Genomic DNA, 55512 nt, shown 5'->3' with positions numbered 1-55512 from the left:
TCGAAGCGCTGGCCCAGTACATCCAGGGCTTGCATTGAGCCGCGGCTCGATCGCCATCCGCAGGACCCGCAGGACCGGCTTCAGCCGGGAAAGCCACACCACCGACCCAGGCCTTTCCCCGCTGAAGCGCATCCCAGCCCGCCCGCCAAAAAAGCCTGGCCTGGTCTACCCTTTTTTCTGACCGCCAGCGTTACACTACCGAACTCGCTGGGTGCCGGCCGGTCGAAAAGCCGTCGCTGCACGCGATCCCTATTCTGCTCAGGAGTAAAGCATGCGTAACCTGATTCTCAGCGCCGCCCTGGTTGCCGCCAGCGTGTTTGGTATGACCGCACACGCCGCCCAGCCAGTCGTGGCTGACAAACCGTACGTCGAGCTGAGCAGTGCCGTGCCGGTGGCCGAACCTGGCAAGATCGAAGTCGTCGAGCTGTTCTGGTATGGCTGCCCGCACTGCTACGCGTTCGAGCCGAAAATCAATCCATGGGCTGAAAAACTGCCGTCCGACGTCAACTTCGTACGCATTCCTGCCTTGTTCGGTGGCCCGTGGGACGCTCACGGCCAGATGTTCATTACCCTTGAAACCATGGGCGTGGAGCACGAGGTGCATGCCGCCGTATTCGATGCCATCCAGAAGCAGCGCAAGCAACTGGTCAAGCCTGAAGACATGGCCGAGTTCCTGGCGACCCAGGGCGTGGACAAGGAAAAATTCCTCCAGACGTTCAATTCCTTCGCTGTCAAAGGCAAGATGACCCAGTACAAGGAACTGGCCAAGAAGTACGAAGTGACTGGCGTACCGACCATGATCGTCAACGGCAAATACCGCTTCGACCTCGGCACCGCCGGTGGACCTGATGGCGCACTCAAGGTTGCCGACGAGTTGATCGCCAAAGAACGCGCCACTGCCAAGTCCGGCCAGTAAGCCGCTGCCATGCGCCGCTGGGGCAGAGGTACCGAACGTGTCGCCGGCCCGCGTGATGCGCGGGTCAACGAAGACCACCTGACCGACAGCGGCCTGCCGGATGACGGCCGCCTGCGGCTGCTCAGCTTCAATATCCAGGTGGGCATCACGACCCAGCGCTACCACCATTACCTGACCCGCAGCTGGCAGCATGTGCTGCCGCACGGGGGGCGCTCCGGCAACCTGCAGAAGATCGGCCAACTGATCGGCGACTTCGACCTGGTGGCCCTGCAGGAAGCCGACGGCGGCAGTCTGCGTTCGGGTTATATCAACCAGGTCGAGCACCTGGCGCAACTGGGCGGTTTCCCGTACTGGTATCAACAGCTCAATCGCAACCTGGGGCGCCTGGCGCAGCACAGCAACGGCGTGCTCAGCCGCCTGCGGCCCTGGGCGATCGAAGACCATCCGTTGCCCGGTCCGGCCGGGCGCGGCGCCATTCTCATGCGCTTTGGTGAGGGAGAGGATGCGCTGGTGGTGGTGATGATGCACCTGGCGCTGGGTGCGCGTACCCGGACCTTGCAACTGGCCTACATTCGCGACCTGATCGGCGATTATCGCCACCAGGTCCTGATGGGCGACATGAATACCCATGCCGTCGACCTGCTGGAACATTCGCCCTTGCGCGACCTGGGCCTGCTGGCTCCGCAGATCGAGGCCACGTTCCCGAGCTGGCGGCCGCAACGCTGCCTTGATCATATTCTGCTCAGCCCGACCCTGACCCTGGAACGGGTTCAGGTGCTGGCCCAGCCCATTTCCGACCATTTGCCCGTGGCGGTCGAGATTCGCCTGCCCGCCTCGCTGCGAGGTGACCACCTGCCTGTGCCCAGCACGCTTGATGGCGGATCGCCCACATGAGTGACGACGCCGAGCGTTGGAAAGAGAAATACCTCAAGGGCATCGAACAACAGGACCGCTTGGAAAAGCGTTGGCAGGCGCGGCTCGACTTGCTGCGTCGGGGGCTGGTGCGCAGCAGCCTGGCGGCTGAAGGTACCGACCGGGCGGTCGACGCCTGCATGAAGGAAATCCGCGAGATCGTCCGCAAGGACGATATGGACGCCGGGCTTGCCGGCCTGATTCCGCGCCTGGAAAAAGCCGTGCTCGACTCCGAACAGCGCCGCGAGGTGCGGATCGGGCAAATCAGCAGTGCGCTGACCGAGCTGGTGGCACAGTTGCAGGCCCTGCCCCTGCCCCGTGAGGTGCGCAAGCCGCTCAAGCGCTTTGCCAAGGGCCTTGAGGAACGCGCCGGTCAGGCCCGTGAGCTGCCCCTGTTGCTCGGCGAACTCAAGGAGCTGCAAAGCAAGGCCCTGGGAGCGCTCGAGCACAAGGATGAACCGCATCGTCCGGGTCTGTTGCAGCGTCTGTTCGGCAGTCACGATCAGCCTGCCACTGCCACTGCCACTGCCACTGCCGAGCCTGCTTTTGCCAGCGTCCTGGCCGCTGCCCAGACAGCGCCGCCGGCACCGGCCAATGACACGGCGGCCCCGCAGGATGACCCGCTGGATGATGAGCCGGCTCCGACGGTGGCGAGTCCGGTAGCAGAGCCGGCGCCTCTGGCCCCTTTACCGCCGGCAGCCGCCCCGGCCTTGCAGGCTGCGGCGATGGTCGATACGCCTGTGCCGTCGGCGTTGCCCGCTGAGCCGCAGCCAGCAGCCGCTGTGGCCGAAAGTACGCTTGTCGAGCCTGCCGGCAGCCCGTTGCCCACCGTTTCCGATGCCGAGCCTGTCGACCCGCCCGCCGTGGCGGCCGAGCCTGAAGCACGGCATGACGAGCCCACGCCAGCATCCGCCCCGGCCCTGGCCCACGAGTTCGATACGTCTGTAACTGAAGCCGAGACTATCGAGCCCGAGCCCGAGCCCGAGCCCGAGCCTGTCGCCGGCCCGGTATCTGACGTACCTGTGCCTGCCGGAAGTGCCGAAACCGGACTTGCAGTCGCGCCCGGCACGCCCGAACCTGAAGCCGAAGCCGAAGCCGAAGCCGAAGCCGAAGCCGAAGCCGAAGCCGAAGCCGAAGCCGAAGCCGAAGCCGAAGCCGAAGCCGAAGCCGATCCCGATTACGCCCTGCCCGCCTCCACCGAACCCAGCTACAGCTCGGTGGCCGCGCATATCGAGCAGACCCTGCTGGGGCTGCTGGGCGACCTGAACCTGCCCGAACATCATCGCCCACAAGCCGAAGCCCTGCGCCAGCGGCTTGAACATGGGCTTAACTGGTACGAATTGCTGCCGATCCTCGATGACCTGGCAGTTTTCATGCTGGCGATCACCGACAGTGGCCAGCATGAGTTCGAGGCTTATCTCAAGCAGCTCAACCAGCGCCTGGATTATTTCCAGAGCAGCCTGCAGGTGGTCAGCGACGGGCATGCTGCCAGCCATTCCTCGGCTCGCCACTTTGACAGTCAACTGCGTGAACACGTCGATGATCTGCAAACCAGCGTGCAGGACGCCTCGGACCTGTCCAGCCTCAAGCGTGTCCTGGAAAATCGCCTCGAAGGCCTGATCGGCGCGATGGACGCCCATCAGCGCCAGCGTGACGAGCGTGAGCGTGAAGTGGCCGAACGTCTGCAAGGCCTGGCCACTCGAGTGGCGAGCATGGAGCAGGAAGCGCTGGGGTTTCGGGCCAACCTCGAAGAACAGCGGCGCAAGGCGCTGATCGACCCGCTGACCGGGCTGCCCAACCGTGCCGCCTGGGGCGAGCGCCTGGAGCGCGAAGTCATGCTCTGGCAGCAGAACAAAAACAGCCTGCTGCTGTGCATGATGGACCTGGACCATTTCAAGCGCATCAACGACAGCTACGGGCACCTGGCCGGCGACAAAGTGCTGAAGATCGTCGCCAAAGCCCTGCACAAGCACTTGCACGGTCGCGGCTTCCTGGCCCGCTTCGGCGGTGAGGAGTTCGTGCTGTTGATGCCGGCCACGCCCGTCGACACAGGCCTGCAGTTGCTCGATGAATTGCGTGCCACCGTGGAGCGTTGCCCTTTCCACTTCAAGGGCGAGCCGGTCACCATCACGGTGTCGATCGGCATGACCGTGCTGCGCAGTGGTGAACGCAGTGACGTGGCGCTCAAGCGTGCCGACCAGGCCCTGTACCGGGCCAAGGAAAGCGGTCGCAATCGGGTGGAACAGGGCTGACGGAAACATGTCGTAGGCATCGACGTCACGCGTCAGGTGGCGGCTCCGTTATCATGGCGCGTCTTGTGCCACTTACCAGTAGTAGTCCCTCTATGAAGTTGTTTTTCGCTGCCTTGTCGTTGCTCGTCCTGTCCGCCTGTTCCAGTGGTCCGAAGCTGGATACCCGCCACCCTTCGGTCAACTTCGACAACCGTATCCAGTACGTGGTCCTGCACTACACCTCCGCGTCCCAGGAGCAATCCCTGAAATTGCTCACCCACGGTCAGGTCAGCAGCCATTACCTGATCGGCGATGACAAGGCGGCCACCATTTTCAAGCTGGTCGACGAAAGTGCCCGCGCCTGGCACGCCGGCGACAGTTCATGGGAGGGCCGGACCTGGCTCAACTCCAGCTCCATCGGCATCGAAATCGTCAATCCGGGCTTCACCGACAGTCCGACCGGCCGGCTCTGGTATCCCTACAGTGAAGCGCAGGTGCAGGCGCTGATCGTCCTGCTCAAGGACATCGTCAAGCGCAATGGCATGCCGGTCAAAAACATCATTGGCCACAGCGACATTGCCCCGATGCGCAAGCTCGACCCTGGTCCGTTGTTTCCATGGAAGCGCCTGGCCGAGGCAGGCCTGGGCATCTGGCCCGACGAACGGCAAGTCGCGCAGCGCCAGGCTGCGCTGGCCTACGCGCTGCCCGACATGCTCTGGTTTCAGCAGCAACTGACACGCCTGGGTTACACCACGCCGCAGACCGGCGTGCTGGACGTCGAAACACGCAACGTTCTGGCGGCGTTCCAGATGCGCTTCAGGCCGGCGCGTTACGACGGTGAGCCAGATGCCCAAAGCGCCGCCATCCTGCAGGTGCTCAACAAGACGCACTGAGCGGCGCCATGACAGCGTGCCATTGGCCGGCGCGTTGCTATACCTGAGGGTGACTCCCTCACGTGCAGCACCACCATGCGTCTTGCCTCCCTGATCCACCACCCCTGGCGACTGGCTTTGCTGGTCGCCGCATTCAGCGCGCTGCTGTCGGCCAGCCTGCTGATTGCCCTGTGCAATGGCACGCTGGCCTGGCTATGGGTGCGCCGACGCACGGCGCCGCGTCGTGCGCTGGACGCTGCGTTACGCCACGGTGAAATCAAGGTGCTGTACCAGCCGATCTTCACGCTCGACACCCGCCAGTGTGTCGGTGCCGAGGCACTGGTTCGCTGGAAACGCGCCGATGGCACCGTCACCCACCCGGACCTGTTCATTCCACTGGCCGAGCACACCGGGCAGATCCGTCAGATCACCGATTTTGTCCTGCGCCGCCTGCTCGAGCAGCTTGGCTCGTTGCTGCGCAATCATCCGCATTTGTATGTCTCGGTGAACCTGGCCGCGTGCGATGTCATGAGCCCGCGCATCGGCCGGGTGGTTGGCCGCTTGCTGGCCCGGCATCAGGTGGCGGCGCGACAGATTGCCTTCGAGGTGACCGAACGCAGCCTGGTCGATGCCATGAAGGCCTGCAATCACCTGCAAAATCTGCGTGAGCGTGGCCATAAAGTACTGATCGACGACTTTGGCACCGGGTACTGCAGCCTGGCGTATCTGCAGAGCCTGCCGGTGGACTGTCTGAAAATCGACAAGGCATTCATTGATGCGCTGGGCCATGACGCGGCCAGCAGTGGTGTGGCTCCACATATCATTCGCATGGCCCATGCCCTGCAATTGCGGGTCATCGCCGAGGGCGTGGAGTTCGAGTCGCAGGCTGTGTTGCTGAGCGGCGAAGGCGTGATGCATGGCCAGGGCTGGCTGTTTTCACGTCCCGTGACCGCGGCTGCGCTGGTCGAGCTGGTCAACGGCGGGGGTTATATGGACACCCCCGAAAAAGGCGTGGCGTAGGGCAATAGCTTTTAATACCACCCCTATTGCTTGCCTGGCTCATTGATTGCCCCCCTATTGCGCACTGCATGACACAGCGCCAAGGCGGAGCGCTGTCGCGCAGTAACCATGGGGCCCGGTAGGAGCGCGCTCTGCCCGCGACCGGCTGCGTTAGCAGTCGTAAATTCGTGGCGTTTCATAGATCCCTGATGGGTTCGCAGTCGTAAATTTTCAGCGTCTACACAATTTCTGCGAGCGCTTCGCACTCGGTCGCGGGCAAGCGCGCTCCTACAAGCGGTGAATTTAATATCCATTAAAATCAGTAACTTGTTTTCTAGAGCAACCATCACCAGGCCGTTCCTGTGCAGGATCCGTCAGTAGGGCAACGCCATATAAAACTGAGTTCCCTGCCCAGGTCTTGAGTAGACACCCATCCGTCCACCGTGCAACTGGACGATTTCCTTGCACAGGGCCAGTCCCAGCCCCGCACCACCCTTCTTGCGGCCGACCTGCACGAAGGGCTCGAAAATCCGCGCCTGGTTGCCATAAGCAATGCCTTCGCCGTTGTCTTCGATGCTCAGGATCGCCCGTTCGCCGTGGCGCCGTGCCTGCAAGCGGATCAGGCCGTTTTCCGGGGTGTGGCGCAGGGCGTTGTCCAGCAGGTTGTCCAGCACCCGTTCCAGTTGCGACTGGTCGGCGTGCAGGCGTGGCATGTTCTCCTGGATATCCAGTTGCAACACGATGTCCTGTTCTTCAGCCCGATCGGCAAAGCGCAGGCGCACCTCTTCCATCATCTGTTCGATCGAGCACGGTGCCAGCTTGAGCTTCTGCAGGCCGCTCTGGTAACGGGAGAAATTCAGCAGGTCGTTGATCAGTTGCATCAGGCGCTGCATTTCTTCCTTGACCGTATTGAACAGGTCAGCCTCGCGGCTTTCTTCGGCAAAGTGCACGCGCTCTTGCAGCAGGCCGAAGGCCATGTGCATGCCGGTGACCGGCGTACGCAGCTCGTGCGAGGCGCGCAGGACGAACTCGCTGCGCACCCGCTCGAAGGCCCGTTGTTCGGTGACGTCGTGCAGCACCATCACGGCGCCGAGGATGTCGCCGTTGGCGTGGCTGACCGGGGTCAGGCTGTAGGTCAGCAGCCGTGATTCGCCATCGATATCGATGGCCAGGTCGTCCGGGGCACGTTCAAGCGTACCGCCGCGCAGGCTCAGCAGGATTTCCTGATCCAGTTCCGGACGCGCCAGGGCTTCGCCAGGGCGTTGGCCCAGGCGGCTCTCATTCCAGCCCAGTTGGCGCTGGGCCACCGGGTTGAGGTGTTCCAGTTGTCCTTGGCGGTCGATCATCAGCAGGCCATCGTCAATGCTGTCGAGCACCGCTTGCAGGCGTTGCTGGCCGGCCACCAGCTCATCGATATTGGTTGCCTGGTGCTTGCGCAAGGCCTCGGCCATGAGTCCGAAGCGCCGGGTCAACTGGTTCATTTCAGTGGCGGCGGAGATGGGCAGCGTCACCTCGAAATCGCCCTGGCCGATCTTGTCCGCCGCCTTGGCCAGCGCCTCGATAGGGGTGCCGAAACGCCGCGCGATACCGTTGGCGGTGACAAAGCCGATGCACAGCACCGCCAGCCCCACCAGGCCCAGCAGGGCGGCGATCCAGTAGGCGCGCTCACGGGCGTTGCGCTCGGCGATGTTGATGTTGTCCAGCGCGGCGCGGTAGGCATCGAGCAGGTCATTGCGCAGGCTGTTGAAGCTGGCGCTGAGTTCAGGGTTGCGGCGGATGCCCAGCTCGTTCGGGTTATTGCGCCAGTAAGCGTCGAGAAACTTCTGGTAATTGGCCAGCGCTTCCTCAAACCCGCTGCGGGTGCGGTTGAGGCGGTCGTGCTCCACGCCCTGGGTCAGCAAGGCTTGAAACTGACCCTGAGCCTTTTCCAGACGCTCCGGTGGTGTGTCGGCGTCGAGCATCATCACCAGTTGATCGCCCAGGTTCTGGCGCAGCTTCAGGCCCAGGTCCAGGGTCACGAAATTGCCCTGGATCATCGATTCCTGGGTGCGGGCCATCTGCACCACGCTGACCAGGCCCAACAGCAGTCCAAGCAGCGCCACCGTGATCAACGCGGAAATGCTCAGGAACAGACGTGTACGCAGCTTGATTGCCAATTTCATGCAACACCGATAACAGGCTTACAGGTTGTACTGCTTGCGTTTGCGATACAGGGTCGAGGCATCGATACCCAATGTCTTCGCCGCTTGGTCCAGCGTGTCGCTGGTGGCTAGCACCGCACCGATATGAGCCTTTTCCAGCTCGTCCAGGCTCATCGAGGCGCCGACCCGCGGGGCATTGCTGACCGGTTGCTCGGCCATGCCCAGGTGGGCGACCTCCACACGGTCTTGCGGGCAGATGATGCTGGCGCGCTCGATGACGTTACGCAGTTCGCGAATGTTGCCTGGCCAACGGTAGTTGAGCAGCGCCGAACGTGCTTCCTCGCTGAAGCCGCGTGCCGGGCGCGAGTAGTCCTTGACGAAGCGGGCCAGGAAACGGTCCGCCAGGGTCAGGATGTCTTCGCTGCGCTCGCGCAAAGCCGGCAGGTGCAGGGTGATGACGTTCAGGCGGTACAGCAGGTCTTCACGGAAGCGGCCGCTGCGCACCATGTCTTCCAGGTTCAGGTTGGTGGCCGCCAGAATGCGCACATCGGCACGGCGGGTGACCGGGTCACCGACCCGCTCGTATTCCTTGTCCTGAATGAAACGCAGCAACTTCGGTTGCAAGGTCAAGGGAAAATCGCCGATCTCGTCGAGAAACAGCGTGCCGCCATCGGCCTGGTTGACCCGGCCCAGAGTGCTTTCGCTGGCCCCGGTAAACGCCCCGCGGCTGTGCCCGAACAATTCGCTTTCCATCAGCTCGGCGGTCAGCGACGGGCAGTTGATGGTTACGCAGGACTTCTTGGCACGCTTGCTCCAGCCGTGGATCGCACGGGCCAGTTCACCCTTGCCGGTGCCCGACTCGCCCAGGATCAGGATGTTGGCGTCGGTGACCGCCACCTGGCGGGCGGTTTCCAGAATCGACATCATCATCGGGCTGTGTGAGTCCAGCCCGTCCTTGGGTTTGCGGATCTCGCCTTCGAGTGCTTCCAGGCGGGCCGACAGATGCCGCACCTCCAGTTGCTTGGCCGTGGCCAGGCGCAACTGGTCGGGGCTGCAAGGCTTGACCAGATAATCGGCAGCACCGGCCTGGATGGCGTCGACTGCCGTGTCGATGGCCGAATGCGCGGTCACGATGACCACGCGCATCCACGGCGCCTGCACACGCATCTGCGCCAGCACATCAAGTCCGTTGTCTTCGCCAAGGCGCAAGTCCAGAAAACACAGGTCGAAGACCTGGCGCTGCATCAGTGCGTCGGCTTGCGCTGCGCTGTTGGCGGTGGCCACGTTGTAGCCTTCGTCTTCCAGGCAATACCGGAAGGTGCGAAGGATCGCGGATTCATCATCCACCAGCAGAATACGGCCCTGATTCTCAGTGGCTGCTTCCATGTTTCCTACGCTCCTAAGTGAATAGTCTTGGTTAGTCTCGGAATCATCGGGCAAGTTGCATGGTCAATTCTGATTGATTATGCGGCAAGGATGGTAGCTATGTGCTTTTGCATCGGCTACCAGGCGCATTCGACCGCCCGCTTGTCGCAAAAACCGCTCAGGCCGTGCTGCGCAGGTCGTGCGCGCGGTTCTGACCCGCCTGCAAAGGAGAACCGCATGCATCCGCTCAAGAACATCGCCCTGGCCACCGCCACCACGCTGCTGCTGGGCTCGCACACCCTGATGGCCCAGGCCGCATCGGAACAGGCTGCCGGGCCATTGCTCGAAGCCCGCCAGGAAGGTTCGATCTGGACCGCCATTGCCTTGAACAAGCACTTGAGCCCGCTGGATATCAAGGTTGATGTCGCACAAGGCACCGCCAGGCTGTCGGGCAAGGTCGAGAACGAGGTCGAGCGTGAGCTGGCCGAGCGTATTGCGCTGGATGTGCAAGGCATCGACAAGGTCGACAACCAATTGCAGATCGATCCCCAGCTCACCAGCGAGCCTGGCAGCCGCTCCGCCCTCGCCCAGCGTTTCGAAGACGCTACGCTGGTGGCCACGGTCAAGTCCAAGCTGCTGTGGAGCAACGTGACTCAGGGCATGGACATTGATGTGGCCAGTGCCGACGGCGTGGTGACCCTCAAGGGGCGTGCCCAGAGCCCCGAAGCCAAGGAGCTGGCCGGTAATCTGGCTACCAATACCGACGGGGTGGTCAGCGTCAATAACCTGATCAGCCTCAGTGCGGCCGACTCGATTGCCGCCAAGACCCAGCCGCAGGCGCTGAGCGCGACTGAACAGATGAGCGATGCCTGGGTGACCAGCAAGGTCAAATCCAGCCTCATCTATAGCCGCAACCTCGACGGCCTGAATATCAAGGTCGACACCCGTGAAGGCGTGGTCACCCTCAATGGCGTGGTGGCCAATTTTGCCGAAAAGGAACTGGCTGTCGAAATCGCCCGCAATATCCGTGGCGTCAAAGGTGTGAATGCCGATGCCTTGAAGGTGCTGGCGCGTACTACATGATGGCATTCCGGGTCGGCCCTTGGTATTCGTGCAGAACGCACGATGCCAAGGGCCCAATCGTGCAGCTTGCTTGCAGCACGATTTTCACTTTTTCTATAAGTAACTGTTTTTATTAGGTTTTTTTCAATAAAAAAACTGGCATGCAGACTGCAATACTTCTAGCGACAAAGGTCGGAAGGCTCCGGTCGACAAGAATGTTGGAGGGTATGTATCAATGAACAGTCTGCGCATTGCCCAATTGCACCTCTCGCCCCTGCGGGTTCAGCAAGGTCTCTTCGCCAGTCTGATCGTGCTGCTTGTCCTGCTCGGTGCCCAGCAGTTGCAACGCTGGGAACAAGCGCAGCAAGCGGTGGCGATTCATCAGACGTTCATGTCCCATGCCCTGCCTTCGAGTCAACTGCACACGCCGGTTTCCGCACCCGCCACCGCCAACAAGATGCCGGTCGACCGACTGGTGTCACAGGACGTACCAGCACAGCCCTATCAGCAGCGCTGGGTTTTCTGACCTGATCGAATTCACCAAGCAGTCAAGGAGTATCACCATGTTGAGTTGGGCTATCACGTTTCTGATCATCGCCATCGTTGCGGCAGTACTGGGCTTCGGTGGTATCGCAGGCACGGCTACCGGTATCGCGAAGATTCTGTTCGTCGTATTCCTGGTGATGTTCGTCGTGTCGTTCTTCTTCGGTCGTCGCGGTCGAGGCTAAGGTGCACACCGCCATTCCTGCATTGGCAGCCGCCCTGTTGATGGGCGGCAGTGCCGCGGCTCTGGCCGCCAATGATGGACAGACACGGGCCAACGAATTGCTGCAAAGCTCCCCCGAGTATCGCCAGGCCTGGACCAAGGTCGTGCAAAAGGAGGAGCGGTTACCCGAATGGGTCATGAACCTGTCGGGAACATCCGAACAAATGACGGCCACCACTGAAGACGGCGACCGGTATCTGGTAGGGCCGCTGTGCGAGACCGCTGATACCTGCCGCAGCAAACGTCTGATCGTGGCAGCCAGCATGGATGACAAGGACGACATATACGCCATGTTGGTCGAAGTCCCTGCCGGGCTGCCGTCTGACAAGTCGCCCACAAGACATGCGGATTATCGGTTCCTGGGCAAGCCTGACGAGGGCGTGCAAAAGCTGCTTAAAGAGCAGCTTAAAAAGGACCCGAACTGGTACTGACAGGCGGCAAGAATGTTCACAGGTAAAGAACGGTGCCTGTCCAATCGTTTCTTTATCAACGCTGTGCGGCCCGAGGAGGGTACGCACATGACCAGGGGGCCGGGACGCATTGATCGTTGCATGATCGGTGTGACCTAGGGGTACAGGGAGTGCCTCCGCTGAGGGCCGGGTCAGGTGAAGCGCCATGCCAGTCGAATACGATTCCTTGTAATCATCGGCTTGTGTGGCGCTTTTTAATGCCTGGGATTTTGATTCAGGACGTTGCGGCGTCCTACGCTCGCGACCGTATATCCAGTAAATCATGTAGGGCTTTTCGCCAAACCCGCTCAAGTCGGGTCATAACGACGCGCCACCCCTTGCCAGCCTGCAGACGACGTTTCAGCCACGTCTGCGCCCTATCACGGCATCATTCTCAACCACTGCCAATGACTGCTTGTCAGTTTTTCTATGCCGATTCTGCATGACTTAGGCCGATATGGCATTAGACGTGTCTTTCTGCCGCCGGAATAGTTGCGCCTTTTTTCGCCTGCCATTGAGCTCGGACGCTCGCTTGCGGTGACTTCCTGTGGGCTGTCCGGGGCTTTATTTCCATGACGCGTACCTGCTGCGGAACAAGGCAGGGCGACGCCATGGTTCCCGGGCGGTCCAGGCACTTCGCATATAGGTAACGACATGAAGAAGGCAAAACTGAGTCTGGCCTGGCAGATTCTGATCGGTCTGGTGCTGGGCATCGCCCTGGGCGCCCTGCTCAACCACTTCAGTGCCGAGAAGGCCTGGTGGATCAGCAATATCCTGCAACCGGCAGGCGATATTTTCATTCGCCTGATCAAGATGATCGTGGTGCCGATCGTGGTCGCCTCGCTGATCGTCGGCATCGCGGGTGTGGGTGATGCCAAGAAGCTGGGCAGCATCGGTCTGAAGACCATCCTCTACTTCGAGATCGTGACCACTATTGCCATCGTCGTCGGCCTGGTGCTGGGCAACCTGTTCCAGCCGGGCGCCGGGATCGACATGAGCACCCTGGGCACATCTGACATCTCCAAGTACATGGCGACCACCGCCGAAGTGCAGCATGACCATGCCTTTATCGCCACGATCCTCAACCTGATCCCGTCGAACATTTTTGCTGCCGTGGCCCGTGGCGACATGCTGCCGATCATCTTCTTCTCGGTGATGTTCGGCATGGGCCTGGCCAGTCTGCAGGCCGAAGTGCGCGACCCGCTGGTGAAGATGTTCCAGGGCGTGTCGGAGACCATGTTCAAGGTCACCCACATGATCATGGCCTATGCGCCGATCGGCGTGTTCGCACTGATCGCCGTTACCGTGGCCAACTTCGGTTTTGCCTCGCTGCTGCCGCTGGCCAAGCTGGTGATCCTGGTCTACGTGGCCATCGCCTTCTTCGCCCTGGTGGTGCTGGGCCTGATTGCCCGCCTGTTTGGTTTCTCGGTGATCAAGCTGATGCGCATCTTCAAGGATGAGCTGATCCTGGCCTATTCCACCGCCAGTTCCGAAACCGCCCTGCCGCGCATCATCAGCAAGATGGAAGCCTACGGTGCGCCCAAGGCCATCTGCAGCTTCGTGGTGCCGACCGGCTATTCGTTCAACCTCGACGGTTCGACCCTGTACCAGAGCATTGCGGCGATCTTCATTGCCCAGCTGTATGGCATCGACCTGTCGCTGGGCCAGCAACTGATGCTGGTGCTGACCCTGATGGTCACCTCCAAGGGCATCGCCGGCGTGCCGGGCGTGTCCTTCGTGGTGCTGCTGGCGACGCTGGGCAGCGTGGGCATCCCGCTTGAGGGCCTGGCCTTCATTGCTGGTGTCGACCGCATCATGGACATGGCGCGCACCGCCCTCAACGTGATCGGCAACGCCCTGGCCGTGCTGGTGATCTCGCGCTGGGAAGGCCTGTACGACGACGCCAAGGGCGAGCGCTACTGGAACTCGCTGCCCCACTGGCGCAGCAAGGATCCGCAGCCGGTGGCCGTGCCGGCCGACTGATCGCTTCTGCGCCTGGCAATCAGCATTCGCGACCGATGGTCGCTCCTACGGTGTCTGTGTCGACTCCCATTCAGGGCCTGGCACACATCGGTAGGAGCGACCGATGGTCGCTCCTACGGTTTCTGTGTCGACTCCCATTCAGAGCCTGGCACATTCGTAGGAGCGACCAACGGTCGCGAAAGGTCCGCAGGACCGACACCGCCGTCCTGTCATTTCCCTCCCTGCGCCCTGACCGTTATCATCCCCGCCTACTTTGCGGGGGTGTGTGATGCTCAATGGCCTGTGGCTTGGTTTTTTCGTCGTGGCGATGGTGGCCGCGATGGCGCAATGGCTGGTCGGCGGTAATGCGGGTGTGTTTGCCGCGATGGTCGAGAGCATCTTCGGCATGGCCAAGCTGTCGGTCGAGGTCATGGTCCTGCTGTTCGGCACCCTGACCCTGTGGCTGGGCTTTTTGCGCATCGCCGAGCAGGCCGGCATCGTCGACTGGCTGGGCAAGGCCCTGAGCCCGTTGTTTCGCCGCCTGATGCCTGAGGTACCCGCCGGGCACCCGGCGCTGGGGCTGATCACCCTCAACTTCGCTGCCAACGGCCTGGGCCTGGACAATGCCGCCACGCCCATCGGCCTAAAGGCCATGAAGGCCCTGCAGGAACTCAACCCGAGCAAGACCATCGCCAGCAACGCACAGATCCTGTTTCTGGTGCTCAATGCCTCGTCACTGACCCTGCTGCCGGTCACCATCTTTATGTACCGCGCCCAGCAAGGTGCCGCTGACCCGACCCTGGTGTTCCTGCCCATCCTGCTGGCCACCAGCGCCTCGACCCTGGTGGGCCTGCTGTCGGTGGCGATCATGCAGCGCCTGCGTCTGTGGGACCCGGTGGTGCTCGCCTACCTGGTGCCCGGCGCACTGCTGCTGGGTGGCTTCATGGCGTTTCTGGGCACCCTGTCGGCCACGGCCCTGGCCGGCCTGTCGTCGATCCTGGGCAACCTCACCCTGTTCGGCCTGATCATGCTGTTCCTGCTGGTCGGGGCGTTGCGCAAGGTCAAGGTCTACGAGTCGTTCGTCGAGGGTGCCAAGGAGGGCTTCGACGTGGCCAAAAACCTGCTGCCCTATCTGGTGGCCATGCTCTGTGCGGTCGGTGTGCTGCGCGCGTCGGGTGCGCTGGATTTCGGCCTGGAGGGCATCCGACACCTGGTCGGCTGGCTGGGCTGGGACACCCGCTTTGTCGAGGCGCTGCCCACCGCGATGGTCAAGCCGTTCTCCGGTAGCGCCGCGCGGGCACTGTTGATCGAGACCATGCAGGTCCAGGGCGTCGACAGTTTTGCCGCGCTGGTGGCCGCCACCATCCAGGGCAGCACCGAGACCACGTTCTATGTGCTGGCGGTGTACTTCGGTGCCGTGGGCATCCAGCGTGCCCGGCACGCGGTGGGCTGCGCCCTGCTGGCCGAGTTTGCCGGTGTGGTGGCCGCCATTTTCGTCTGCTACTGGTTCTTCGGCGCCACCGCCAACTGACCCTCAGGGCGCCTGGGCGGGCGCCGGTTGTGATTCAGGCGCTGGCTCCTGCTGCTGTTTTTCTTCGGGTTTCGCCTCGGTCGGCGCTGCGTCGGCTGCGGGTGCCTCGTTCCCGCCCCCGTCGCCACCCGGCTTGAGCTTGATGATGCGCCCGTCCGGCCGGGTCACCGCCGGCTGGTCGCTGTCGGTGACTTCAAAGCGCAGCACGCCAATCATCTGCCCGTCTTCGGTCAGGACCCTCACCTGCCAGCGCCCGGCCACCTCGGGCGGGAAATTGCGCTTGTGGGTCCAGGCGCGGTAACCCTCCTTGCGCCCGCCATGAATGTCCAGGGCGATGCGATCGACCTCCTCACCGTCACGCCGCCATACATGGTAGATGCGCTCCTCAAGCCCGCGCGGCGCATTGATCGAGGTGTAGGCGTAGAGCCCTTCGCGGCGCAACTGGCTGGCGCTGATCTGGCGAATGGTGTCGCCGGGGGTGCGGGTCTTGTTGTCAAACGTGGTGCTGACCGCCACTTCGGTCAGCCACAAGGTGGCCGGCGGCACCCAGGAGCGCAGCATCCAGCCGGCACCGCCCGCGGCCAGCGTTACCAGCACCAGCGCCACGCCACGGCGCCAGGTGTTGATCGGAAAGCTCGATGCCAGGCTGGGGAACGACAGCAGCATGGCAATGCCCAGCGCCAGTTTGTAGCTCTGGGTAGTGGTCAAATGCAGGATGATCGGTAGTGCCGTCAGCAGCGCAGCGAACAGGGTCAGGGTGTGCAACGCCATGAACAGCCAGCGCCGCGGCGCGAGCCAACGGTAGTACAACGGGTCGATGATCGAGATCAGCCCGGCAGCGCCCAGCAGCGCCGTGAACGCGGCCTGGCCGCTGTTCCAGGTGGTGGTCACAAAGAAGAACGGCAAGACGAAGAACAGGCTTTCCTGGTGGATCATCTGCGTGCCGTAGCGCAGCAACCCTTGCGGTACCTCTTTGCCAAAGGTCTTGCGAAACAGGCTGACCACGCTGTTTTCGACCATCAGCCAGACCCAGCTGAGCAGCATCACCACCGCGATCCAGTTGGCCAGCCCGGCCTGGCGGTCGACCAGGATGAAGCTGCCAACCCCGGAGATGAAACCACCCAGCGCGATGATGCCCGGATAACGCTGCATCAGGCCCAGCACACGGTTGAGCATGGAATTCCAGTTGGGCATTTGACTTCACTTCATGAGAGGCGGCATGGAATCGTGGCGCTGCGGTTAACTGTAGGACCGGCTTCAGCCGGGAATGGTGCCGTCGCGGCTGAAGCGGATCGCGACTGAAGCCGCTTCAGCATGGCACCTGGCTATAGCCTATCGCGACTTGGGCTTTCTGCCATATCGATACCACCACCCGCCGGCCAGCAGCAGGACCACCAGCCACAGAACGCCCACTGCCAGCCAGTACAGGCCGTCGTAGCTGAAGCGTGGTTGCTGAATGCGTACATAGCCAGGCTGCTCCAGCAACTGGCGCAGGGCCTGGTTGGTGCTTTCCAGGCTCACGGCCTTGATGCGTTTGGCCGGGTCGCTGAAGCGGCCGTCTTCATAGTCGTTGAGCGCGCCCCAATAATAGTCGGCCAGCGCACTGTTGCCCTGCACGGCCCAGGCCTGGCGGTCGATGGCGACTTGCTTGAGGCGCGCAAAGCTGTCGGCTTGCAGGCCATCGCGGCGCAATTGCACCAGCAGTGCAGTGATGGCCTGTTCGGCCTGTTTCAGGTCGCTGCGGTCGACATCGACGATCAGGCTCATCAGGCCGGTGTCGCCAAACACCTCGCGCTCCACCGACGGGCCGTAGGACAGCCCGCGCTTCAGGCGCAGTTCGCTGTACAGCGCCCACTCCAGGTTGGCCTTGACCAGTTCCCAAATTTCGTCGTGCTGATCAGCCAGCGGTGGTTCGCGAAAGATCAGATGCAGGCGGGCGTTCTCGCCCAGCATGCCGCGCGGCAGGATGCGGCGTTTTTCGGCCGGGTGTCCGGCACTGGCCAGTGCCCGGCGTTCGACCGGCTCGGTGGCAGCAAGCTTGCCATAGACGCGCTGCACATAACCGGGCAGCAGCTTGTCGAGGTCGCCGACCACGATCAGGGTCATATTGTTGGCCGCGTACCAGGTCGCCAGCGCTTCTTGCAGCGCCTGCAGCGGGATGTCGTCGACTTCGGAGCGGGCGGCGCATTTCAGCCCCATCTCACTGGCCAACTGGTTGCTGGCACTGTGGCTGGGGTCGCGCTGGTCGAGCAGCTTTTGCAGGCGCGAGGTATGGCCGCCGTCTTCGCGGGCGACGATGCGCCTGACCGTGTCCAGGCGTTCCTGGGTCAGCTCGGTGCGGGTCAGCACGTCCATCAGCAGATCGAGCACCTTGCGCTGGTTGCGCGCCGGGGCCTCGATCACGAAAGTGGTATCGGCGTTGCTGGTAAAGGCATTCCAGTCGCCCCCAAGGGCCTGCATGCGCTCTTCCAGGCCGCCTTCGCCGCTGTCGTCGATGCCGCTGAACATCAAGTGTTCAAGCAGGTGCGGGAGCTCCTTGGCCTCGCATGGAAAGTCATCGAAGCCGACGCCGACCACCAGCCGGATCGCCACATGGCCCTTGTCGTAGCCGGGCTTGAGCAGCACCTGCAAGCCATTGGGCAACAGGTACCCCTGGGCTTGCAGGCGGTCCAGGGCAAGCGCCGGCAGCGCGCCGAGAAGCAGACAGATGAACAGCAGGCAACGCATAAAGCGGCTTTTCCTTGCGGGCCGGTTGAATTCAACAGACTTCGCTGCCGCCGGTCGGTTCAGATCGATTGTTCGGCCACGCTGCTTTCGCCCTCGCTGGACAGCGCGCCGGTATCGACCGTTTCGAGCACCGCGTAGGCGCTGCTGCAGAACAGCGAATTGAGGCGTTTCATGTCGGCCATGATTTCCAGATGCAGTGAACTGGTTTCCAGACTCTGCACCACTTTACGTTGCAATCGGTTGACATGCGCATGCGCCAGGCGCCGTTCCAGTGCGCGAAAGCGACGTTTTTCACGCAGCAACTGGCGGGCACTCTGCGGGTCGCCGCTCAGGAACACCGACAGGCCCAGGCGCAGGTTGGACTGCAACTGGGTGTGCAGGTCCGACAGCTCCTCAAGGCCGACCTCGGAAAACGAGCGGCGCTGGGCGGTCTTCTGCTGCTGGATCTTGCGCAGCATGCGCTCGATCAGGCCGCTGGCCATTTCCAGGTTGATGGTCAGCTCGATGATCTCGGCCCAGCGCCGGTTGTCCTGCTCGCCCAGCTCTTCGCGGGGCATTTGCGCCAGGTACAGCTTGATGGCGCTGTACAGGGCTTCGACGTCTTCGTTGAGGCGGCGCATTTCCAGGCTGACGGTGGTCTGCGTGCCGCGCAGCACGCCTTGCATCGAGGCCAGCATGCTTTCGAGCAGGTCGCCCATGCGCAGGGTCTCACGCACGGCATTGGCCAGCGCCAGGCTGGGGGTGTCCAGCGCTGTCAGGTCAAGGTGCCGGGCGCGTGCGGGGCCGGTGGTCTCGGCCGGTTGTTGCAGCAGGCTGGCGCACAGCCGTGCCATCGGGCTGACAAAGGGCAGCATCAGCAGGCAGCGGGCGGTGTTGTAGAGCACATGAAAACCGATCACCAGCTCCTGCGACGAGAACCCCAGGCTGTCGAGCCAGTTCACCAGCGGGTCGAGCACCGGCATGATCAGCACCAGGCCCAGCAGTTTGAACAGCAGGCTGCCCAGCGCCACCTGGCGCCCCGGCACGTTCTGCATGCTGGTGCTGAGAAAGGCCAGCAGGCCGCTGCCGATATTGGCGCCCACCACCAGGCCGATGGCCACGTGCAGGCTGATGATGTCGGCCCCGGCCAGGGTTGCGGTGAGCAGCACCGCTGCCAGGCTGGAGTAGGAAATCAGGGCGAACAGCGCGCCAACCAGCGCATCAAGCAGGAAATCGCCGGTCAGCGAGGCGAACAGCACCTTGACCCCGCTGGCCTGGGTGATGGGCGCGGCGGCGCTGACGATCAGTTGCAGCGCCAGGATGATCAGGCCCAGGCCGATGGCGACCCGACCCAGTTGCCCGGCGCGGGTCTGCTTGCGTGACAGGAAGAACACCACGCCCAGGAAGATCAGCAGCGGTGACAGCCACGACAGGTCGAAGGTCAGTACCCGCGACATCAGGGCGGTGCCGACATCGGCCCCGAGCATGATCGCCAGCGCCGGCGGCAGGGTCATCAGGCCCTGGCCCACGAACGAGGTGACCAGCATGGCCGTGGCATTGCTGCTCTGCACCACGGCGGTGACCAGGATGCCGGCGACGAAGGCCAGCGGCCGACGTGACATGTTCTGGCCCAGGACACGGCGCAGCGGCGTGCCGTACACCCGCAGGATGCCGGTACGCACAATATGGGTGCCCCAGATCAGCAGGGCCACGGCAGACAATAGATCGAGCAGGGTCAGCATCAGCCAAGGCCCCCTGAGGTGGTCGGTGTTGGAGTCACGAGCGAAGCAAAAGGAATAACGGACGCTCAACTAAGCTTTAGTCGGCTTTGAGCCGTGCCGCCAGCATCGCACAGGCGGCAGGTCATTGAAATAATTCTGTAACATTTGCCGGCCCGTGCGGTGATCCGCGCAGGACCGGTTTCAGCCGGGAACCCGCCACCCATGATGGGGTGGTGGCCCCTTCACGGCCAAAGCGGATCGCCGCCCGGCCGCCTCTACGCGCACGCCCTCAGGTCAGGCGTTGGCCAGTTCGGCCTCTTTGGCTTCGGCCTTCTTGCGGGCCATCGCGGTGCGCATCTTGATGTTGATCGCTTCGACCGCCAGCGAGAACGCCATGGCGAAGTAAACGTAGCCCTTGGGCACATGCACGTCGAACGCCTCGGCGACCAGTACGGTGCCGACCACCATCAGGAACGACAGGGCGAGCATTTTCAGCGACGGGTGCTTGTCGATGAAATCGCTGATCGCGCCCGAGCAGAGCATCATCACCAGCACCGCGACGATGATGGCTGCGACCATGACCGGCACATCAGAGACCATGCCTACGGCCGTGATCACCGAGTCCAGCGAGAACACGATGTCGATGATCGCGATCTGCACGATGGTGTAGAGGAAAAAGCCGCCGGTGCCCTTGGGCTCGTCGCTGCTCTCTTCCTCGCCTTCCATGCCATGAAAGATCTCTTGCGAGCTTTTCCAGAGCAGGAACAGGCCACCGAAGAACAGGATCAGGTCACGGCCGGAAATGCCCTGGCCAAAGACCGTGAACAGGTCGGTGGTCAGGCGCATGACCCAGGTGATCGACAGCAGCAACAGGATGCGCGTGACCATTGCCAGCGCCAGGCCGAACAGCCGGGTGCGTTGCTGCATGGCCTTGGGCATGCGGCTGACCAGGATCGAGATCATGATGATGTTGTCGATGCCCAGGACGATTTCCAGGGCAGTCAGGGTAAAGAAAGCAACCCATATCTGCGGGTTGAGTAGCCATTCCATCAGGTGTTTTCCTCAAGCGATAAAAAATCGCCGCCAGCGTGGGCTGACGGCGATCAGGGGGTGTCACGAAAAGGTCAGACGCTGCTGACGAGCGGGAAGATACCCATCACCAGGGCGGCGACCAGAATGCACATGCACACCAGGATCGCCCACTTGAGGGTAAAGCGCTGGTGGTCACCGAAATCGATACCGGCCAGGGCCACCAGCAGGTAGGTCGACGGCACCAGCGGGCTGAGCAGGTGCACCGGCTGGCCGACGATCGAGGCGCGGGCCATTTCGACGGCGGTGATGCCGTAGTGCGAGGCGGCTTCGGCCAGGACCGGCATCACGCCGTAGTAGAACGCATCGTTGGACATGAAGAAGGTGAACGGCATGCTCACCAGCGCGGTGATCACCGCCAGGTAAGGGCCCAGGGCATCGGGGATCACGCCCAGCAGGCTCTTGGACATGGCGTCGACCATGCCGGTGCCGGTCAGGATGCCGGTGAAGATACCGGCGGCGAAGATCAGGCCGACCACCGACAACACGCTGCCGGCGTGAGCCGAGACGCGGTCTTTCTGGTCCTGCAGGTTCGGGTAGTTGATGATCATCGCGATGCTGAAAGCCACCATGAACAGCACCGGCAGCGGCAGCAGGCCCATGATCAACGTGACCATCAGGGCGAAGGTCAGGGCACCGTTGAACCAGATCAGTTTTGGACGACGGGCGTCAGGGAACTGCGAGACGCTGATTTCGCTGTGGTCGATTTCATCGCCGGCCAGTTGCAGCACGCCCAGGCGGGCCCGCTCACGCTTGCCGTAGAAGTACGAGATGGCCAGCAGGCAGACGACGCCGACCGCCATGGCCGGGATCATTGGTACGAAGATGTCCGAGGCATCCACGTGCAGGGCGCTGGCGGCGCGGGCCGTCGGGCCGCCCCAGGGGGTCATGTTCATGATCCCGCCGGCCAGGATGATCAGGCCGGCCATGATGCGCGGGCTCATGCCGACACGGCTGTACAGCGGCAGCATGGCCGCTACGCAGATCATGTAGGTAGTGGCGCCGTCACCGTCGAGCGAAACCACCAGCGCCAGTACGGCGGTGCCGACCGAGATGCGCATCGGGTCGCCCTTGACCATTTTCAGGATCTTGCGCACCGCCGGGTCGAACAGACCCGAGTCGATCATCAGCGCGAAGTAGAGGATGGCGAACATCAGCATCACGCCGGTGGGCGCCAGCTTGGTGATACCGGCCAGCATCATCGGGCCGATCTGCGGACCGAAACCGCCGAACAGGGCGAAAATGATCGGCACCAGGATCAGGGCGATCAGCGCGGTCATGCGCTTGCTCATGATCAGGTACATGAAGGCAATGACCATGGTAAAGCCGAGGAAGGTCAGCATGGCGAAACTCCAGACGTAAGGCGGCCAGGGAACCGGAAAAGGAAAAGGTCAGTTCGGGTCAGCGAGGGGCTGTCTGGGGTCGGGGCGTGGCGAGGGTGTACACGGAGGTAGGAGCAAGCATTTCAATCACCGTTATTCTTGTTGAGTGGCTCAGGCGCTCTTGGCAGTCGCCCTGGCTTACCGGTCTATGCCGGTGCTGGAGGCGATCCTAATCCCCCAAGCTTTCAACCACCTTTCACTCATATTGAATCCGCAGTAGGAGCGCGCTTGCCCGCGACCGGCTGCGTCAGCAGTCGTAAATTTTCAGCGTCCATACAATTTTTGCGAGCGCTGCGCACTCGGTCGCGGGCAGAGCGCGCTCCTACACGGGCAGCCCTCCAGATAGGTTATGGATCCATTGAATATTATTAAGGGCGATTATCGGCTGTTTTTATTTGACTCAATCCATGGTTTGGCGATTCAATGGATCCATTAAATAAAAACAAACAAAACCGGAGAGCCTGTCTCATGTATCCGAAAAATACCTGGTATGTCGCCTGCACCCCTGATGAAATCGCTGAAAAGCCATTGGGGCGGCAAATCTGTGGTGAAAGGATGGCGTTCTACCGCGGCCCGGAAAACCGCGTCGTCGCCGTTGAGGATTTCTGCCCGCACCGCGGCGCGCCGTTGTCGCTGGGCTATGTCGAGAACGGCCTGCTGGTGTGCGGCTACCACGGCCTGGCCATGGGCGCCGATGGCAAGACCGCCTCGATGCCCGGCCAGCGGGTACGGGGCTTTCCGTGCAACAAGACCTATGCCGCCGAGGAGCGCTACGGTTTTGTCTGGGTCTGGCCGGGCGATCAGGCCCAGGCCGATGCAGCGCTGATTCCGCACCTGGAATGGGCGGTCAGCGAGCAGTGGGCCTATGGCGGCGGGCTGTTTCATATCGGCTGCGACTACCGGCTGATGATCGACAACCTGATGGACCTTACCCACGAAACCTACGTGCACGCGTCCAGCATCGGCCAGAAAGAGATCGACGAAGCGGCGCCGGTGACCCAGGTCGAAGGCGACGAGGTGATCACCGCCCGGCACATGGAAAACATCATGGCCCCGCCCTTCTGGCGCATGGCGCTGCGCGGCAACAACCTGGCCGACGATGTGCCGGTGGACCGCTGGCAGATCTGCCGCTTCACCCCGCCCAGCCATGTCCTGATCGAAGTGGGCGTCGCCCATGCCGGCCACGGCGGCTACCACGCCGAGGCGCGTTACAAGGCGTCGAGCATCGTGGTCGATTTCATCACCCCCGAGACCGACACCTCGATCTGGTACTTCTGGGGCATGGCGCGCAACTTCAACCCGCAAGACGAGGCGCTGACCGCCACCATTCGCGAAGGCCAGGGCAAGATCTTCAGCGAAGACCTGGAGATGCTTGAACGCCAGCAGCAGAACCTGCTGCGTCACCCTGAACGCAACCTGCTCAAGCTCAATATCGACGCCGGTGGCGTGCAGTCGCGCAAGGTGCTCGAACGCATCATCGCTCGCGAGCAGGCCTCGCCGCTGATTGCCGTTGCCCAATGAACCCGGCCCGAGGAAGTGAAATGATCGACGTCATGGTGATTTCCCGCCGCGAAGAAGCCCCGGGCATTTGCAGCTACGAGCTGGCCCGGCCCGACCGTAGCCCGTTGCCGGCCTTCACGGCCGGGGCGCACATTGATGTGCACATTCCAGGCGATGCCGGGCTGGTGCGTCAGTATTCGCTGTGCAATGCGCCCAGCGAACGGCACCGCTACCAGATCGGCGTGCTCGACGACCCGGCGTCGCGCGGCGGCTCTGCTGCCCTGCACCGCCTGTTGCAGGCGGGCATGAGCTTGCGCATCAGCGAGCCGCGCAACTTGTTTGAACTGGCCCCCGAGGCCCGGCGCAGCCTGCTGTTCGCCGGCGGCATCGGCATTACCCCGATCCTGTGCATGGCCGAGCACCTGGCCGCCAGCGGCGCGGACTTCGAACTGCATTATTGCGTGCGCGCCCGCGACCGCGCCGCGTTCGCCGCCCGCCTGCAGGCCTGCGCCTTTGCCGATCGTGTCTACCTGCATGTGGATGAAGAACCCGCCACGGCCCTGCAGGCCGCCCAGGTGCTGGCCGCGCCGCAGCCGGATGTGCACCTTTACGTGTGCGGCCCCGGTGGCTTCATGCAGCATGTGCTCGACAGCGCCCGGGCCCAGGGCTGGACCGAAGCCAACCTGCACCGTGAATACTTTGCCGCTGCGCCGGTGGACACCAGCGCCGATGGCTCGTTCTCGATCAGGGTCAACAGCACCGGCCAGGTGTTCGAGGTGCCGGCCGACCAGAACGTCATCCAGGTGCTGGAGCTGCATGGCATCGAGGTGCCGGTGTCGTGCGAGCAAGGCGTATGCGGCACCTGCCTGACCGGCGTGCTCGAAGGTGTGCCGGAGCATCGCGACCTGTACCTGACCGAAGAAGAACAGGCCCTGAACGATCAGTTCACACCCTGCTGCTCGCGGGCCAGGACACCGCTGCTGGTGCTGGACCTCTGAACAAGTCAGGACCGGCTTCTACAAAGCAGGTTATTCGGACAGGCACCGACCGGTAGGAGCGCGCTCTGCCCGCGACCGGCTGCGTTAGCAGTCGTAAAATTGTGGCGTTTTATAAATTTTGCGAGCGCTTCGCACTCGGTCGCGGTGGTCCGGCATTCCGGCAAGCGCGCTCCTACGGTAGCTATTTCAGGCCGTACCGCGATGCAAGGTGGCGATGAATGCCGCGGCTGCGACAAACAGGCTGGCGAAGGTGCGGTTCAGGCGTTTCTGCTGGCGCGGTGTCTTGAGCAGGCGCAGCACCTTGGCCGCCAGGCCCGTGTAGCCGGCCATGACGATCAGGTCCACGGTCACCATGGTCGCGGCAATGGTCACGTACTGGGCCAGCAACGGCGCGTTCGGGTCGATGAACTGTGGCAGGATGGCCAGCATGAACACCATGGCCTTGGGGTTGCTGATATTGACCAGGAACCCGCGCAGCATCAGGCTCATTGGTTTGCCGACCGGGCGCACGGCCGGGTCTTCGTTCATGTCGGTGGGCAGCGCTCGCCACTGCTTGACGCCCAGGTAGATCAGGTATGCCACGCCGAACCACTTGATCACGGTAAAGGCCAGCTCGGAAGTGGCCAGGATGGCGCCCAGGCCGGCGGCGATGATGCCGATCTGCACCACCAGCGCGATTTGCAGTCCCAGCGCGTTCCAGTAGCCGCGCCAGAAGCCGTATTGCAGGCCGCAGGACATCGACGCGATGGCGCCGGCACCCGGCGACAGGCTGATCACCCAGCAGGCGGCAAAGAATGCCAGCCATGTTTCAAACGCCATCGCACACCTCACTTTATCGGATGGCGAATACGTTAATCCTGATCGGCAAGTGTAGCCAGATGTTTATCGCGGACAGGTTGGGGTCGATAGATCCATTTCGGGTGCAGGAATATTCGCCATCACCCTCCGGCCTATTTGCCCTCGCCGGCCGGCCGCTCGGTGATCACCTGCGCCAGGCCGTCGGTGCCGCGCCAGCGGCGTACCGATTTCTGGAAGAACTGGCTGTTGGGCACCTGCACCAGTGCGCCGCCCTGCTCGGGAAGTTCGATCAGGGTGGTGAACATCAGGTTGATGGCCGTGACCCGGCCCTTGACCCCGGGCTTGTCGAGGGTGTCGACCAGCTCGACGATGTCGCCGATACGAAACGGGCCGATGGTGAAGATCATCACCGCGCACAGCAGGTTGGACAGGACGCTCCACATGGCGAAGAAGGCCACCGCCGCCACGGCGACAAAGCCCGACAGCGCCGTCCACAACACGGTGGCCGAGACGCCCAGGCGCCCGAGCACGACCACGAAGGCGCTGCCCATGATGAACCAGCGCAGGCACCCGCGCACCGGCATCAACAGCTCGGGTGGCAACGGGTAGCGCTCGCCCAGGCGCGTAAGAAAGCGCCCCACGACACGCTGGGTCAGGTAGCCCACCAGCAGGATCAGCAGAATCTGCAGGCCCAGCCAGATCGGTTCGACCCAGTGCGCTGCCAGCGGTAAACCAAAAACGTCCATCACCCTCTCGCCTCGCTTACGACAATGCTTCCAGCTCGGCCTGCATGGTTTCCAGCACTTCCAGTGCCTCCATCCAGCCCTCTTCCAGTTCGGCCTCGCGCACCTTCAAGCGAGCCTGGTCGGCCAGCAGGTCGCGCAGCTTGTCTTTGCTGGCGGCCTCGTAGAGGGCGCTGTCGGCCAGGCCCTGTTCAATCCGGGCCAGCTTTTCGTGGACCTCGCCCAGCTCCTTTTCCAGCTTGTCAGCCTGGCGTTTGTGCGGTGCCAGTTGCTGACGCAAGGCGGCGGCCTGTTGGCGCTGGGCTTTTTTGTCGGTCTTGTCGGCATTGACCTGCGTGGTGCTGGCCGGTGCATGACGCACGCGGTAATCGGCCAGCCAGCGGGTGTAGTCGTCCAGGTCGCCATCAAAGGTTTCGACCCGGCCATCGGCCACCAGCAGGAAGTCGTCAGTGGTGCTCTTGAGCAAGTGCCGGTCGTGAGAGACCACCAGCACCGCTCCGCTGAATTCCTGCAGGGCCATGGTCAGCGCCAGGCGCATTTCCAGGTCCAGGTGGTTGGTCGGTTCGTCGAGCAGCAGCAGGTTGGGCTTTTCCCAGGCAATCAGCGCCAGGGCCAGGCGGGCCTTTTCGCCACCGGAGAAGTTCAGCACCGGCTCGTCGAGCCGCGCACCGCGAAAATCGAAGCCGCCGAGGAAGTCGCGCAGGGTCTGCTCGCGTTCGGTCGGTGCCAGGCGCTGCAAGTGCAGCAGCGGCGTGGCCTTGGCATCCAGCGAGTCGAGCTGGTGCTGGGCAAAGTAGCCGACCGAGAGGTTTTCACCGCGTTGCAGGCGCCCGCTGATGGGGTCCAGCTCGCCGGCCAGGTTCTTGATCAGCGTCGACTTGCCCGCGCCGTTGGGGCCCAGCAGGCCAATGCGCGCGCCGGGCACCAGTTGCAGCTTGACCTTCTCGAGGATGACCTTGTCGCCATAGCCCAGACGGGCATCGGACAGGTCCAGCAAGGGGCGCGAAAGCTTGTCGGATTCGCGGAAGACGAAGTTGAAGGGCGAGTCGACATGGGCGGCAGACAGCTCTTCCATGCGCTCCAGCGCCTTGATGCGGCTCTGGGCCTGGCGGGCCTTGGTGGCCTGGGCCTTGAAGCGCGCAATGTATTTTTCCATGTGCGCACGTTGCACCTGCTGCTTCTCGTAGGCCTGTTGCTGCTGGGCCAGACGTTCGGCACGGGCGCGCTCAAAGGCACTGTAGCCGCCGCGATACAGGGTGATCTTGCGTTGCTCGACGTGGGCGATGTGATCGACCACCGCATCGAGAAAGTCGCGGTCGTGGGAAATCAGCAGCAAGGTGCCGGGATAGCCCTTGAGCCAGTCTTCGAGCCACAGGATGGCGTCGAGGTCCAGGTGGTTGGTCGGCTCGTCGAGCAGCAGCAGGTCCGAAGGGCACATCAAGGCTTGCGCCAGGTTCAGGCGCATCCGCCAGCCACCGGAGAAACTGCCGACGGGCCGTTCCATCTGCTCGTTGCTGAAGCCCAGGCCGGCCAGCAGCTTGCGGGCACGGGCGTCGGCGGTATAGCCGTCGGCGCTGTCGAACTCGGCATGCAGGCGTGCCAGTGCGGTGCCGTCGTGGGCGGCCTCGGCCTCGGCCAACTGGCGCTGGATATCGCGCAGCAGCAGGTCGCCGTCAAGCACATAGTCCACGGCCAGGCGTTCGAGGGTCTCGATCTCCTGGCGCATGTGTGCGATGCGCCAGTCGGCCGGCAGATGGCAATCGCCGGAGTCGGGGCTCAACTCGCCGCGCAACAGGGCAAACAGGCTGGATTTACCGGCACCATTGGCACCGATCAGACCGGCTTTCTGGCCGGCGTGCAGGGTCAACTCGGCGTTTTCTAGCAGACGCTGAGGGCCACGCTGTAAGGTAAGGTCTTGAATTCGAATCATGATGGCGGCGGAGTCTACCAGCTTCGTCCCGGACGGGGTTGACCACTATGCCTGTTGATCTATGGAGTTTCACCCTCGATTTCTATGCCCGGCCCGGTGTGGAGCCGGCGTGCCTGCAACTTCAGGCCCAGGGAGCCGACGTTTGCGTGGTGTTGTTCGGGGTGTGGCTGGGGTGGCGCGCCGTGCCGTGCACTGACGCCCGGGTGGCGGCCATTGTCCAGGCAGCAGGCGCGTGGCAGGCGCAGGTCGTGGGGCCTTTACGGGCCTTGCGCACGCAATGGCGTCAAGCCGCGGCAGGCGATAGCGCGCTTGCCACCTTGCGCGAACAGGTCAAGGCCTTGGAGTTGCAGGCGGAGCGAACATTGCTGGAACGGTTGCAGGGTCTGGCCAGGGACTGGCCACAGGGGCAGGTGCAGGATGTGCAGGGCTGGCTTGATGCGTTGGCGGGCCGGCAGGACCGCGCCGCACGGCAGGTGCTGTGCGACGCGGCCCTTACCCTGAGGGCTTAGCCCTGTTTGACGCTGTCGGTAGCGGCCGGCGCAGCCGGGGCCGGTGTACCGGCAGGCTGGGCAACCGCTGTTACTGCGGTCTCAACCTTGGCGGTCGCCGGTGCCTTGGCCGGTTTTGCGGCCGGCTTGGTCGCGGTCTTTACAGCAACCGGCTTGGCGGCGGGCTTGGCGACGGCAGGTTTGGCAGCGGCGGTCTTGGCTGCAGGCTTGGCGGCCGCCGTTTTGGCCGGCGCCTTGGCGGTCGCAGGCTTGGCGGGTGCCTTCTCGGCAACCGGCTTGGCCGCCGGGGCCTTCACCGGTGCCTTGGCTGGCGCCGCAGCGGCTTTTTCAGTGGCTGGTTTGGCCGGGGCCTTGGTGGCTGGCTTGGCCGCCGCTTTGGCAGGCGCTTTCTTGACCACGGCAGGCTTGGCGACGGCTTTGTCGGCGGGTGCCGCGTCTACCTTGGCGACGGCGGGCGTGGTTGCGGCCTTGCTCGCGGCCGGTTTGGCTTCGCGGGTGGTCAGTGCCTTGCCGACGGCTTCCTTGACCCGGCCTACGCCCTGGGCCAGCTTCAGGCTTTCCTGGACATCGCGTTTGAGCTGCTGGATGTAGGTGCGTGTTTCGGTCTGGCGATCCTTCAAGGCATCGAGCAGTTCTTCAAGCTCATCGATGGCGGCCTTGGCCTTGGTCTGTGCCTTGGCTTTGCCGGCAACAGCGGCGTCCTGCACCTTGGTGCGCGACGTGTGCAATTTTTCCTGGGCCTTGACGCGTTGCTTTTCCAGCTTGGCGAGCAGTTTCTCGGCATCAGCCAAAGCGGTGGAACAGGCGTCTTCCAGGTGTTCGAGCAGGCTGCCCGACAATTGTTGGAGCAGATGCAACGGCGTGGTTACGGGCTTCTTGTTGGCCGACATGACTTACCTCCGGGCTGGCGAAATAGCGGCTCATACTAGACCTCTGCCTGCAGCGCCGCTAGCGCTGTTGACAGCATGAACAGTCCGCTGTTGCACGGCGCCACCTGCAATGGCCGGGGGTTTGAGCCGTCTGTGCAAAATTTCACCCGGGCCGCTCTCTGCGTAACGCTGTCGGTACTGGCATAATCACAGCCTTCTCAGCCGGAGAGCCTCCATGTCGCGCTACTTGTTGATGTCGTTATTGCTTGTGCTGCCGCTGGGACAGGCGGCCGAAAATCCGGCTGCCAACGACGCCCATGACCTGGCGTACAGCCTGGGGGCGAGCCTGGGCGAGCGCATGCGTCAGGAGGTGCCGGACCTTGACCTGACTGCCCTGGTCGATGGCTTGAAGCAGGCGTATCAGGGCAAGCCCCTGGCACTCAAGCAAGCGCGAATCGACCAGATCCTGGCCGATCATGATGCCGCGATGGCGCAGGCCGAAGCTGCGGGCACCGACTCGCAGACCGAGGCGGCACTCAGTGCCGAACGGCGTTTCATGGACGCGGAAAAGGCCAGGCCTGGCGTCAAGGTCCTGGCCGACGGCATTCTGATGACCGAGCTGGTGCACGGTGACGGGCCCAGGCCCGATGCCAACGGCCGGGTGGAAGTGCGCTATGTAGGGCATCTGCCGGACGGCACGGTGTTTGACCAGAGCAGCCAGCCGCAATGGTTCCGCCTGGACAGTGTGATCAGTGGCTGGACCACGGCCTTGCAGGACATGCCGACCGGGGCGAAATGGCGTTTGGTGATTCCCTCGGCACAAGCCTATGGCGCCGAAGGGGCGGGCGACCTGATCGACCCGTTTACACCACTGGTGTTCGAGATCGAACTGGTCGCCGTGTCGTCGTAACCCCGTTGGCGTTACGCGCTGGCCTGTTCCTTGTGCGAGGTGTGCAGCACCTCGATCAGGCAGTCTTCAAGCTCGAAGCGCTCATGCAACAGCCCGCCCAGGGTCTTGAACTCGCTGGCGCAATCGGCTGACGAATCACCGTGATCACAATGGTCGTTGAACGCCAGCGCCAGTTGCGTCAAGGCCTCCAGGCGCGGGATGAGCGTATCGGCCAGTTCCAGCCCGCGCTCGTCGTTGAACGCCTTGGCCTCGTTGCTCAGTTGTTCATAGACCTCGAAATGCCCCGCCGACACGTAGTCGACCAGCAATTGACAGAAGTCCTGCTTGGCCGAGCGGTCCCGCAGGGACTCGGGCGTTCCGCCCAGCGCATCGTAGGCCTGGATCAGTTCGTGACGATTGTGAAGCCAGCGATCGATCAGCAGATTGACCCCGCCCCAGCGTTCCTGAGCATTCTGACAACTTTCCAGCATGATGATCTCTCTTCCCTTCAGGGGGCATGCAGTCCTGTACCGGCATCAAGTCGTACCCGATCTGTGTAAACCGAGCCTGAATGAGCGTCATGACAACAGACTTGGATTGACGCGTGCGAGCCAGATTATGCCCGCAGGATAAGGGCTTCAAGCGATGAGGTCGAGAAAGTTCATACAAGCGTTTGATCCTTGGGCAATATCTTGCGGGGTATTTCGACCAGCAGCAGATACAGCGCCAGCAGGATTGCCCCGACAAACGCCAGCAGGCTCCACTCCGGCAGGCTGATACCGAACAGCGACCAGTTGATCTCGGCACAGCTCAGCAGTGCGTGCTCCAGAATGCCTCCCCAGGCCGGCCGCGCGAGCAGGCTGAAACCTTCCTTGACGTGGGTGACGGCCAGGGCCAGTTGCTCGGGGGGCGAGGTCTGCGAGCCGATATGAGCGCCTGCGACACCGGCGCCAAGCAGGGCCACGACCAGCAGCGCCAGCGCATAGCGATGCCAGGTGCGCAGGGTCGTGGGGCCGTGCACGGCAGCGGCCAGGCAGATCAGGGCGCAGGCAAGCAGCAGCGCTCGTTGCACATGGCATAACAGGCAAGGCGTGAGGTTGTAGGTGAACTGCAGGTAGACCGCCGCGCCGACGGATGTTGCACAGGCGATGAACGCCAGACAGAACAGAAAGCGCGTGCGGGCCGGGTGCATGACAAATCCGTAACGGGAAACAAGGGGGGCTACGGTAGAGGAAAGCGCACAGAGCTTTCAAGGCAGCCGCGCGCCAGGATGTTGATAGCTGCACGCGAAAACAAACACCCATGAATCAGGTTTTATTACATTTTCATGTACGAATTATCTTCATACACAGTATTTGCCGGGCAATTCCCCCGCCGGGCCGGCAAGGCGTTCGCGCAAGAAGGCTCTTGCGCGAACGTCAGCCTCAAGCGCGGGCCAGGGCCGGCAGGGGGCTGGCCAGGAAGCGTTCGTCGAGCATGCCAAGGCCTTGCTGGAACAACTGGTTGCTGCGCTCGGTCTCGCCCATCTGCGCCAGCAAGCGTGCCAGCTCCGCACAGGTTTCCGGGTTGGGCTGCAGGCGCAGGCTGCTTTCGAGGTAGTCGCGTGCCTTGCCCCATAAGCGGCCCTGCAGGCAGATGCGACCCAGAGTCAGCAGCAGGCTCGGGTCCTTGGGGTGCTGTTTGAGCCAGCCTTCGGCCGCCTGCAACTGCTTGCCATTGTCGCTGCCGTGCACCAGCCCGTAGAGCCGTGCCAGGTGGCTGTCGTAGTCGCGCTTGAGAGCCGTGCGCAGCACTTCTTCGGCCTGGGCATGGGCGTTGAGGCGCCGCAATTGCTCGGCATAGGCCAGCACCAGCGCCGGTTCCTGGCGCTGCGCCGAGGTCAGGGCTTTCCAGGCCTTGTCCAGCGAGGCCAGGCCGGTGCTGGCGCCTTCTTCGGCCTCGCGCCAGGCCGACAGGCTGAGATTTTCACCCCAGGCACGGCGTTCCAGCTCGGCCAGCTCTGCCGGCGGCAGCACCTTGTCCTTGCGCAGCTCGGGCATCAGACGGATCAGTTCCGGCCAGTCGCCACGCAGTTGATACAGTCGATGCAATTGACGCAGCACCTGCGGGTTGTGCGGATGGTTCTGCTGCATGGCCTGCAGGGTGACCAGGGCCGCGTCGGTGTCACCGCGGTCCTGTTGCAACTGCGCATGGGTCAGCGCAATGGCCAGTTCGGCATGCGGCTGGCGCTGCAAGGCCCGCTCCAGGAGGCTGTCGCTGTCTTCGTAGCGGCCTTGCTCGTTGGCGGCGCGTGCAGCGCCGATGTAATACAGCAATGGCTGGGGATCGGCCTCGGCAGCGCGGTGCAAATGGCGCTGGGCGCTGGCCCAGCGACCTTCGGCCAGGTCCATCTGGCCTTGTTCGATCGCCACCTGCACACGGCGATGACGATTGCGGCGCGACCAGGGGTTGACCACGCCACCGGAGGTGGTCAGCAGCCTGATCGCCAGGCGCACGATCAGCACCACCAGCCAGAGGGCCAGCAACAGGCCCAGCGCCGCCCACAGGCTCGATTCGAAACGGAAGTTCTGGTACGAAATGAGCACATAACCGGCGTGCTCGGCCATGCCGATGCCAATCAGTGCGGCGACGGCGATGGCAATGAACAGCAGAACGTAGAAGCGCTTCATGGGCTGGTGCCTCGCTGCGTTTCGGTCGGCTGCGACGCGCCATGGCGACGCTCCAGGTAGGCCTGTACCGCGCTGAGGCTCTGCGCCAGGTCAGGCGTCATGACCGAGACTGGCTGGTCCACCAGTGCATCGAGACGCTCGGCGATGGCCTTGCTCTGCGGGTTGTCCTTGTTGAAGTTGGCCGTCAGCACGCTGCGCGCCTCTTTGATGGCCGCCGCATAAATCTGCGGCTCGCCATTGAGGGCGGCCCACTGCGCCTGCTCCATGGCCAGGGTCAGGGCCAGGCGTACCTGGGCCAGGCTCTGGCCTGCGAGCACAGGACGAATGTCCTTTTCAGCGTTGAAGTCGATACGGATGTAGTGCGAGATCTGTTCCCACCATTTGGCCCAGTAATGCTCTTCACTGTCGGCCGGGTTGGTGGGTTGGGTGGGGGTCAGGCCGAACAGCGAGCCGCCCTTGTCTTCATACTCGGGTGCCAGTGCATTGAGCTGCGCGGCCTGCTCGCGCAGGGCGGCCAGTTGCAGGAACAGGCCGGTGCGGTCGGGTTGTTCGATGCTGCGCAGGGCTGTCAGGCTCTTGGCCAGTTGTTCGCGGGCGCCGAAGGACCCCGGATCGTCCTGTTCGCGCAGGATTTCATCGGCGCCCTGCACCAGGGCCCGGGCACTGTTGATGTCCTGCAGGGCCGACAGGCGCAGGCTGGCCAGGCGCAGCAGGTGCTCGGCCTCGGCCAGGCGCCAGTCCTTGCGGCTGGCGCCCAGTACGCCTTCCAGGCGCTGGCTCAGGCGCTGCTGGTCGCCCTGCAGTTGCGCCACCAGGCGGCGGCTGTCTTCAAGCTGGTCGGCGGGCGGGAATTGCGCCAGGCGCGCCGTCAGTTGCTGGTCATTGCGTGTCAGCGCCAGCGTCTGTTCGGCAATGTCCTGCACCTCGCTGCGCTGTTGTATATGGCCAGCCTGCAGCATACGCAGTTGCCATACGCCCCAGCCGGCCACGCCGACGCCGGCAATGCCCAGCAACAAGGCCACGACCGCCAGGCCGCTGGTGCGATTGCCCGAGCGCTCGCGGCGCTTGGGTTCGGGCGTTGGGGTCGATGTTTTCGACACCGATTCTTCGTCTTTGGGCAAGGCTGTTTCGCTCACGTATCCGTCCTTTGCAATTGGGTGCCGCTGGCAGCGACACTTCGTCGATCAACAGGCGGGCGTTGCCCGCAAAGCCTCCAGCAAGGCCGTGGCGCTGGCGCCACGACAGTCAACAACCCTTCGAGCCCCGGCGGCATGCGCCAGTTGCGCAACCCGCGGGCTCGGTACAAACAGCGGCAGCCCGGCCAGCTCAGGCCAGCGCTCCCCCGCCATCTGGAGCAGATGCTCAAGACCCTGCCCACTGCTGACCACCAGCCCGTTCAAGCGTTCCCCCTCGACCTGCCCGAACAGGGCCTGCGGCGGGTAAACGGGCAAATAGCGGCGGTACAGCGGCAGGTACCGGACCCTGACGCCTTGCTCGCGCAAACGCTCGGCCATCCATTCGCGTCCCTCGTCACCGCGCATGATTAACACACGGCTTCCCGGTATGGCGATGGCCTCTTGCAGATGCGGCAGTGCCAACAGTGCTTCGCTGTCGTCGCCCTGCTGCGGCCAGCTGACATCCTGCAGGCCGTAGTCGAGCAGCAGCCTGCCGGTGCCGGCGCCCACACAGAACCATGGTTGCTGGGGTGGCTGCGGCCAGATTTCATCGAGCAGTTCCAGGCACAGGCGGGCGGCCGGCTTGCTGACCACGATCACCGCCTGAAACTGCATCAGCTCAAAGATCATTGCGCGATGCGCGTCGTCCAACGGCAAAGGCTCCGTGGCCAGCAACGGCAGGCTGCGGGTGAAAATACCATGCTCGGCCAGTACCTGAGCCACCGCTGCCGACTCTTCGGCAGGGCGCGTCAGCAACAGGCGCCAGGCGCTCATTGCTCATCCGCCTCGCCGTAGAGGGTTTGCAGGATTCGCCCGGCACCCTGGGCCAGCAGGTCTTCGGCCACTTGCACGCCAAGGGCCTGGGCGGCATCGCGTGAGCCACGTGCCTCGGCCCGCAGCAACAGGCCGCCATCAGGTTCGCCCACCAGCCCGCGCAGCCACAATTGCTCGCCTTCAAGCACGGCGTAGCAGGCAATCGGCACCTGGCAGCCGCCGTTGAGGTGACGGTTGAGGGCGCGCTCGGCCGAGACCCGCAGGGCGGTGTCGGCATGGTGCAAGGGGGCCAGCAAGGCGTGGATGTCGGCATCAAGGGTGCGGCATTCGATGCCGACCGCGCCCTGGCCACCGGAAGGCAGGCTGTCTTCGATCGACAGGCTGGCAGTGATGCGCGCCTCGAAGCCCAGGCGGATCAGGCCGGCGGCAGCCAGGATGATCGCGTCGTACTCGCCGGCATCGAGCCTGGCCAGGCGGGTGTTCACATTGCCACGCAGGAAGCGGACCTGCAGGTCGGGCCGCAGTGCCAGCAGTTGCGCCTGGCGACGCAGGCTGGAGGTGCCGACGATGCTGCCGGCCGGCAATTGGTCGAGGCTGGTGAAACGGTTGGATACAAAGGCGTCGCGTGGGTCTTCACGCTCGCAGATGCAGAACAGCCCCAGCCCTTCGGGAAAGGCCATCGGTACATCCTTCATGGAATGCACGGCGATGTCGGCTTCGTTTTCCAGCAGGGCGGTTTCCAGTTCCTTGACGAACAAGCCCTTGCCGCCGATTTTTGCCAGCGGCGAGTCAAGCAGCTTGTCGCCACGACTGACCATGGGCACCAGGCTCACTGCCAGACCGGGATGGGCCTGTTCGAGCCGGGCCTTGACGTATTCGGCCTGCCAGAGCGCCAGCGCGCTCTTGCGGGTCGCAATGCGGATTTCGCGAGTGGACATGAATCAATCCGTACAGGGTAAAGACTGTCGATGATAACAGTTCAGTTGCTGGGGCTTCAGCGCCGCCGGTAAAGTCCGGGCATGGCCTGACACCCGTCAATGAAATCGACGCCCGCCGGCACGTTCAGTGGCTCATGCATCGTGACCGGGCAACGCCGCGGCGATACAGGGCGTGTTGGGACAGGCAATGATAGTCGCCAGGGCAGCGACCATGCTGTGTTGAAAACAGCACGCAATTGCTTGTTAACGCCAGGCAGGTCAAACGGACATCAGGTCGTTTGCCATGCCCGATCGTCAAACGCTCTAGAGTTGCTGCATCATCTTGCGCACCCCTGCCACATGGCGACGGCTGACCACCAGGGCATCACCATTGAGGCCCTTGAGGTACAGCTGGAAATGCCCCAGTGGCGTGCGCTGCAGTCGTTCGATCCGCTCGCGGGCCACCAGGGCATTGCGGTGGATGCGCACGAAACGATCACCGAACTCGTCCTCCAGCGCCTTGAGGGGTTCATCGAGCAGTACTTCGCCGCCCTCGTGACGCAAGGTCACGTACTTGTGGTCGGCAATAAAGAAGATGACCTGATCCAGCGGGATCAGCTCGATGCCCTTGCGGGTCCGCGCACTGATGTGCGTGCGCGGGCCATTGCCGCTCTCGGCCGCAGGACGGGTCATGGCGGCCAACTGCACGCGATTGGGCCGCTCGGCTTTTTTCAGGGCCTCGGACAGATGCTCGGGACGCACCGGCTTGACCAGGTAGCCCACCGCACTGACCTGGAAAGCTTCCAGGGCAAATTCATCGTGTGCGGTGCAGAAAACAACGGCGGGCGGGGCTTCGCGCTCGCACAGTCTGGCAGCGACCTGCAGGCCGTCGAGGCCAGGCATGCGGATATCGAGCAGGACAATGTCCGGCTTGTGGCTTTCGATCAGCGCCAGGGCTTCATCACCATTGGCGGCGCTGGGTTCCAGGACCCGGTAGCCCTCGATTTCGCCGACCAGGCGGCTCAATCTTTCCCGGGCCAGGGGTTCGTCATCAACGATCAGGACATTCATATTGCTTTGGCTTCCTGCGTGAGTCTCGCACAAGGATAGCGTAGACAGGTGTAGTGACGGCCGTCACGGCGCTCCACGCTCAGACTGGCCTGCGGACCGAAAAGTGCCGTAATACGTGCACCTATGTTCGACAGGGCCTGGTGGGTGCCGCTGGACGTCTGCCGTGGGGCAACTTCGTCATAAGGATTGCTGACGCACAATATGAACACTCCCCTTTCGTAATCTGCCTCGACCCGCACCACGCCGCCTTCGATGCGTGGGGCGATGCCATAGGTCAGGGCGTTTTCCAGCAATGGTTGCAAGGTTAGCTGGGGAATCGGCAAGTCATCGTCAATCTCACTCACCGCCCAGTCCAACTGTAGACGCTCGCCAAGGCGATATTGTTCGATCGATAAATATCGCCTGGCCAATTCCAGCTCCTCGCGCCAGCTCACCAGCGTTCCGGGGCGTGCCAGGCTGGCCCGGAACAGGTCGGACAGATCCAGCACCGCCTGCTCGGCCTTGACCGGATCACTGGCGACAAGGCTGGCAATACTGTTAAGCGTATTGAACAGAAAATGCGGCCGGATACGCGCCTGCAGCGCTTCGATCCTGGCCCGCAGCTCGGCCTGCTGCTGCTTGCGCCACTGACTCTGCAGATAAAAGTAGCGCAACATCAGCGCCGACATGATCAAGGCAATCAGCGAATAACGAATATAGCGCTCGACCATCCCCTCCAGCGAAATCCGGCTGGACAGCTGGCAGACGTCGGTCACGGCCGTGCACAGCAGCGTCAGGCCCACCACCATCAGGCAGCCCAGAAGCCCCGCCAGGCCTGCCGGCAGGCGCGCCAGCCAAGGGCGCAGGCCGCAGAGCAAGGCGGCCGAGAGCAGGACGATCCACTGCACGAACAGTGACATCAGGGCCAGGCGCACCCAGGGAAAGGCTCCAGGCATGGGCTCGACCAGCACAAGGGCCAGCACCAGCAGCTCGGCCAGTACCACCAGCACCAGCAAGGCCTGGGGCAGGCACAGTTCAGGCAGGAAGAAATCCTGCTCGACAGCGGATTTATCGTTATTGATGATCATGGAGGCCCTCGCGCATGCGCCAGTCTCGTCCCGGGGGCTGAGCGCGACAAGCCGTTCGAGGATAAAAAAACCTCACCCTGCTATCATCGCCGTCGTTTAGCGAACTTCCTTTCACGCAGAGCAACGAGCGAAATCATGAGCACCGACAAGACCAACCAGTCCTGGGGCGGCCGCTTCAGTGAGCCCGTCGACGCCTTCGTCGCGCGTTTCACCGCCTCCGTCAACTTCGACCAGCGCCTGTATCGCCATGACATCATGGGCTCGATCGCCCATGCGACCATGCTGGCCAAGGTCGGCGTCCTGACCGATGCCGAACGCGACACCATCATCGACGGCCTGAAGACCATCCAGGGCGAAATCGAGGCGGGTCAGTTCGAATGGCGCATCGATCTTGAAGACGTGCACATGAACATCGAAGCTCGCCTGACCGACCGCATCGGCATCACCGGCAAGAAACTGCACACCGGACGCAGTCGCAACGACCAGGTCGCTACCGATATCCGCCTGTGGCTGCGTGATGAAATCGACGTGATCCTCGGCGAAATCACCCGCCTGCAACAAGGACTGCTGGAGCAGGCCGAGCGTGAAGCCGAGACCATCATGCCGGGCTTCACTCACCTGCAGACGGCCCAGCCGGTCACCTTCGGCCATCATTTGCTGGCCTGGTTCGAAATGCTCAGCCGCGACCACGAGCGCCTGGTCGACTGCCGCAAACGCACCAACCGCATGCCGCTAGGCAGCGCCGCGCTGGCCGGCACCACCTACCCGATCGACCGTGAGCTGACCTGCCAGTTGCTGGGTTTCGAAGCCGTTGGCGGCAATTCGCTGGACGGTGTGTCGGATCGCGACTTTGCCATCGAATTCTGCGCCGCCGCCTCGATCGCGATGATGCACCTGTCGCGCTTCTCCGAAGAGCTGGTGCTGTGGACCAGCGCCCAGTTCCAGTTCATCGACCTGCCAGACCGCTTCTGCACCGGCAGCTCGATCATGCCGCAAAAGAAAAACCCCGACGTGCCTGAACTGGTGCGTGGCAAGAGCGGCCGTGTATTTGGCGCCCTGACCGGCCTGCTGACCCTGATGAAAGGTCAGCCGCTGGCCTACAACAAGGACAACCAGGAAGACAAGGAGCCGCTGTTCGACGCCGCCGACACGCTGCGCGACTCGTTGCGCGCCTTTGCCGACATGATCCCGGCCATCAAGCCGCGCCACGCCATCATGCGCGAAGCGGCCCTGCGCGGCTTCTCTACCGCCACGGACCTGGCCGACTATCTGGTCCGGCGCGGCCTGCCGTTCCGTGACTGCCACGAAATCGTCGGCCATGCGGTGAAGTACGGTGTCGAAAGCGGCAAGGATCTGGCAGAAATGAGCCTGGAAGAACTGCGCCGTTTCAGCGACCAGATCGAGCAGGACGTGTTTGCCGTGCTGACCCTTGAAGGTTCGGTCAACGCCCGTGACCATATCGGTGGTACAGCCCCGGCGCAGGTGCGTGCCGCCGTGGTCCGCGGCCAGGCCCTGCTGGCCAGCCGCTGATCACATGCAATGACCCGTCAGGCGGCGTTGTTAGCCCGCCTGCCGGGCCACGGCCTGTACGCGGGCCAGGAACCTGGGCCAGTCGGCCTCCCTGGCCACTGCCACCTGTTGCACATTCGGGTTTTGCGCCAGATGCTCCAGCAAGGCCTGTGCCCCGGGCAACTGCCCCAGCAGGTCCAGGCCAAACAGTTGCTCGCCCACACGCTGTGCCAGGTCGACGCTGTACAGGAAATAAATGTCCGCCACCGTGAAATGCTCACCGCTTATATAGGGTGCAAAGCGCGCGCGCTGGGACAGGGCGGCAAAACCCTTGATCAGGTCACGGCGCGCCTTGGCCTTGAGGTCGGCGGGCGTTGCCCGGCCGCCGAAGATCACTTCGACATAGCACAAGCGTGCCGGCAGCTCGATGTACAGCTCGATCTCCTTGGCAATGGTCCAGGCCTGGGCCCGGCAGAAGGGATCGGCCGGCACCAGTGGCCGGGTCGTCGAGGTGTCTTCCAGATAGCGCAGGATGACATCGGTCTCGCTGATGAATCCCTGTGGCGTGCCCAGTACCGGCACCTTGCCGCGCGCGCTGATGGCCAGCGCTTCGGGATTCTGGCAGCCATGCAACGGCACGAATTCGAACGGCACCTGCTTCTCCAGCAAGGCCAGCTGGACCATATTGAAATAGTTGCTTGCGGCAAATCCGTATAATTTCAGCACCGAAAATCTCCTTGAATAGGGTACGCCTCGGCACTCTAGAGGATTTTTTTACTTTAAAATCAGTGGCCTATGGCCAATTCTCAGCATTTCAGAACTGTCCTACAGCGTTCGTCGATTACCCCCACGCGATGCAGTTAAACTGCTGCACTTAATCTGAGGAGATTTCCATGACTGAAGTACTCGACGACAACGAAGAAGAATTCGCTGCCTCCACCCTGATGCAGGCCATCGAGAACCAGCTCGAGAATGACAATCCGCCTGCGGCAACGGCTGTGTTCAACAAGCTGACACTGGTGGGCTACGAGCGCGATGACATCATCGAAATGATGGCTCATGTGCTGGCCGTGGAGATCGACGCCATGCTGGCTGCCGACCGGCCGTTCGATGGCCAGTGGTACGAAACGGCGCTGCGCGCGCTGCCGGAGCTGCCACCAGAAAATTAAGCATGACCGGGCACCTGGCGCCCAGGATCCGGGCTACACTGCGCAAGTCCCGTTGCCACCTCATCACCCGGGACCTGCGCCCGTACCGGCGTCCACTAATAAAAGTCTGGAGCACCTATGTCTTACACCCCTGAGCTGGTTGCTGAACTGGAAATCCTTGCCCTGTTCAACCTGGACAACACCCTTGAAGGCCTGAAGGTCCATCATGTGGCGGCCTCCACTGCCATCGCCGCTGCCCAACGCCTGCATGACAAAGGCCTGACGAGCCAGGTCGATGGCGGCTACCTGACCAGTCTGGGTCTGGAGGCTGCGCGTCATGCCCAATCCTTGCTGACCATCCTGCAGACGGCCCGCGAAGCTGCCTGACCTTTACGTCCTCTGGTTTGCGAAGCCACCGGGCCAGACAAAAAAACCTGTCTGGCCCCTTCACGCATGTGCACACAAACTGATACAAAGCCGCTACACATTTGACGTCAATTTCTTGCGGCTGCCGCGGCGACGCCTTGTGCTCGCTATGCTGTCCGCCAACAGGCACCGGACAAACGGCAGATACTTCAGATAACGCCGTCAATAAAGCCTGCCACTCCGGGTTAACGCTGCGATGACGTCCCCTTTTGAAATCCGTCCCGATCTGGACGAAGGCATTGACCGCAAGGTCCTTGGCCAATTGCGCAACCGTTTCCTGAGCCTCAACGAAGGACGACTGGCACGTGCCCGTGAAGGCCTGTCGCCGCGCCAGCAGAACGTCTTGACGCTGTTGCCGCTGTTGTTCCACGTCAATCATCCGCTGTTGCCAGGCTATGTGTCCGGCAGCACGCCGGCGGGGGTGTCCAACTACGATCCGGCCGCCCCGGTGCTGGCCGAAGCGCAGCGCCTGACCCGTTCGTTCTCGTACAAGGTGCGCCACAACCATGCGCCCCAGCCGATCCATGGCCTGTTCCTGATGGGCAGCCTGGGCACCCTGGCCCAGGCCGATCAGAGCGACATGGACGTATGGGTCTGCCACGACAGCGAGCTGGCCCCCAATGCCATTGCCGAACTGCGCAAGAAATGCCAGGCGCTGGAAGTCTGGGCCGACACTCAGGGCGCCGAGGCGCACTTTTTCCTGATCGACCCACAACGCTTCCGGGTGGGCGATCGAGATGCGCAGCTGAGCTCCGATGACTGCGGCACCGCGCAGCACTATCTGCTGCTCGATGAGTTTTATCGCACCGCCCTGTGGCTGGCCGGACGCACGCCCCTGTGGTGGCTGGTGCCGGCCTACGAAGAAGCACGGTATGACGCCTACACCCATACCCTGCTGTCCAAGCGTTTCATTCGTGCCGATGAGGTACTCGACCTGGGGCACATGGCGCACATTCCCCCCGGCGAATTCGTCGGCGCCGGGCTGTGGCAGTTGTTCAAGGGTATCGACTCGCCGTACAAGTCGGCGCTCAAGCTGTTGCTGATCGAGGTCTACGCCAGCGAGTACCCGGATGTGCAGTGCCTGAGCCTGCGCTACAAGAAGGCCGTGTTCGCCCGGCAGCCGGATCTGGACGAACTGGACCCGTACATGGTGGTGTATCGCCGTATCGAGGAGCACCTGCGCGCGCGCAACGAGCCCGAACGCCTGGAACTGGTACGCCGCAGCCTGTACCTGAAGGTCAACAAAAAGCTGACCGGACGCCAGCGCAGCGCCGGCTGGCAACGCCAGGTCATGGAGCGCCTGACAAGCGAATGGGGATGGGACGAGCAACAATTGACTTTGCTCGACAGCCGCAACCAGTGGAAAGTCCGCCAGGTGAGCCACGAGCGGCATGCGCTGGTCAACGAGCTCAACTACAGCTATCGCTTTCTGACCCAACTGGCCAAGACCCAGAACACCACCCAGTCGATCAATGCCCGCGACATGAGCATCCTGGGCCGTCGACTGTATGCCGCTTTCGAGCGCAAGGCCGGCAAGATCGAGTTCATCAACCCCGGGATTGCCCCGGACCTGGCCGAAGACACCCTGACCCTGGTGCACTCGCCCAACAAGCGCGAACCGGGCAAACACCAGTGGAGCCTGTACAACGGCAGCCTGAGTGCGCATGAATGGCCCAGCTTCACGCCCCTCAAGCGCAGCCGCGAACTGCTTGAGCTATTGGCCTGGTGTCATCGCAACCAGGTCATCGACAACAGCACGCGCCTGGCCTTGCACCCGGGCATCAGCGACTTGAGCGAGCTTGAACTGTTCAACCTCACCGGCGCCCTGCAACAGAGTTTCGCCCTGCCGCTACCGACGGTCAGCGACGAACAACTGCTCAAGCCCAGCGTGCCCAGAGAGATCCTGCTGCTGGTCAACGTCGGTCTGGACCCGTTGCGTCATCATCGCGACCTGAACATTCTGATGACCACCGAGCGCACCGACTCGCTCAGCTATGCCGGCGCGCGGGAAAACCTGGTCCTGACCCTGGACCAGATCACCCTCAATAGCTGGAACGAGACCCTGTTCAGTCGCTATGAAGGCCCGCATGCCTTGCTCGATTGCCTGGTCGACCTGCTGGGCAGCCTGCCCGAGGGACCGGCCCAGCCGCGTATCCGGGTCAGTTGTTTCTGTCACAACCGGGCCCAGGCCATCGCCCAGCGTGTTGAAGACATCGTCGACACGGCCCGGCTGCTGGTGGCCCGACGCCTGAATCACCGCTACCTGATCCAGGTCCAGAAGCAGTACCACGTGCTGGAACTGTTGAACGGGCGCATCACGCCGGTGGTGATCAACAGCCTGTCCGGCCTGTTCAGCTACCTGGGCGAGGCGCTGCCCTGCTACAGCCCGTTGTACCTGGATCCCCAGGCGCTGGATGATCATGACCTGACCGTGATCGTGCCGCACGGCCAGCCCGAGTGCATCCAGGTGTTCTACCGGGTCAACGAAGCCTTCGCCGACCTGTATGTACTCGACGAGCACAACACCCTGTGGCACCAGAACCTGCCCTGGCATGACGAGCCGAGCCTGCTGCAACCCTTGCAACGGTTTTTCCAGGCCATGCTCTACCGGCGTGGTGCGTCATTGCCACTCGATACCGTGCAGGCGCCAGTGGCGCTGGAGGTGTTGTATTACCAAGTGTTGCCCTCGGGCAGCAGCCGCGCGCGCAGCATCGAGCCACGGCAGGCGCCGACGGCAACCGACAAGCCTTTCTATGATGTGCAGGCCATCATTGAGGAAAGCGTGCCAGGGCAGGTGAATGTCACGCTGTACTGCGACAACCGCGAATTCTCCGAACTCGAATACGGAGAGCACCTGTTCGCCGCCGTGGCCCGACAGATTCTGGCACGGCGTCACGAAACCGAGCGCTATCGCTGCTACATCACCGACCTGGACCTGTCAGGCCTGAACCCGGACGGCCACGGCCAGAGCATCCTCTATCTGCATCACAAGGCGCGGCTGGAAAAGCACCTCAATGACGCAATGCAGAACAGCCCTAGCTGACGGCCGCGCCCGCCACGAGTGACCGGCGCCGATCGGCAGCGCTGCGGATCTGGCGGCGGCGGTCGTCATCGGCCGAGCGCCATTCGCGGATGTCCTCGACATGCCGGAAGCAGCCCAGGCAGACCTTGTGCTCATCCAGCCGGCACAGGCTGACACAGGGTGAAGGCACGGCCGGGCTGACATTGCTGTACAGCGGCTTGGGCGGGCGTGGATTACTTGTTACGGTCACAATCAGATCTCGTCGAAGTCCAGCTCTACGCCGGCCTGTTCAAGTGTGATGCGCACCAGCATTTCGCTGAGCAGTTCTTCGCTGGTGTCGCAGACCCAGCGGCTTTCCTGTTCGTCATAGTCGAAGTGGAAACCACCCGACCTGGCGGCCAGCCATAGCTGACGCAGCGGCTCCTGACGGCTGAAGATGAGCTGCGAGCCGTTCTCGAATTTCACGGTCAGTACACCGGCCGAATTTTCCATGTCCAGGTCCAGTTCACTGGCGTCGAAAATGTCTTCCAGATTCTCCTGAGTTGCATCGACCAGGTCGTGGAAGCGGGCTTCGGTCAAACTCATTGCATGAACCTCGGGAAAGTGGCGACGGATATCGCATGTGTCGCGCACGATACGGGCGCAGCCGGCCAAATGCAAAGCCTGCCCATGTTCGCACGCCGCCAGCGTCAGTAATCCGCAATCGCACCACGCGTGAGCATCAATTGCGTCAAACCCCCGCCAGACGGAAAGGCCGCCGCATAGGCAAGCCGCCGGGTGGCCGGTATACTCGGCCGCAATCAAAGCTTATACAAAGGATTTCGCCATGAAGCGCCTGATCTCTTCGCTTGCTGCGCTCCTCGCGGTCGCCTGTCTTGTCACCGCCTGTGGGCAGAAAGGCCCGCTGTACCTGCCCGATGACAGCAAGTCCTCCGACGAGCAAGCCAAGTCGCAATCGCACAAGCATTCTCAAGGGTAATCCATGGACGCTTTCAACTACCGCGACGGCGAGCTGTTCGCGGAAGGCGTGGCCTTGTCTGCCATTGCCGAACGTTTCGGCACGCCCACTTATATCTACTCGCGCGCCCACATCGAGGCGCAGTACCGTGCCTATGCCGATGCCCTGAGCGGCATGCCGCACCTGGTGTGCTTTGCCGTCAAGGCCAACTCCAACCTGGGCGTGCTCAACGTCCTGGCGCGCCTGGGCGCAGGCTTCGACATCGTCTCGCGCGGTGAACTCGAGCGTGTCCTGGCCGCCGGCGGCCAGGCCGAGCGGATCGTGTTCTCCGGCGTGGGCAAGACCCGCGAAGACATGCGCCGCGCCCTGGAAGTCGGCGTGCACTGCTTCAACGTCGAGTCGACCGACGAGCTGGAGCGCCTGCAGGTCGTGGCCGCCGAACTGGGTGTCCGTGCCCCGGTGTCGCTGCGGGTCAACCCCGACGTGGATGCCGGCACCCACCCGTACATTTCCACGGGCCTGAAAGAAAACAAGTTCGGCATTGCCATCAATGATGCCGAAGACGTCTATGTTCGCGCCTCGCAGTTGCCGAACCTGGAAGTGGTCGGCGTCGATTGCCATATCGGCTCGCAACTGACCACGCTGGAACCGTTCATCGATGCCCTGGACCGCCTGCTCGACCTGGTCGACCGCCTCGGCGACTGCGGTATCCACCTGCGCCATATCGACCTGGGCGGTGGCCTGGGCGTGCGTTATCGCGACGAAGAGCCGCCCCTGGCCGGCGATTACATCAAGGCCGTGCGTGAACGTCTCGAGGGCCGCGACCTGGGCCTGGTGTTCGAGCCGGGTCGCTTCATCGTCGCCAATGCCGGCGTGCTGCTGACCCGGGTCGAGTATCTCAAGCACACCGAACACAAGGATTTCGCCATCGTCGATGCGGCCATGAACGACCTGATCCGCCCGGCGCTGTACCAGGCCTGGATGGACGTCACGGCCGTGCGCCCGCGTGACGGTGCTGCGCGCATCTACGACATCGTCGGCCCGATCTGCGAGACCGGCGACTTCCTGGCCAAGAACCGGGAACTGGCCCTGGCCGAAGGCGACCTGCTGGCGGTTCACTCGGCCGGCGCCTATGGTTTTGTCATGAGCTCGAACTACAACACCCGCGGCCGCGCCGCTGAAGTACTGGTCGATGGCAGCGACGCTTTCGAAGTGCGTCGTCGGGAAACCCTGAGCGAGCTGTTTGCCGGCGAAAGCCTGTTGCCGGAGTGATCCCATGCTGCTGCGTTTTACCAAGATGCACGGGCTGGGCAATGACTTCATGGTTCTGGACCTGGTCAGCCAGCACGCGCACATCTTGCCCAAGCACGCCAAACAATGGGGTGACCGGCACACCGGCATCGGTTTTGACCAACTGCTGATCGTCGAGGCGCCGAGCAACCCGGACGTGGATTTCCGCTACCGGATCTTCAACTCCGACGGCTCCGAGGTCGAGCAATGCGGCAACGGCGCGCGGTGTTTTGCCCGCTTCGTGCTGGACAAGCGCCTGACCACCAAGCGCCTGATCCGTGTCGAGACCAAAAGCGGCATCATCGAGCTGGATGTGCGCAGTGACGGACAGATCTGCGTCGACATGGGCCCGCCACGGCTGGTGCCCGAGCAGATCCCTTTCCAGGCTCCGCAACAGGCCGTCAGCTATGACCTGGATGTGGACGGCCAGCACGTCGAGCTGGCAGCCGTGTCGATGGGCAACCCGCACGCGGTGCTGCGCGTTGACGACATCAACAACGCCCCGGTGCATGAACTGGGTCCGAAGATTGAGCATCACCCGCGTTTTCCGGCGCGGGTCAACGTAGGGTTTCTCCACGTCGTGGACCGCCAGCGCGCCCAGTTGCGTGTCTGGGAGCGCGGTGCCGGTGAGACCCAGGCCTGTGGCACGGGCGCTTGCGCGGCTGCCGTGGCAGCCATCAGCCAGGGCTGGATGGACTCGCCCGTGCTGATCGACCTGCCGGGCGGGCGCCTGTCCATCGAATGGGCGGGACCCGGCCAGCCGGTATTGATGACCGGGCCTGCGGTGCGGGTCTATGAAGGCCAGGTTCGTTTATGAGGGAACACATGCGATGACCGATCAGCCTCCTGCTTCACTCTCGCCCGGCGAGACACCGATCAACGGCGTCTCGCATGACCCGGAAGCAGAGGCGGTCATCGCCTACCTGCTGCGCCATCCGGAGTTTTTCGCCGAGCATGACGAACTGCTGGTGTCGATGCGTATTCCTCACCAGCGTGGCGACAGCGTTTCGCTGGTCGAGCGCCAGCTCAAGCTGTTGCGTGAGCGCAATATCGAGATGCGCCATCGCCTGTCGCAACTGATGGACGTGGCCCGTGACAACGATCGGTTGTTCGAGAAGACCCGCCGCCTGAACCTGGCTTTGATGGACGCCGGCAGTCTCGACGAACTGGTCATTACCGTCGAAGACAGCCTGCGTCATGACTTCCAGGTGCCGTTTGTGAGCCTGGTGCTGTTTGGCGACAACAACATGCCGGTCGGACGCTGGACCAGCAGCAGTGAGGCGCAGGTTGCCATTGGCGGCCTGATGGGCGAGAAGGCCGTGTGCGGTGCGTTGCGCGAGCACGAGCTGGCCTTCCTGTTCGGTGCCGAACAAGGCCGGCAGGTCGGCTCCACGGCCCTGGTCACGCTCAATCATCAGGGCCTGCTCGGCGTGCTGGCGATTGGCAGCCGTGACCCGAAGCACTACAAGAGCTCGGTCGGTACCCTGTTTCTGAGCTACATCGCCGACGTGCTCAGCCGTCTGCTGCCGCGTCTGACCCAATCGCTGCGCTCGGTTCGCTGAGCATGGAGCGACAGCTGGAGGCCTACTGCACGCATCTGCACAGTGAGCGCCAGGTTTCGCCCCATACCCTGCAGGCCTACCGGCGCGACCTGAACAAGGTCCTGGCGTTCTGCCAGAAGCAGTCGCTGGGCCGTTGGGCCGATCTGGACATCCAGCAACTGCGCAGCTTCGTGGCCCGCCAGCACCAGCAGGGGCAATCGCCACGCAGCCTGGCCCGGTTGCTGTCGGCGGTGCGCGGCCTGTACCAGTACCTCAATCGCGAAGGCCTGTGCCAGCACGACCCGGCCAACGGCCTGTCGCCGCCCAGGGGCGAACGACGCCTGCCCAGAACCCTGGACACCGACCGCACTGCGCAACTGTTCGAAGGGGCTGTGGAGGACGATTTCCTGGCCCGTCGCGACCAGGCGATCATGGAGCTGTTCTACTCCTCAGGACTGCGCCTGTCGGAGCTGACCGGCCTGGACCTTGAGCAACTGGACCTGAACGATGGCCTGGTGCAGGTGCTGGGCAAGGGCAACAAGACCCGCGTGTTGCCGGTGGGCAGCAAGGCGCGCCAGGCCCTGCAGGCCTGGCTCGACCTGCGGGCCCGGGCCAACCCGCGCGACAACGCGGTGTTCATCGGCCTGCAAGGCCGGCGCCTGGGGCCACGGGCCATCCAGGTGCGCCTCAAGGCGGCTGGCGAGCGCGAGCTGGGCCAGAACCTGCATCCGCACATGCTGCGTCATTCCTTTGCCAGCCATCTGCTGGAATCGTCCCAGGACCTGCGGGCGGTGCAGGAATTGCTCGGTCATGCCGACATCAGCACCACGCAGATCTACACTCATCTGGATTTCCAGCATTTGGCCAGCGTCTACGACAGTGCCCACCCTCGGGCCAGGCGCAAAGACAGCGGCCATGATTAAAAAGGTAGCGTCCCATGATTAAGCTGATCACCTTCGACCTCGACGACACGCTGTGGGACAACGCACCGGCCATTCTTGGCGCCGAGACCGTGCTGCGTGACTGGCTGACCGAACATGCCCCGCGCCTGGGTCCGGTGCCCGTGGAGCACCTGTGGGCCATCCGCACCCGTTTGATCGAGCAGGAGCCGGCGCTTAAACACCGTATCAGCAGCCTGCGCCGACGCGTGCTGTTCCAGGCCCTGCAGGATGCCGGCTACGACCCCGAGCAAGCCCAGGACCTGGCGGATCGCAGCTTCGAGACCTTCCTGCATGGGCGCCATCAGGTGCAGGTGTTCCCGGAAGTCTTGCCGACCCTGGAAATCCTGGCCAAGACCTACACCCTGGGCGTCATCACCAACGGCAATGCCGATGTGCGCCGCCTGGGGCTGGCCGATTACTTCAACTTCGCCCTGTGCGCCGAAGACCTGGGCATTGGCAAGCCTGACCCGGCACCCTTTCTCGAAGCCTTGAGCCGTGCCCGCTGCGAGCCTGCCCACGCCGTGCACATCGGCGATCACCCAGAAGATGACATCGCCGGTGCCCAGCGTGCCGGCCTGCGCGCCATCTGGTACAACCCGCAGGGCAAGGTCTGGGACGCCGACAACCGGCCTGACGCCGAAATCCACAACCTGTCGCAACTGCCTGAAGTGCTGGCCCGCTGGGCCTGACCGCCCGGCTGGTTTTCATCACCGGCAACAAAAAGCCCGCAGCAATGGCGGGCTTTTCGTTACGCGTTCGTGCAGCCGTCAGATAGGACGGCTGCCGTACTTGTTGTCCGGCTTCTTGGGCGGATCAGCGACCACGTTGGCCTCCACTTCCTGCACGCGGCCGCCACGAGAAAGGAACTCCTCCATGGCGCGAGCCAGCGCGTCGCGATCCTTTTGCTTGGCCTCGATACTGGGCAACTCGTCAACCGAGACAGCGGCCTTGGATTTGCCCTTGGCAGGCGTAATCGCGGCTTCGCCATCATCGGTATCGGGGGCGTCGTCTTCCGGAGCTGCACTAAGCTCCTCGCCCTCTTCTTCGCCTTCCAGATCGTCTACCAGATCATCGTTGTCGTTGTCGTCGTCGCTCATGTTCAACCTCATGACTTGCGAAAGCAGAATTAGTTATAGCTCAGCAGCGCTGAAAATCGAGCCGTCTCAAGGCGCGGCAGCCGCTCGAACCAGCGGTCAATCCCAGTCACCCTGCAGGGTGGCCAGGAGGCGACGAGCACCCCCATGATCCCGATGCTCGCCCAGATAGACACCTTGCCATGTACCCAGCGCCAGGCGACCGGCCGAGACCGGCAAAACCACCTGGCAGCCTAGCAAACTGGCCTTGAAGTGCGCCGGCAGGTCGTCGGGGCCTTCGTCGTTGTGTTCATGCCCGGCTACGCCCTGGGGCACCAGCCGGTTGAAGAAACGCTCGAAATCACGACGTACCGCCGGGTCGGCATTCTCGTTGACCGTCAACGAGGCCGAGGTGTGTTGCAGCCATAGATGCAGCAATCCGATACGACAACCGGACAGCTCCGGCAGGCCTGCCACGATCTCATCGGTGACCAGATGAAACCCGCGAGGCCTGGCCCGGAGGGTAATTCCAGATTGCTGCCACATGGCGTTCTCCGCACGTTCGGCGCGCATTCTAACTCGCCTGAGAAAAAAGCAAAGCGCGCGATAAAGCGACCGTGCGTTCAGTGCTGCCAGAGACGAATACAAGCGCCGCCCGTGCCGCATGAAACCTGTGCCATCACGCGCCGATGGTTACTCAATGACAACGCCGATGTCGAGTCGATCCCTGAATTTCAGGCAAAAAAATGCCCGGCTAGCCGGGCACTTTTCAGGTTGCGCTTACAGGTTGTAGCCACGTTCGTTGTGCTGCGCCAGGTCCAGGCCCACGGCCTCTTCCTCTTCGTTGACGCGCAGGCCGATGACCACATCCAGTACCTTGAGGATGATGTAGGTCACGATGGCGGTGTACACGACGGTGAACGCCACGCCCTTGAACTGTACCCAGACCTGGGTGCCGATGTCGGTCACGGTGCCAAAGCCGCCCAGTGCCGGGGCTGCAAATACGCCGGTCAGGATGGCGCCGACGATACCGCCCACGCCGTGCACGCCGAAGGCGTCCAGCGAGTCGTCATAGCCCAGCTTGCGCTTGAGGCTGGTGGCGCAGAAGAAGCACACCACACCCGACACCAGGCCGATGACCAGTGCGCCCATCGGGCCTGCAGTACCGGCAGCCGGCGTAATGGCCACCAGGCCTGCCACCACACCCGAGGCGATGCCCAGGGCGCTGGGTTTGCCGTGGGTCAGCCACTCGGCGAACATCCAGCCCAGGGCGGCGGCGGCGGTGGCGATCTGGGTGACCAGCATCGCCATGCCGGCAGTGCCGTTGGCTGCGGCCGCAGAGCCTGCGTTGAAGCCGAACCAGCCAATCCACAGCATGGCCGCACCAATCAGGGTATAGCCCAGGTTGTGCGGGGCCATCGGGGTGGTCGGGTAGCCTTTGCGCTTGCCCAGTACTAGGCACGCCACCAGGCCCGCCACACCGGCGTTGATGTGCACCACGGTGCCACCGGCGAAGTCCAGCACGCCCCAGTCCCACATCAGGCCACCCACACCGCCCCAGACCATGTGGGCAATCGGTGCGTAGACCAGGGTGAACCAGATGGCCATGAAGATCAGCATGGCGGAGAACTTCATGCGCTCGGCGAACGCACCGACGATCAGCGCCGGGGTGATGATCGCGAAGGTCATCTGGAAGGTGATGAACACCGCTTCAGGAAACAGTGCGGCAGCACCGGTCAGGCTTGCAGGTGTCACGCCGGCCAGGAAGGCTTTCTGGAAGCCGCCGACGAAGGAGCTGAAGTTGACCACGCCCTCTTCCATGCCGGTGGCGTCGAACGCCAGGCTGTAGCCGTACACCACCCAGAGGATGCTGATGAGACCGGTGATGGCAAAGCACTGCATCATCACCGACAGGATATTCTTGGAACGGACCATGCCGCCGTAGAACAGGGCAAGACCTGGAATGGTCATGAACAGAACCAGGGCCGTCGCCGTCAACATCCATGCAGTATCGCCGGAGTTCAGCACAGGTTCTGCAGCAGGTTCAGCCGCCAGGGCCAGACCAGGTAAAGCGAGGGACAACAGGGCTCCTAGCCCTGCGAATTGACGCAGAGTCATATTGTTTCTCCTGGGGCGTTGGGTTTGGCGGCTGTTAGATCGCGTCGGTATCGGTTTCGCCGGTACGGATGCGGATGGCCTGTTCCAGATTGACTACGAAAATCTTGCCATCGCCGATCTTGCCGGTGTTGGCCGCCTTGGTGATGGCCTCGATCACCCGATCCAGGTCCTTGTCATCGATGGCGACATCGATTTTCACCTTGGGAAGGAAGTCGACTACATATTCAGCACCGCGATACAGCTCGGTGTGACCCTTCTGACGCCCGAAACCTTTGACTTCCGTGACAGTGATGCCCTGCACGCCGATCTCGGACAACGATTCGCGCACGTCGTCCAACTTGAACGGCTTGATGATTGCAGTGACTAGTTTCATGAAACTTTCTCCCGAATTGGTGGACTTGCCCCAGGAAAACAAACCCGTCTCAAGTCTAAGCGCAGTGCCTGGCTTTGTAACGTCTCGCGCGCCGCATTCAGGCGCCGATCGCTGCCAGATAGCTGTATCTGACGAAACACTTCCCCGCGTAGCCTGCCGCACTGCCTTCGTCACAGCGACTGCATCAGTGCATGGGTCACAAGGGACTAAGCAGAAAGCTTGCCAGCTCGTAATTTTTCATTGAAATCAGGCCATTGCTCTTGATCGACGGCCTTTGCAGGCCGTCAGGTGCTGCAAGACGCACAATAACGGTGCATGCGTGCACGCCCGGATGCGCGATAAGCGTGCGCCAGACCAAGGGAAAAATGCACCGTGCTACACTGGCGCGCATTTGCTAACGGGAAATCCTCATGCTCGCCCCCAAAGCCCTGCTCGATGCCCTGAGCGATCACGCCTCACGCCTGTTCAATGGCGACACGCCGCTGCCGCGCAACGAGTTCGAGGCCCAGTTCAAGATTCTGCTGCAGAGCGCCTTCAGCAAGCTCGATCTGGTCAGCCGCGAAGAGTTCGACAGCCAGATGGCTGTCCTGGCCCGCACGCGCGCTCGTCTGGAAGCACTGGAAGCGAAAGTCGCCGCATTGGAAAATAGCGAGACCGGCGAATCTCGGGACTGAGTTTCGCAGGCTCCCATAAAGTGTCACGGACGATGCAGGTACCTGCAGACGCCTGACGCTTGTCCCTGTCGACACGACATTTTGTCTGTCGATAACGGGTATTGCGCCAAGACCCCTGCAACTGGAGGTCTTTTATCTGGCTTTTTCGTCTAAAATGCCCGGCTGAATCGTTCAGGTCACTCCCCGTCTGCCTCATCGAGGCAGGTCGGACGCTGCCGGGCACGCCCGGTCCGGCGCTGTGACATAGACGAATCCGCGATCCGCCTGATGGGCGCGAGCAAGCAAGAAGGCTTGACCCTGGTGCCACGACGCCAGACGAGCCGGTACACCGAAGTGTCATCGAAGTCGCTGAAGCCAACAACTAATAAGAGATCAGCACGGGAGGGACATAATAATGAGGTCGATTTTTTTCGATCTGGTGAGTCGCCTCTCCAGCCTTGCTGCAAGGCAGCCTTGGACAACGCGGTAGTCATTACCGTCTCCGGGCCTGTGGTAGCGCAAGAATGGCAGGAGGGATGGCGTTAATCCTAGGAACTACAACATGTTTAATAAAGTGAACAAGGCCTTGCTCGGCTTGGCGCTGTCGGTGGGTTTCATGCCTGTCCATGCCGCCGAAGCCAAAAAAGTGGATGTACTGCTCATTGGCGGCGGCATCATGAGTTCCACCCTGGGTGTCTGGCTCAACGAACTGGAGCCGAGCTGGTCGATCGAAATGGTCGAACGCCTGGACGCCGTCGCCGAAGAAAGCTCCAACGGCTGGAACAATGCCGGCACCGGTCACTCGGCCCTGGCCGAGCTGAACTACACCCCGGAAGGCAAAGACGGCAAGATCGACATCTCCAAGGCGATCGAGATCAACGAGTCGTTCCAGATCTCGCGTCAGTTCTGGGCCTGGCAGGTCAAGAATGGCGTGCTCAAGGACCCGCGCTCGTTCATCAACTACACCCCGCACATGAGCTTCGTGTGGGGCGACGAGAACATCCAGTTCCTGCAGAAGCGCTTCGAGGCACTCAAGGCCAGCCCGTTGTTCAGCGGCATGCAGTATTCCGAAGACCCGGCGCAGATCAAGCAATGGGTGCCGCTGATGATGGAAGGGCGTGACCCGAGCCAGAAGATCGCTGCCACCTGGAGCCCGATCGGCACTGACATGAACTTCGGCGAAATCACCCGCCAGTTCGTCGGCCACCTCAAGACCAAAGAGCAGTTCGACCTCAAGCTGTCCAGCGAAGTCGAAGAGATCAAGCGCAACGCCGACGGCGGCTGGCGCGTGACCTACAAGAACCTCAAGGACGGCACCGAGACCTCCACTGACGCCAAGTTCGTGTTCATCGGCGCCGGCGGCGGTGCCCTGCACCTGCTGCAGGAATCGGGCATTCCTGAAGCCCAGGAATACGGCGGCTTCCCGGTCGGCGGTTCGTTCCTGGTGACCGAGAACCCGACCATTGCCGAAGCGCACCTGGCCAAGGCCTATGGCAAGGCATCGGTTGGCTCGCCGCCCATGTCGGTTCCCCACCTGGACACCCGCGTGCTCGATGGCAAGCGCGTGATCCTGTTTGGCCCGTTCGCGACCTTCTCGACCAAGTTCCTCAAGAACGGCTCGTACTTCGACCTGCTGACCAGCACCAACACGCACAACATGTGGCCGATGACCAAGGTGGGTATCAAGGAATACCCATTGATCGAATACCTCGCCGGCCAGGTCATGCTGGACGACGACGATCGCCTGGAAGCCCTGCGCGAATACTTCCCGAACGCCAAGAAAGAAGACTGGCGCCTGTGGCAAGCCGGCCAGCGCGTGCAGATCATCAAGCGTGACGAAGACAAGGGCGGCGTGCTGAAACTGGGCACCGAGATCGTAACGTCCGAGGACAAGACGATTGCCGGCCTGCTGGGCGCCTCCCCGGGTGCTTCGACTGCCGCGCCGATCATGCTGAGCGTGCTGGAAAAGGTCTTCAAGGACAAAGTGGCGACGCCTGCCTGGCAGGAAAAGCTGCACCAGATCGTGCCAAGCTACGGCACCAAGCTCAACAGCAGCCCGGAAGCGGTGGCCAAAGAGTGGGCCTACACCGCCGAAGTCCTGCAACTGCCGACGCCGCCAGCCGTCAACGGTGCAGCGGCTCCAGCCGTTGCGCCGGCAGCGCCTGCCACACCGGCCAAGCCGCGTGAAAGCAACGCCGCGACCGACATGGCGCTGTAAGCGTTCGCAAGAGCCGCATGCACGACCGAACCCCGTCAGGCGCAAGCCTGGCGGGGTTTTCTTTTGCAGACGTCATCTGCGCCTGCTCTGTTCACACCCTGTATCCATTCCCCCCACCCCCACACCTTGCAAATACCGCACGATGCCCGCTCATGCATTTCAAGGAAGAATCCATGTCGCTGGCCATCGTTCACAGTCGCGCCCAGGTCGGGGTGCAGGCACCTGCCGT

The 55512-nt window shown here is 62.8% G+C and carries 53 protein-coding genes and 1 pseudogene (1 of these 54 only partly in view); 28 read left to right on the top strand and 26 right to left on the bottom strand.

Annotated features, from left to right (window positions below; genetic code table 11):
* The 6 genes and pseudogenes from DGA31_RS16945 to DGA31_RS16920 form a co-directional block, all read left to right on the top strand.
* Positions 1–38, top strand: partial view of a c-type cytochrome gene (locus DGA31_RS16945; RefSeq protein ID WP_109513345.1) — the end only. Its footprint begins 577 nt before the window's first position; only the last 38 of its 615 coding nucleotides appear in the window; its start codon lies beyond the left edge, outside the window; the stop codon is at positions 36–38.
* A 233-nt stretch (positions 39–271) separates the two neighbouring features.
* Positions 272–916 carry a thiol:disulfide interchange protein DsbA/DsbL gene (locus tag DGA31_RS16940; RefSeq protein ID WP_056841044.1) on the top strand — a complete coding sequence of 215 codons (645 nt, stop codon included), beginning with the start codon at positions 272–274 and terminating at the stop codon, positions 914–916.
* A gap of 9 nt (positions 917–925) precedes the next feature.
* Positions 926–1810: an endonuclease/exonuclease/phosphatase family protein gene (locus tag DGA31_RS16935; RefSeq protein ID WP_109513344.1), complete on the top strand. Its 885-nt coding sequence runs from the start codon at positions 926–928 to the stop codon at positions 1808–1810.
* Positions 1807–4080 carry a GGDEF domain-containing protein gene (locus tag DGA31_RS16930; protein WP_109513343.1) on the top strand — a complete coding sequence of 758 codons (2274 nt, stop codon included), beginning with the start codon at positions 1807–1809 and terminating at the stop codon, positions 4078–4080. The genes DGA31_RS16935 and DGA31_RS16930 overlap by 4 nt, the downstream gene beginning before the upstream one ends.
* A 92-nt stretch (positions 4081–4172) precedes the next feature.
* Positions 4173–4952, top strand: a complete 780-nt coding sequence (locus tag DGA31_RS16925; protein ID WP_056841047.1) for an N-acetylmuramoyl-L-alanine amidase — start codon at positions 4173–4175, stop codon at positions 4950–4952.
* A gap of 141 nt (positions 4953–5093) precedes the next feature.
* Positions 5094–5951 (top strand): annotated as a pseudogene (locus tag DGA31_RS16920) (EAL domain-containing protein); the annotation flags it as partial.
* A 353-nt stretch (positions 5952–6304) separates the two neighbouring features.
* Here the strand turns inward: DGA31_RS16920 and DGA31_RS16915 are convergent.
* Together DGA31_RS16915 and algB are read right to left on the bottom strand one after the other, a co-directional pair.
* A complete protein-coding gene (locus DGA31_RS16915) occupies positions 6305–8092 on the bottom strand; it encodes a KinB sensor domain-containing domain (RefSeq protein WP_109513342.1) in 1788 nt (595 codons plus the stop codon).
* Positions 8093–8110: 18 nt separating this feature from the next.
* A complete protein-coding gene (gene algB / locus DGA31_RS16910) occupies positions 8111–9457 on the bottom strand; it encodes a sigma-54-dependent response regulator transcription factor AlgB (protein WP_056841049.1) in 1347 nt (448 codons plus the stop codon).
* A gap of 216 nt (positions 9458–9673) precedes the next feature.
* Between algB and DGA31_RS16905 the strand changes: the two genes are divergently transcribed.
* The 6 genes from DGA31_RS16905 (at position 9674) to DGA31_RS16880 (ending at position 15206) form a co-directional block, all read left to right on the top strand.
* Positions 9674–10519: a BON domain-containing protein gene (locus DGA31_RS16905; RefSeq protein ID WP_109513341.1), complete on the top strand. Its 846-nt coding sequence runs from the start codon at positions 9674–9676 to the stop codon at positions 10517–10519.
* A gap of 214 nt (positions 10520–10733) precedes the next feature.
* A complete protein-coding gene (locus tag DGA31_RS16900; RefSeq protein WP_056841051.1) occupies positions 10734–11024 on the top strand; it encodes a hypothetical protein in 291 nt (96 codons plus the stop codon).
* 37 nt (positions 11025–11061) lie between these two features.
* Positions 11062–11226, top strand: a complete 165-nt coding sequence (locus tag DGA31_RS16895; protein ID WP_002555679.1) for a DUF1328 domain-containing protein — start codon at positions 11062–11064, stop codon at positions 11224–11226.
* A gap of 40 nt (positions 11227–11266) precedes the next feature.
* Entirely contained in the window at positions 11267–11695 is a 429-nt protein-coding gene (locus tag DGA31_RS16890) for an inhibitor of vertebrate lysozyme family protein (protein WP_082481814.1), read from the top strand.
* Positions 11696–12367: 672 nt separating this feature from the next.
* A complete protein-coding gene (gltP, locus tag DGA31_RS16885) occupies positions 12368–13696 on the top strand; it encodes a glutamate/aspartate:proton symporter GltP (RefSeq protein ID WP_056841053.1) in 1329 nt (442 codons plus the stop codon).
* Positions 13697–13964: 268 nt separating this feature from the next.
* Positions 13965–15206 (top strand): nucleoside recognition domain-containing protein, encoded by a 1242-nt coding sequence (locus DGA31_RS16880; RefSeq protein ID WP_056841054.1) that lies wholly within the window; start codon positions 13965–13967, stop codon positions 15204–15206.
* 3 nt (positions 15207–15209) lie between these two features.
* On the opposite strand, the gene DGA31_RS16875 is transcribed toward DGA31_RS16880, so the two are convergent.
* The 5 genes from DGA31_RS16875 to DGA31_RS16855 all read right to left on the bottom strand — a co-directional run bounded on the left by DGA31_RS16875 (position 15210) and on the right by DGA31_RS16855 (position 22065).
* Entirely contained in the window at positions 15210–16400 is a 1191-nt protein-coding gene (locus tag DGA31_RS16875) for a DUF5924 family protein (RefSeq protein WP_109513340.1), read from the bottom strand.
* Positions 16401–16538: 138 nt separating this feature from the next.
* Positions 16539–17933 (bottom strand): M16 family metallopeptidase, encoded by a 1395-nt coding sequence (locus tag DGA31_RS16870; RefSeq protein WP_109513339.1) that lies wholly within the window; start codon positions 17931–17933, stop codon positions 16539–16541.
* A 59-nt stretch (positions 17934–17992) separates the two neighbouring features.
* Positions 17993–19654, bottom strand: a complete 1662-nt coding sequence (locus tag DGA31_RS16865; protein ID WP_109513338.1) for a Na/Pi cotransporter family protein — start codon at positions 19652–19654, stop codon at positions 17993–17995.
* Positions 19655–19927: 273 nt separating this feature from the next.
* Entirely contained in the window at positions 19928–20683 is a 756-nt protein-coding gene (locus DGA31_RS16860; protein WP_056841058.1) for a TerC family protein, read from the bottom strand.
* Between the two features lie 74 nt (positions 20684–20757).
* Positions 20758–22065, bottom strand: coding sequence for a CitMHS family transporter (locus DGA31_RS16855; RefSeq protein ID WP_056841059.1), 1308 nt, complete (start codon positions 22063–22065; stop codon positions 20758–20760).
* Between the two features lie 507 nt (positions 22066–22572).
* Here DGA31_RS16855 and DGA31_RS16850 point away from each other — a divergent pair.
* Both DGA31_RS16850 and DGA31_RS16845 read left to right on the top strand, forming a co-directional pair.
* The gene (locus tag DGA31_RS16850; RefSeq protein ID WP_109513337.1) at positions 22573–23625 is read left to right on the top strand and encodes an aromatic ring-hydroxylating oxygenase subunit alpha; all 1053 of its coding nucleotides are present in this window, start codon (positions 22573–22575) and stop codon (positions 23623–23625) included.
* 20 nt (positions 23626–23645) lie between these two features.
* Positions 23646–24602, top strand: coding sequence for a PDR/VanB family oxidoreductase (locus DGA31_RS16845; RefSeq protein ID WP_109513336.1), 957 nt, complete (start codon positions 23646–23648; stop codon positions 24600–24602).
* 186 nt (positions 24603–24788) lie between these two features.
* Here the strand turns inward: DGA31_RS16845 and DGA31_RS16840 are convergent, their stop codons facing one another.
* The 3 genes from DGA31_RS16840 to DGA31_RS16830 form a co-directional block, all read right to left on the bottom strand.
* A complete protein-coding gene (locus DGA31_RS16840) occupies positions 24789–25421 on the bottom strand; it encodes a LysE family transporter (RefSeq protein WP_056841062.1) in 633 nt (210 codons plus the stop codon).
* A gap of 131 nt (positions 25422–25552) precedes the next feature.
* A complete protein-coding gene (locus DGA31_RS16835) occupies positions 25553–26146 on the bottom strand; it encodes a mechanosensitive ion channel domain-containing protein (RefSeq protein ID WP_056841063.1) in 594 nt (197 codons plus the stop codon).
* 16 nt (positions 26147–26162) lie between these two features.
* Positions 26163–28073 (bottom strand): ATP-binding cassette domain-containing protein, encoded by a 1911-nt coding sequence (locus DGA31_RS16830; RefSeq protein WP_109513335.1) that lies wholly within the window; start codon positions 28071–28073, stop codon positions 26163–26165.
* Between the two features lie 47 nt (positions 28074–28120).
* Between DGA31_RS16830 and DGA31_RS16825 the strand changes: the two genes are divergently transcribed.
* Entirely contained in the window at positions 28121–28582 is a 462-nt protein-coding gene (locus DGA31_RS16825) for a TIGR02444 family protein (RefSeq protein WP_109513334.1), read from the top strand.
* Here DGA31_RS16825 and DGA31_RS29815 read toward each other — a convergent pair.
* A complete protein-coding gene (locus DGA31_RS29815; protein ID WP_153811677.1) occupies positions 28579–29472 on the bottom strand; it encodes an AlgP family protein in 894 nt (297 codons plus the stop codon). The two genes, DGA31_RS16825 and DGA31_RS29815, sit on opposite strands and share 4 nt — an antisense overlap.
* 214 nt (positions 29473–29686) lie before the next feature.
* On the opposite strand from DGA31_RS29815, the gene DGA31_RS16815 reads away from it, so the two are divergent.
* Positions 29687–30361, top strand: coding sequence for an FKBP-type peptidyl-prolyl cis-trans isomerase (locus DGA31_RS16815; protein ID WP_056841067.1), 675 nt, complete (start codon positions 29687–29689; stop codon positions 30359–30361).
* Between the two features lie 11 nt (positions 30362–30372).
* Here DGA31_RS16815 and DGA31_RS16810 read toward each other — a convergent pair whose 3' ends face one another.
* The 8 genes from DGA31_RS16810 to DGA31_RS16775 form a co-directional block, all read right to left on the bottom strand.
* A complete protein-coding gene (locus DGA31_RS16810; RefSeq protein ID WP_056841068.1) occupies positions 30373–30831 on the bottom strand; it encodes an Rsd/AlgQ family anti-sigma factor in 459 nt (152 codons plus the stop codon).
* A 170-nt stretch (positions 30832–31001) separates the two neighbouring features.
* Complete coding sequence (locus tag DGA31_RS16805; RefSeq protein ID WP_109513333.1) at positions 31002–31532, bottom strand: disulfide bond formation protein B; 531 nt, start codon at positions 31530–31532, stop codon at positions 31002–31004.
* 232 nt (positions 31533–31764) lie between these two features.
* Positions 31765–33009, bottom strand: coding sequence for a heme biosynthesis protein HemY (locus DGA31_RS16800; protein WP_056841070.1), 1245 nt, complete (start codon positions 33007–33009; stop codon positions 31765–31767).
* Entirely contained in the window at positions 33006–34145 is a 1140-nt protein-coding gene (locus DGA31_RS16795; protein WP_109513332.1) for a uroporphyrinogen-III C-methyltransferase, read from the bottom strand. Before DGA31_RS16795 ends, DGA31_RS16800 begins: the two co-directional genes overlap by 4 nt.
* 48 nt (positions 34146–34193) lie before the next feature.
* Entirely contained in the window at positions 34194–34958 is a 765-nt protein-coding gene (locus tag DGA31_RS16790) for a uroporphyrinogen-III synthase (RefSeq protein ID WP_109513331.1), read from the bottom strand.
* Positions 34955–35896, bottom strand: coding sequence for a hydroxymethylbilane synthase (gene hemC / locus DGA31_RS16785; protein WP_109513330.1), 942 nt, complete (start codon positions 35894–35896; stop codon positions 34955–34957). The genes DGA31_RS16790 and hemC overlap by 4 nt, the downstream gene beginning before the upstream one ends.
* 303 nt (positions 35897–36199) lie before the next feature.
* Complete coding sequence (locus tag DGA31_RS16780; RefSeq protein ID WP_056841074.1) at positions 36200–36946, bottom strand: LytR/AlgR family response regulator transcription factor; 747 nt, start codon at positions 36944–36946, stop codon at positions 36200–36202.
* Complete coding sequence (locus tag DGA31_RS16775) at positions 36943–38013, bottom strand: sensor histidine kinase (RefSeq protein ID WP_109513329.1); 1071 nt, start codon at positions 38011–38013, stop codon at positions 36943–36945. Before DGA31_RS16775 ends, DGA31_RS16780 begins: the two co-directional genes overlap by 4 nt.
* 135 nt (positions 38014–38148) lie before the next feature.
* On the opposite strand from DGA31_RS16775, the gene argH reads away from it, so the two are divergent.
* On the top strand, positions 38149–39543 hold the full coding sequence (argH, locus tag DGA31_RS16770) for an argininosuccinate lyase (RefSeq protein ID WP_056841076.1): 1395 nt from the start codon (positions 38149–38151) through the stop codon (positions 39541–39543).
* Between the two features lie 30 nt (positions 39544–39573).
* On the opposite strand, the gene DGA31_RS16765 is transcribed toward argH, so the two are convergent.
* Complete coding sequence (locus tag DGA31_RS16765) at positions 39574–40248, bottom strand: glutathione S-transferase family protein (RefSeq protein WP_109513328.1); 675 nt, start codon at positions 40246–40248, stop codon at positions 39574–39576.
* A gap of 167 nt (positions 40249–40415) precedes the next feature.
* On the opposite strand from DGA31_RS16765, the gene DGA31_RS16760 reads away from it, so the two are divergent.
* The 3 genes from DGA31_RS16760 (at position 40416) to DGA31_RS16750 (ending at position 44139) form a co-directional block, all read left to right on the top strand.
* Positions 40416–40691, top strand: coding sequence for a hypothetical protein (locus tag DGA31_RS16760; RefSeq protein ID WP_056841078.1), 276 nt, complete (start codon positions 40416–40418; stop codon positions 40689–40691).
* A gap of 117 nt (positions 40692–40808) precedes the next feature.
* Complete coding sequence (locus tag DGA31_RS16755; protein WP_056841079.1) at positions 40809–41057, top strand: TIGR02647 family protein; 249 nt, start codon at positions 40809–40811, stop codon at positions 41055–41057.
* A 235-nt stretch (positions 41058–41292) separates the two neighbouring features.
* The gene (locus tag DGA31_RS16750) at positions 41293–44139 is read left to right on the top strand and encodes a class I adenylate cyclase (RefSeq protein WP_109513327.1); all 2847 of its coding nucleotides are present in this window, start codon (positions 41293–41295) and stop codon (positions 44137–44139) included.
* Here DGA31_RS16750 and DGA31_RS16745 read toward each other — a convergent pair.
* A complete protein-coding gene (locus DGA31_RS16745) occupies positions 44132–44368 on the bottom strand; it encodes a DUF1289 domain-containing protein (RefSeq protein WP_056841081.1) in 237 nt (78 codons plus the stop codon). The genes DGA31_RS16750 and DGA31_RS16745 overlap by 8 nt on opposite strands.
* Before the next feature lie 2 nt (positions 44369–44370).
* Complete coding sequence (gene cyaY, locus DGA31_RS16740; RefSeq protein ID WP_056841082.1) at positions 44371–44703, bottom strand: iron donor protein CyaY; 333 nt, start codon at positions 44701–44703, stop codon at positions 44371–44373.
* A gap of 241 nt (positions 44704–44944) precedes the next feature.
* On the opposite strand from cyaY, the gene lptM reads away from it, so the two are divergent.
* The 6 genes from lptM to DGA31_RS16710 are packed head-to-tail and all read left to right on the top strand — an operon-like array spanning position 44945 to position 49537.
* On the top strand, positions 44945–45097 hold the full coding sequence (lptM, locus tag DGA31_RS16735; protein ID WP_082481780.1) for an LPS translocon maturation chaperone LptM: 153 nt from the start codon (positions 44945–44947) through the stop codon (positions 45095–45097).
* Positions 45098–45100: 3 nt separating this feature from the next.
* Positions 45101–46348: a diaminopimelate decarboxylase gene (lysA, locus tag DGA31_RS16730; RefSeq protein WP_109513326.1), complete on the top strand. Its 1248-nt coding sequence runs from the start codon at positions 45101–45103 to the stop codon at positions 46346–46348.
* A 4-nt stretch (positions 46349–46352) separates the two neighbouring features.
* The gene (gene dapF, locus DGA31_RS16725; RefSeq protein ID WP_109513325.1) at positions 46353–47183 is read left to right on the top strand and encodes a diaminopimelate epimerase; all 831 of its coding nucleotides are present in this window, start codon (positions 46353–46355) and stop codon (positions 47181–47183) included.
* A 13-nt stretch (positions 47184–47196) separates the two neighbouring features.
* Positions 47197–47928 (top strand): DUF484 family protein, encoded by a 732-nt coding sequence (locus tag DGA31_RS16720; RefSeq protein ID WP_109513324.1) that lies wholly within the window; start codon positions 47197–47199, stop codon positions 47926–47928.
* 2 nt (positions 47929–47930) lie between these two features.
* Positions 47931–48830 (top strand): tyrosine recombinase XerC, encoded by a 900-nt coding sequence (xerC, locus tag DGA31_RS16715; protein WP_109513323.1) that lies wholly within the window; start codon positions 47931–47933, stop codon positions 48828–48830.
* Positions 48831–48844: 14 nt separating this feature from the next.
* Entirely contained in the window at positions 48845–49537 is a 693-nt protein-coding gene (locus DGA31_RS16710; RefSeq protein ID WP_056841087.1) for an HAD family hydrolase, read from the top strand.
* Positions 49538–49615: 78 nt separating this feature from the next.
* On the opposite strand, the gene sutA is transcribed toward DGA31_RS16710, so the two are convergent.
* The 4 genes from sutA to glnK form a co-directional block, all read right to left on the bottom strand.
* Positions 49616–49945: a transcriptional regulator SutA gene (gene sutA / locus DGA31_RS16705; protein ID WP_056841088.1), complete on the bottom strand. Its 330-nt coding sequence runs from the start codon at positions 49943–49945 to the stop codon at positions 49616–49618.
* 96 nt (positions 49946–50041) lie between these two features.
* On the bottom strand, positions 50042–50467 hold the full coding sequence (locus DGA31_RS16700; RefSeq protein ID WP_056841505.1) for a secondary thiamine-phosphate synthase enzyme YjbQ: 426 nt from the start codon (positions 50465–50467) through the stop codon (positions 50042–50044).
* Positions 50468–50701: 234 nt separating this feature from the next.
* Positions 50702–52039, bottom strand: a complete 1338-nt coding sequence (locus DGA31_RS16695; protein ID WP_109513322.1) for an ammonium transporter — start codon at positions 52037–52039, stop codon at positions 50702–50704.
* A 34-nt stretch (positions 52040–52073) separates the two neighbouring features.
* Positions 52074–52412, bottom strand: coding sequence for a P-II family nitrogen regulator (glnK, locus tag DGA31_RS16690; RefSeq protein WP_002555808.1), 339 nt, complete (start codon positions 52410–52412; stop codon positions 52074–52076).
* Between the two features lie 410 nt (positions 52413–52822).
* On the opposite strand from glnK, the gene DGA31_RS16685 reads away from it, so the two are divergent.
* A complete protein-coding gene (locus DGA31_RS16685; RefSeq protein ID WP_056841090.1) occupies positions 52823–53086 on the top strand; it encodes an accessory factor UbiK family protein in 264 nt (87 codons plus the stop codon).
* A 541-nt stretch (positions 53087–53627) separates the two neighbouring features.
* Positions 53628–55283 carry a malate dehydrogenase (quinone) gene (gene mqo / locus DGA31_RS16680; protein WP_056841091.1) on the top strand — a complete coding sequence of 552 codons (1656 nt, stop codon included), beginning with the start codon at positions 53628–53630 and terminating at the stop codon, positions 55281–55283.
* Positions 55284–55512: the final 229 nt, after the last annotated feature.

Source organism: Pseudomonas ovata, from assembly GCF_003131185.1.
Classification (GTDB): Bacteria; Pseudomonadota; Gammaproteobacteria; order Pseudomonadales; family Pseudomonadaceae; genus Aquipseudomonas; species Aquipseudomonas ovata.
Note: the sequence above shows the minus strand (reverse complement) of the source record. Positions and strands in the feature narration are given on the sequence as shown.

Excerpts from the sequence above, each read along its gene's own strand:
- DGA31_RS16685 (WP_056841090.1), top strand. The coding sequence starts at position 52,823 with ATGCTCGCCCCCAAAGCCCTGCTCGATGCCCTGAGCGATCACGCCTCA.
- DGA31_RS16870 (WP_109513339.1), bottom strand. The coding sequence starts at position 17,933 with ATGCGTTGCCTGCTGTTCATCTGTCTGCTTCTCGGCGCGCTGCCGGCG.
- DGA31_RS16835 (WP_056841063.1), bottom strand. The coding sequence starts at position 26,146 with ATGGACGTTTTTGGTTTACCGCTGGCAGCGCACTGGGTCGAACCGATC.
- DGA31_RS16800 (WP_056841070.1), bottom strand. The coding sequence starts at position 33,009 with ATGAAGCGCTTCTACGTTCTGCTGTTCATTGCCATCGCCGTCGCCGCA.
- DGA31_RS16825 (WP_109513334.1), top strand. The coding sequence starts at position 28,121 with ATGCCTGTTGATCTATGGAGTTTCACCCTCGATTTCTATGCCCGGCCC.
- DGA31_RS16905 (WP_109513341.1), top strand. The coding sequence starts at position 9,674 with ATGCATCCGCTCAAGAACATCGCCCTGGCCACCGCCACCACGCTGCTG.
- DGA31_RS16700 (WP_056841505.1), bottom strand. The coding sequence starts at position 50,467 with ATGTGGCAGCAATCTGGAATTACCCTCCGGGCCAGGCCTCGCGGGTTT.
- DGA31_RS16860 (WP_056841058.1), bottom strand. The coding sequence starts at position 20,683 with ATGGAATGGCTACTCAACCCGCAGATATGGGTTGCTTTCTTTACCCTG.
- DGA31_RS16750 (WP_109513327.1), top strand. The coding sequence starts at position 41,293 with ATGACGTCCCCTTTTGAAATCCGTCCCGATCTGGACGAAGGCATTGAC.
- DGA31_RS16865 (WP_109513338.1), bottom strand. The coding sequence starts at position 19,654 with ATGCTGACCCTGCTCGATCTATTGTCTGCCGTGGCCCTGCTGATCTGG.
- DGA31_RS16940 (WP_056841044.1), top strand. The coding sequence starts at position 272 with ATGCGTAACCTGATTCTCAGCGCCGCCCTGGTTGCCGCCAGCGTGTTT.
- DGA31_RS16810 (WP_056841068.1), bottom strand. The coding sequence starts at position 30,831 with ATGCTGGAAAGTTGTCAGAATGCTCAGGAACGCTGGGGCGGGGTCAAT.
- DGA31_RS16695 (WP_109513322.1), bottom strand. The coding sequence starts at position 52,039 with ATGACTCTGCGTCAATTCGCAGGGCTAGGAGCCCTGTTGTCCCTCGCT.
- DGA31_RS16930 (WP_109513343.1), top strand. The coding sequence starts at position 1,807 with ATGAGTGACGACGCCGAGCGTTGGAAAGAGAAATACCTCAAGGGCATC.
- dapF (WP_109513325.1), top strand. The coding sequence starts at position 46,353 with ATGCTGCTGCGTTTTACCAAGATGCACGGGCTGGGCAATGACTTCATG.
- DGA31_RS16875 (WP_109513340.1), bottom strand. The coding sequence starts at position 16,400 with ATGCCCAACTGGAATTCCATGCTCAACCGTGTGCTGGGCCTGATGCAG.
- DGA31_RS16790 (WP_109513331.1), bottom strand. The coding sequence starts at position 34,958 with ATGAGCGCCTGGCGCCTGTTGCTGACGCGCCCTGCCGAAGAGTCGGCA.
- lptM (WP_082481780.1), top strand. The coding sequence starts at position 44,945 with ATGAAGCGCCTGATCTCTTCGCTTGCTGCGCTCCTCGCGGTCGCCTGT.
- DGA31_RS16755 (WP_056841079.1), top strand. The coding sequence starts at position 40,809 with ATGTCTTACACCCCTGAGCTGGTTGCTGAACTGGAAATCCTTGCCCTG.
- DGA31_RS16915 (WP_109513342.1), bottom strand. The coding sequence starts at position 8,092 with ATGAAATTGGCAATCAAGCTGCGTACACGTCTGTTCCTGAGCATTTCC.
- mqo (WP_056841091.1), top strand. The coding sequence starts at position 53,628 with ATGTTTAATAAAGTGAACAAGGCCTTGCTCGGCTTGGCGCTGTCGGTG.
- DGA31_RS16710 (WP_056841087.1), top strand. The coding sequence starts at position 48,845 with ATGATTAAGCTGATCACCTTCGACCTCGACGACACGCTGTGGGACAAC.
- lysA (WP_109513326.1), top strand. The coding sequence starts at position 45,101 with ATGGACGCTTTCAACTACCGCGACGGCGAGCTGTTCGCGGAAGGCGTG.
- DGA31_RS16760 (WP_056841078.1), top strand. The coding sequence starts at position 40,416 with ATGACTGAAGTACTCGACGACAACGAAGAAGAATTCGCTGCCTCCACC.
- gltP (WP_056841053.1), top strand. The coding sequence starts at position 12,368 with ATGAAGAAGGCAAAACTGAGTCTGGCCTGGCAGATTCTGATCGGTCTG.
- DGA31_RS16720 (WP_109513324.1), top strand. The coding sequence starts at position 47,197 with ATGACCGATCAGCCTCCTGCTTCACTCTCGCCCGGCGAGACACCGATC.
- DGA31_RS16890 (WP_082481814.1), top strand. The coding sequence starts at position 11,267 with ATGGGCGGCAGTGCCGCGGCTCTGGCCGCCAATGATGGACAGACACGG.
- argH (WP_056841076.1), top strand. The coding sequence starts at position 38,149 with ATGAGCACCGACAAGACCAACCAGTCCTGGGGCGGCCGCTTCAGTGAG.
- DGA31_RS16805 (WP_109513333.1), bottom strand. The coding sequence starts at position 31,532 with ATGCACCCGGCCCGCACGCGCTTTCTGTTCTGTCTGGCGTTCATCGCC.
- DGA31_RS16880 (WP_056841054.1), top strand. The coding sequence starts at position 13,965 with ATGCTCAATGGCCTGTGGCTTGGTTTTTTCGTCGTGGCGATGGTGGCC.
- DGA31_RS16840 (WP_056841062.1), bottom strand. The coding sequence starts at position 25,421 with ATGGCGTTTGAAACATGGCTGGCATTCTTTGCCGCCTGCTGGGTGATC.
- algB (WP_056841049.1), bottom strand. The coding sequence starts at position 9,457 with ATGGAAGCAGCCACTGAGAATCAGGGCCGTATTCTGCTGGTGGATGAT.
- glnK (WP_002555808.1), bottom strand. The coding sequence starts at position 52,412 with ATGAAACTAGTCACTGCAATCATCAAGCCGTTCAAGTTGGACGACGTG.
- DGA31_RS16925 (WP_056841047.1), top strand. The coding sequence starts at position 4,173 with ATGAAGTTGTTTTTCGCTGCCTTGTCGTTGCTCGTCCTGTCCGCCTGT.
- xerC (WP_109513323.1), top strand. The coding sequence starts at position 47,931 with ATGGAGCGACAGCTGGAGGCCTACTGCACGCATCTGCACAGTGAGCGC.
- DGA31_RS16900 (WP_056841051.1), top strand. The coding sequence starts at position 10,734 with ATGAACAGTCTGCGCATTGCCCAATTGCACCTCTCGCCCCTGCGGGTT.
- DGA31_RS16850 (WP_109513337.1), top strand. The coding sequence starts at position 22,573 with ATGTATCCGAAAAATACCTGGTATGTCGCCTGCACCCCTGATGAAATC.
- DGA31_RS16895 (WP_002555679.1), top strand. The coding sequence starts at position 11,062 with ATGTTGAGTTGGGCTATCACGTTTCTGATCATCGCCATCGTTGCGGCA.
- DGA31_RS16935 (WP_109513344.1), top strand. The coding sequence starts at position 926 with ATGCGCCGCTGGGGCAGAGGTACCGAACGTGTCGCCGGCCCGCGTGAT.
- DGA31_RS16830 (WP_109513335.1), bottom strand. The coding sequence starts at position 28,073 with ATGATTCGAATTCAAGACCTTACCTTACAGCGTGGCCCTCAGCGTCTG.
- DGA31_RS16855 (WP_056841059.1), bottom strand. The coding sequence starts at position 22,065 with ATGCTGACCTTCCTCGGCTTTACCATGGTCATTGCCTTCATGTACCTG.
- DGA31_RS29815 (WP_153811677.1), bottom strand. The coding sequence starts at position 29,472 with ATGTCGGCCAACAAGAAGCCCGTAACCACGCCGTTGCATCTGCTCCAA.
- hemC (WP_109513330.1), bottom strand. The coding sequence starts at position 35,896 with ATGTCCACTCGCGAAATCCGCATTGCGACCCGCAAGAGCGCGCTGGCG.
- DGA31_RS16780 (WP_056841074.1), bottom strand. The coding sequence starts at position 36,946 with ATGAATGTCCTGATCGTTGATGACGAACCCCTGGCCCGGGAAAGATTG.
- cyaY (WP_056841082.1), bottom strand. The coding sequence starts at position 44,703 with ATGAGTTTGACCGAAGCCCGCTTCCACGACCTGGTCGATGCAACTCAG.
- DGA31_RS16815 (WP_056841067.1), top strand. The coding sequence starts at position 29,687 with ATGTCGCGCTACTTGTTGATGTCGTTATTGCTTGTGCTGCCGCTGGGA.
- DGA31_RS16775 (WP_109513329.1), bottom strand. The coding sequence starts at position 38,013 with ATGATCATCAATAACGATAAATCCGCTGTCGAGCAGGATTTCTTCCTG.
- DGA31_RS16845 (WP_109513336.1), top strand. The coding sequence starts at position 23,646 with ATGATCGACGTCATGGTGATTTCCCGCCGCGAAGAAGCCCCGGGCATT.
- sutA (WP_056841088.1), bottom strand. The coding sequence starts at position 49,945 with ATGAGCGACGACGACAACGACAACGATGATCTGGTAGACGATCTGGAA.